This is a genomic window from Luteolibacter algae, assembly GCF_042683045.1.
Classification (GTDB): Bacteria; Verrucomicrobiota; Verrucomicrobiia; order Verrucomicrobiales; family Akkermansiaceae; genus Luteolibacter; species Luteolibacter algae.
Genome location: NZ_JBHUIT010000002.1, coordinates 519,043 through 576,713 on the forward strand (window position 1 = coordinate 519,043; position 57,671 = coordinate 576,713).

The window sequence follows — 57,671 nt, forward strand, 5'->3', positions numbered from 1 at the left end:
ATACCGTCTGCAGGGACGGGGTGGAAAAGGTTTGAAAGGGATGGAGACCAAAGCGACCGCCAAAGACGTGGAAGACGATTTCGTTGAGCATCTTTTCTCGGTCCAAACGCACGATTATCTCCTGTTCTTCACGAACACGGGTCGTCTCTACGTGGAGCGGGTCTACGAGCTTCCGGAAGGCTCCCGCACCTCTGTTGGGCGCAGCATCCGGAATGTGCTCGATCTCCAGCCCGACGAAAAGATTGCGGCGATGCTACGCTTGGAGCGGGCTGTCGATGACAATGGTAACGATATTACTTTCCGCGAGGATGCGGGCTATGTCTTTTTCGCGACTCGCTCCGGCAAGGTCAAAAAAACCGCGCTCAACGATTTCCGCAACTATCGGAAAGCGGGCACGATCGCGATCATCCTTGAGGAAGAAAATGAGCTTATCGGGGTTTGCCTCACAAAAGGGGATAACGAAATTATCCTCGTCACCCACGAGGGTATCAGCCTCCGCTTTTCGGAACAGGATACCCGCCCACTCGGTCGCTCTTCGCAGGGTGTGATGGGGATCCGCCCGGTCGAAGGCGACTATGTCGTTGGTCTTGCCCTTGTAGAGGAAGGGCATACGCTTCTTGTTGCTTCGGAGAATGGGCTGGGGAAACGCACGGCGTTTGGGGAATACCGCACCCAGTCACGTGGCGGCAAAGGCATTATCACCATGAAGGTCACCGAAAAGACCGGGACCCTGGTGGGCGCTCTGGCCGTTACGGAAGAGCACGAGCTCATGCTCATGACCTCCACCGGGCAGTCGATACGCATCCGGGTCAATGAGGTTCGCACCACGGGCCGCAATGCTCAGGGTGTGAAACTGCTTACGCTCAAACCGGGTGAGAAACTTCAGGATATCTCTTTGGTGATTCCAGACGGTGAAGATGCGGAAGACTCTTCCACTACCCAGGCGGAGGATTCAACACAAGAGGCTGACCCTAAAGAAGATACCTCAGAAGGAAATGGTCCGGTCATTGATGTATGATCTAAGGATTAGAGAATTTTCCGATTATTTATATATTATTGATTGACTGATGTTGGTCAATGGTATCTTATTCCGCCCAGTTAGCTTCACCTGCACATGAAAAAGCAATCTTCCATCATCGCCACCGCAACCGCCCACTCCCGGGCGGGCAAAGGTATGATGGTGATGTCTTGGCTTGTTTGTGATCGCTCCCAGTCAGCCGGGAAACTCGTCAAACCCGTATATACTAGAAGCAGGCAATGGCACGAAAGTGTCTAGAACTCCACGAATAAAAGGAAATTCTCTCAGCCCTGCTTCATTCCGAAGTAGGGCTTTTTTATTGGCCTAAATTTTAACACCACTTTTTTAATCCCGTTCCAATGTTTTATCAATCCTTCCACCGATCTGGACCGAAACTCTTGCTCCGTTAGATTCAAGCCCTTTGGCGTGAATATCTGTTTATAGCAGTCTTGCCCGGACATATAGATTCCGGGCCATGGCACCACTATGTATTTATTTGTAAATTATTTCACTATAAATGGACGCTAAGTCTCGTGAATTGAGATATCTGTTATCTGAGGAATCATGATTCAGCTCGATTCCCGTAATTTGGAGTCCGTCTACCATCCCATTAACTAGTAGAAAAATGAACCTACTGAATTCTGAAGACCTGATCGCCGCCGGATATGAACCGGGGCGGATATTCAAAACACTCTTCGAGCACATCGCGGAATATGAAGCCCGCGGTATCAAAGATCCGCGCTATGCCTTGAAGCTGCTCAAGCGCGATTGCGGGGAGCCCGTAAAAAAACTCAAGATGAAAGCTGTCCCGGCAGCTTTTACCGAAGCGATTTCCTCGGCGAATGACGGGGAAACACAAAACATCGCAAATGTGCGTCGGCAAATGAATCAATTGCTGAGATCCCCGGTTATCAAGAGCGGAGTGATCCTTCCTGACGCATGCCCGTCTGGAGCAGGTGAGGCTGTAATACCGGTTGGTGCCGCAGTGGTTGCGGAAAATGCAATCATTCCATCGGCCCACTCTGCGGACATCTGCTGTTCTATGTATGCGACGTTCTACGAGAGTGGAACAGATGTCTCGGCCGAGCTGGATGCCCTGCGCTCGGTGACTCGTTTCGGCCCGGAAGGGCGCACCTATGAGGATGCGGTTCCGGATCCGGTTTTAGATGAAGACGTTTGGGAGAATCCATTCCTCAAAGGGCTGAAAAACCGCGCAAGAATGCAGATCGCCGATCAAGGAGATGGCAATCATTTTGCCTACATTGGGGAAATGGTCATCAACGCGGAATTGATCGCGCTATTACGTCTCACGGGATATGCAAATCTCGCGGAAAGCTTCTCTCTGCGTGATCCATGCGCTCCGAGAGAGGTGCGTGTGCTGGTAACACATCACGGATCGCGCAGTCTCGGAGCCCATGTCTACAAGCGCGGGCAGATCGCTGCGGAAAAGCAAACAGCAAGGGTGGCCGAGGGTATTCCCAAGGCTGCGGCATGGCTGGATGCCAAGTCTGCGACAGGCCGGGAATATTGGGAGGCTCTGCAATACGTATCCCGGTGGACGCTGGCGAATCATCGTGCGATTCACCGCAGGTTCCTGGATAAAATCAGTGCCGAAGCCGTGACTCAATTTGGCAACGAACATAATTTCGTCTGGCAGCGGGGAGATCTTTTCTACCACGGAAAAGGAGCGACTCCTGCCTGGAGGGATGATATGGGACGGCCAAAGCTTGGCTTGATTCCTTTGAATATGGCGGAGCCGATTCTACTCGTTCTTGGAGCTGACAATGAGAAGTATCTGTCTTTCGCGCCCCACGGGGCGGGCCGAAACATATCTCGAACCGCTTTGCTGAGGAAATATCCGGAGGCGGCGGATCGGGAACGGGTGCTGGCGGAATCGACATCAGGAATCGATGTGCGCTGGTATTCGGGAGTGGCGGACTTGAGCGAAACACCAGTCGCATACAAGAATGCGGATGATGTGAGGCGGCAGATCACTGAATATGGTCTCGCGGAAGTAATCGCGGAAATCAGGCCGCTGGGTTGCCTCATGGCTGGTCAATGCGAGCAGCCATGGCGCAAACGCAAAGAGACACTAAGCCCGAAACAAATCCGTCAGATTGGCCATCGCTCGGAGCGCCGGAAAGTCAGGCAAGCGCTCGAAGAAGCTTAAGAAAAGTTGTGCCGGATTTCAGAGATGGAATCCGGCATTTCTATTCCTTGGCTCAAGCTTCCTTCGATCTGGTGTCGATTCTCGGAAAAACCGGTTGAGGTTTCTCGATTTCATGACCTGTAGGGATTAATCCCCATTCCAGATCATCAAGCTTGAGATCATTCAACTTCGGGAGATTGAGCTGGGCTGTCAGCTTCCGGGAGGCCTCTGGAAGGACTGGCGATAGCAAAATAGCGCAATGAGCTACGGACTCGGCAAGGTGGTGAAGCACTGTGGCGAGGCGGTCTTTGTTCTCCAAATTTTTGTTCAGTTCCCACGGTTTCATACGCTCCGCGTATTGGTTGCAATGCACCACGTGCCGATTGAGAGCTTCGAGACCCATGGAAATTTCGTGATTCTGCATGGCCTTGCGATATGCCTCGGTATTCTCCTTGAGCGATTGCTGAAGAGCTTTGTCGTCATCCGTGAGTGATCCGCCGAAGGAGATCACTCCGTCCGTGAAGCGTTTACTCATGTTCAAGGCGCGGTTGCAAAGATTTCCCAGCTCGTTGGCAAGCTCCGTATTGAACAGCATCACCAAGCGATCTAGATCGAAGTCCGAGTCTTTTCCGGTATGAATATCGCGGACCAGATAATAGCGGAGTGCGTCAGAGCCGAAGGTGTCGGCAAGTTCCACTGGATCGATAATGTTGCCGAGGGATTTGGACATTTTTTCGCCCCGGATGTTCCACCATCCGTGTACGAGCAATTGCGGCATTTTCTCATCGGTAAATCCAATGGCATGGAGCATTGCCAACCAATAGATACCGTGCGCCGGCACCAGAATGTCTTTGCCGATGATGTGCACGGGTCTGTCGGTCCAGATTTCGGCGAATTCGGGCAAAGTATCGTCCGGCGTGTAGCCAACGAAAGAGATGTAGTTGATCAGGGCGTCGAACCAAACATAGGTTACGAAATCCTTGTCAAAGGGGAGTTCGATTCCCCAGGTGAGGCGATCTTTGGGGCGTGATATGCATAGATCCGTGCCGGTATTGCGATCCAGGGCATTCAACAGTTCCGCTTTCCGGAATGCGGGCAAAATGGTGTCCGGGGACTGCTCCAGGAAGTTTTTCAGCCAATCAGTATGGTCGGAGAGTTTGAAGTAGTAGTTTTCCTCCTCGATTTCTGTAACCTCGCCCCATTCCGGACCAAAGTTCCCTGCTTCATCCCGATCGCGATCCGTGAGGAACTGCTCCTGCCGGACTGAGTAATGGCCTTTGTAGGATTTTTTGTAAATCTGGTCACGGGCATACAGATCGGAAAGAATCGCCTGAACACAAGCCTTGTGCCGGGGATCAACTGTCTCTGCCCAGCCATCGTATTCGACGCCAATTTTCTCCCATAAAGAGGAAAACTTCGAGGTGGTGCGTGCGACGAATTCCGCAGGAGTGATGCCTTCTTTTTCGGCGGTCTGCTGGACTTTCTGGCCATGTTGATCGACACCTGTGAGGAAGAAAACTTCTTCACCGCACAGACGGCGGTAGCGGGCGATGACATCAGCTAGAACTTTTTCATAGGCGTGGCCGATGTGTGGAGAGCCGTTGGTATAATCGATGGCCGTGGTTAGGAAAAACATGAAGATGAATGGTGATGAGTTGGATCAGTGCCCGGTTGGCGGCTGGTCTCGGACGACTTTGCCGCCCATGGAGAGGATACGTGAGTTTGCCTTCGCGGCTTCTGCTTCCGGGATGTTTCCCATGCGGACGTAGATTTGCGATAGAGCCGTCCAGGCAAGTAGGTCGTTTGGCTGAAGGGAGGTTGCTTGGAGAGAGGCGCCAAGAGCTTCTTTGAGCTGGTCGGTTTTCAGTAGCACCATGGAAAGGGCGTGCCACGAATCAAAATGGCTTGGATCGATGGCAACGCATTTCCGGTAGAGTGCGGTAGCTTCCTCCAGCTCGCCGATAGCCAGATGTCCGCTCGCGTCATCGAAGAGGTCTTGAAGGTTCTCGGTTGTCAAAATCTGAAAGTGAAATGGGCTCTGGTGCTCTCAGGAAAACTTGCGATGGACGCCTTCTCCGAGGGTTTTCCCTATTGTTTATAAAGTTGCTGGACGTTTGCCTCTTCGTGTTTGGCATTCAGCCACGAAGTGAAAGCGGTAATCTTGTTGGACTCCTCGGCTTGTTCCAGCTGCGTTTGGATTTGCTGCTCGGCGTTTTCACTTTTTACGTATTCGCGGCTCTCTACGTGGGCGATGAAAGCGCGGTCAGCCTCCAGGATAGGATCGGCGAGTGTTCCGGGATCCGTGTATTTTACCGCCTCGAAAAGATTGGATGGGATTTTCGTCGTATCTCCGCGGTAAGTGGCGGTGACATCGGAGAGGCTCACGGTTTCCTCCGTGATTTCGGCAGTTTTCGCAGCCTCCGGGAAAGATTTTCCATCGGCGAGGGCATTATTGATGGTCTCAACCGCTTTGTCGGCGGCTTCCTTGAGCGCGGAGCTGGATTTTTCCGCGATGAGGCGTGCCCGGGCATCCGCGCGAGCTTCTTCGTAGGTCTGCGTGCGGCTTGGCTCGACTTCTTCCAGATGTGCGATGAGCCATTCGTTTTCACCAATTGCAATGGCTGGAGAGATTTTTGAAAACGGATCCGAGGTGACCGACATGCGGAAAAGCTCGTTTACCGCAGTGCCCTGCGTGCTGGTCGAGCGTAGGGGAAGGTTCAGCTCTGGCGGCGCTTCGTTTGCCGCAAAAAGCTCGGTGTTCTTCACTTCCCAGCCGTCCTTTTCAGCTAGCTTGCTGAAGCTGAGCTCTTTTTGGCTTTCGAGTTGGTAGAGGAAATCATCGACCTTGGCGTCAGTTTCAAGCTGTGCCTTGCGGCGTGCATCAGCGAGTTCCGCGGCACGGGAGGCCTTGTTTTTCTCATACTCGGCTTTTGCATCCGCGCTTGCATCTGCTGTTGGCTCGGTAAGTTCCGCAGGCTCTTCCGGGAGGGTTGGCTTTGCCAGGATGTAGCTGAACCTGCGCTTTTCGGGAGTTTTGAAAGCATCCTGAATGGTTTCCCAGTAGGCTTTGATTTCCTCTTCGGAAGGATCAATTTTGGATTCGATAGGTGCGATGTCGATCCGGGCGATATTCACCTTGATGCGTTCGCCATCGATAGCCGCGCGTTTTTCGATGATCTCCTTGCTGGTGGTCAACCCGGAGCCGAGGATGTCTCCCAGTTTCTTCTGGGTGATCACATCGGAGGCCAGCTCGCGGACATCACCTTCGGTAAGTCCCAGGCGGCCAATGCCTTTCTCTACGAAATTCCGGTATGCTTCCGGGGAAAAAGCGCCGTCAGGACCTGCGAATGCGCGTAGCTGGCGGATGAAAGAATCGATCTCCTCCTCGCCAGGATAAATACCGAATTCCTCTTTGGAGCTGCGCAGGAGGATGCGGTTGGTGAAAAAGTTCTCCATCGCCTGTTCCTGTGACTGTGCATCGCCCGAAAGCGTGAAGAGGAAGCTGTAGAGCTGGAAGTCTCCGGATTGGGCCAAGGATTGGGTCAGCTCGTAGGCGGAGGAGCCGAGACTGCGGAATTCTTTGTCTGTGTAGCTACGGCCGGCGATTTTCAAAACCGGTGCACCTCCGCGGGATGCGCGCATGGTGCTAGAATCGAGAAAAACGAATCCGATGATGACTAGGACGAAGAGGACGATGATAAGTCCGGTGTATTTGCGTAAGTGTTCGATCATGGCGCGGTGGCTGAGCGGCAGAGTTAAAAGGGGAAAGGTTGAACTTTAAACACTAAATTTCAATGAATCCTATCAGGTGTGGCGATTCGCCCGCAGGGGGAGGAATTGAGGCAGTAAAGGTCGGCTCGGAAGATGCTTGCGAAAAGTAAGGTTTGGCAGTTGTTTGGGGGATGAATTTGCGGTGGTTGAATGCTTTGCTGTGGGGGAACTCGGTTGCGCTGGCCTGGATGTGGGGCTTGGGACTGTTTTTCAGTATTCAGATTTCCTTCATGTTCGGCATGCAGGGGCTTCTGATGTTTGCCATACCGAACGCGCTCGGCCTGATGCTTTTTGGCTGGTTGACACAAATCGTGGCAAATCGTCACCAGGGTGGCCAGGAATCGCTCTCATTGTTCTTCGATAAATTTGCCAAACCTTTCCGGCTGATTTTTTATATTTATCAGATCGTGGCGCTGTCCCTGACGGTGTTTGCATTGGTGAAATACCTTTTTGTCCCGCTATTGGGATCCATGGATGCCCTGAGCGGTGCCGCAGTCATGGCGCTCGCCGTGTGTATGTCGGTCTTTGTTCTGCTGGCAGTCGGGTGCTTGCTCGGTGAGGAGTTTGGCATCCGGAAAATCAAGGCTGGGCATGCCTTGCTGGGCGGTTTGTTGGTTCTTTGTATCGTCACGATTCTGTTTTCCCTGAGTCCTCCCAATCTGGGTGAAGGCACGGCGGGGCTGGGCGGAGAGTATGGCTACACCTCGAATCGTTTCTGGGGGCTTGCCGTTCCGTTGGTCGTAGGATTGCTCTTCGGCCCCTGGTTGGATCTGCAGCATTGGCAACGTGCGATCCAGATCCACCGGGAAAAGACATCGATCCGGCTCAGCTATGTTTTCGGCGGGGCAATCTTCTTTCTGCTTTTACTTTTCCATGGCTCTTTGGCCATGTGGGTGATGGGCAATGCAAGTGGGACTGTGGTGCCGAACCAGTCTTCCCTGGATGACCTTACCTACGGACATCACATCGTGGTCCAATATTTCAGCGGAGCGAATTTTTCGGGAGGTTCCTGGCTTCCCGCCGCCTACTTTGGTTTCCTCTGTATTTGTATTCTTACCACCTTGGATAGCGGTTATGTGGCGCTTCGCTGGTTCCTTGAGAAAAACGTCGAAAAAAGTGAGAATATGCTTCTTTCGATCATTCCAAAACAGGTCGTTTCATCTCCGATTCCCACCTTCTTCCTGATCGCGATCATTACCATCATCGGATATTTCGCGAAGTTCGAGTTGGAGTATTTCATGGTGTTTTTCGCATCTTTCTTCGTAGGCTACGCGGCTTTGGCGATTGCGCGTTGCTTCGTGCCAAACTCGCAGCAACCGCTTCCACAGATCCGGATGTTCTCGATGGCTTGCTTGTGTCTCGTGATCTTCGCCTTCGGGTATATGGCTGATCAGAATGCCTTGATGTATCTGGGTTCCCTTTTGCCCCTGGCCTACGTGGTATGGTTGGTCGTGACCACGGATCTGCTCCGGCTGGTGACCGAAAAAGCCGGGGAGGTCATGGATGCTGCCGCGGAAATTCCGGCGATCAAAGCGATTTCAAAGCCCGAGCATGCCGTGGTGAAAACGGTGGTTTCCGCCCCTGAACCAGGCGGCACACATGATCTGGCAGGGCATTTCGAAGGGAAGTGGTTCGTTTATTCGATGATTGCGACCTACTCGGATACGAACTCCGTCGGGAATGTCTATTTTGGAATGTATCCGATGTATGTGGGGAAAACCCGTGAGCTTTTCTTCAATGCGGCCATGCCGGATTTCGATCTCAAAACGACCAAATTCTATATCCTCACCCGCTCCTTTGAGCACAAATTCGTCCGCGAGAGCCGTGAGTTCGATACGATCACGGTGAAAATCAAAGTGGCGGAAGCAAACCGGAAATTCTGCACCCTCGAGCATCAGATCTTTGGCTCGGAAGGCCAACTTCTCGGTAAAGGAAAGCAAAGCCTTCTGTTCGTCTCCTCGAAGGACTACGGGCTACTGGATATCCCCTCGGAGGTTTACACCGCCTTCATGAAATATCTGTAGTTGGTTCTACCGGAAACGGGTTGCCAGTTGTGACCAAGCTGGCAAGCTCGGGGTCTATGGAACACCACGTATATTTCTGGCTGAAAGATGAATTCAAGAACGATGAGGGCCGTGCCCGCATGGAGGCGGCTCTTACGGAGCTTGTAAAATCCCCGAACCCGGCTTCCGGCCATTGGGGAAAACCGGCTGCGACGGAGTCACGGCCTGTGACAGACCATTCATGGGATTACGGAATTTCTCTCAAGTTCAATGATCTCGAGTCCCACGAGAAGTATCAGAAAGCGGATCCCATCCACGACGCATTCTCCGGCGGACATCGCGAGATGTGGGCAAAGGTGATGGTCATGGACCTTGATTGATTGCCTTTTCGCGGAAACGGGGGGCTGGCTAGCTGGCCGGTCCCCCGGTTTTAGATTTCGAGCGGCGTCCCCCTGAGATCGAACACTTTCCTCACGGCTGCTTCAATCAGGTTGTTCGGGCACGAGGCGCCGGCTGTCAGCCCTATCGTAATATGATCTTTCCCCGAGAATACTTCCGCGTAATCAGTGGTCGTCTCCTGCGCGTGATGCAGATCGTAATGAACAATCAAGCCCAACGAGGTGATCTGTGACGCATCCCGGATGAAAAAGGTGGGCAGCTCTTTTTCCCCGATTTCCACGAGGTGGGCGGTATTGGATGAATTGTAACCGCCGACAACGAGTAAGAGGTCCATCCTGGTTTTCAACATGGTGAAGAGTGCGTCCTGCCGTTCCTGGGTGGCGCCGCAGATGGTATCGAACATACTGAAGTTTTCAGAAGAGCCATCCCTGTCCAATATGGCCTGGGCCAGCCGATTCTGTATTTCCTGGGTTTCACTCTTCAGCATGGTTGTCTGGTTGGCCACACCGATTTTCCTGAGATGTAGATCGGGATCGAAACCTTGCTTGTAGGAGCCCTTGAAACGATCGAGAAATGCCTGTTTGTCACCACCGTGGCGTATGTAATTGCAGACATGATCGGTATCCGCGAGCGTCAGGATGACCAGATAGTGTCCATTCTTTTCTTCGCCCAGTGCCCTAGAGGCGGTAGCGCGGGTTTCCTCATGGTTTTCCTTGCCGTGTATGATCGAGGTGATGCCTTCCTTGGCATAGCCACGAACCCGCCGCCACACCTTCATGACATCTCCGCAAGTTGTGTCCACGGTGTAGCAGCCACGTTCCTGGATCTTTTCCATGAAGGAAGTGGGAGCGCCAAATGCCGGGACAATGACCACGTCGTCTGGTTCGAGCTGATCGTAGCTTGCATCGATCTCTTTCCACGGAAGAGAGACGATATTCATGTCCCGCAGGTGCTGGTTGACATCCGGATTGTGAATGATTTCCCCGATGAGAAAAATTCGGTTGTCCGGAAAAACTTTCCGGGACGCGTATGCGAGATCGATCGCCCGCTCCACTCCGTAGCAGAAACCGAAGTCCTGTGCCAGAAGCAGTGTCGTATTGCCATGGGTGATCTTGCCGCCCTGATCCTTGATTTTTTCCACAAGGCTTGAGTGATAATGGACAGCGACCTCTGCGGAGACGAGCTCCATCACATCCGGACGGCGGACATTGACTCTGGGGCGGTTGCGGGCTTGCTCTGGCATGCCAGTAAGAGACACTAGAATGGGAAGGCCGGAAACCGGAAAATGCATTCCGCCTACGAGGCCGGAAATAAGAGCCGCGACAGGCAACCCATCGTTTCAAGCGGTGAACATTCTAGTTCCAATCAGGCTCTCCTCCGGAAAGGAAGGGCGAGTAGGAGGTAAAGCAGCAGGGCCAGCCCTTGCATCGCAAAAAGATAGAGCGGCCATGCTCCGAGATGATCGATCAGTGAAGGATTATCCGGAGGACGTGAGGAAAACGCGAAGTTTGTCTCCAGCAATGTATTCACGGCGAGGGAGAATACATGGTAGAGAATGGAAATCCCGAAAACCTCCAGCGGGGAACGCCACCAAGGTGCCTTAGGGCGCCATTTTAGCACGATAGGAATGTATAGCGCGGCGGCTACAATGGCGAAGTGCTGGACGAAAAAGTGGATGAAAGGGAGGCTGGGCGGACCATGGGAAATGGCGGGTGTGAGCAGTGCCTGGGTGGTTGCGGCAATCCCCCAGAAGTAAGTGAGCGTCAGTAGAATAGGCTTTTTGGTGAGAAGCGCGAAGCCTGCCACGATCGCCGCAAGATCACAAAGATGCAGCGGTAGGACATTGTCCAGCGATACCGGATATCCACGCCATGCGAAAAGCGCGAAGGGATAGGAAGCTAGGCACAGAAATGCGAGGAGTGCGGTGACAATGCCCTGATTTCTTTCCGAACGTTTTGCAAAAAGAATCAATCCGGCAATGATCGCAAAACCAATGCCCAATGTGATGAAATGCTGGGAACCGAATGGATGGAAAGGCATTGGCTAGGAGCGGATTTCCGCAGTGGCGGGCTGTTGGGCGAAAATTGTTTTCGCGATGGCCTGCACTTGTTCCCCGGTGACATTGAGGAAATTTTCACGGGCTTCCTGGGGTGATGGGATCCGATTGTAAAATAGCAGCCCCTCACCGGCCCATGCGGCGTGCGCGGCGGTGGATTCGAAAGCTAGTTTCGACTGGGCGATGGCAAGGCGTTTTGCGCGCTCCAGTTCGCCGGGACGTGGGCCGTTGTCGGCGAGATCCTGTGTCTCGCGAAAGATGGTCTCCATTGACTCGTCACGGGAATCCGGATCCAGCCCTGCGAGGATCTGCAGGGCACCTGTTTCATGGAAAAGAGTCGTTTCACTACCCACCTGATAGCAAAGGCCACGTTCCTCGCGCAGCTCGGTAAAAAGACGGGAAGAGGAGGACTCTCCCAATATCAGGGAAAGCATGCGCAGCGCGTGCCGTTGCCCGGAATGTCTGCCCGGGGTATGCCATGCAAGGCCTAGCTGTAGCTGATCGGTCGGACGATTTTCGATGATCTCGCGTGAGGGGGAAGGGCTGTAGGCCTGTTGCAAGGCGGGCTTTTTAAACTTTTTAGGCATCTGCGGGAGCAGGCTGGCCAGGATTTCCTCAGCGCTCATCGGACCGGCGGTAGCGATGACCAGATCCTTCCGGAAGTGATGCTCCTTCGCGAAATGCTTGAGCGAGGAACGGGAGATTTTTTCAATGGATTCCAGAGAGCCGGAAATGGATTGCCCGAGCGGGTGCGAGGGCCAGAGGGCGCTGGCGAGAAGGTCATTGATGTGATCCGATGGAGATTCCCGGATCATGGTGATTTCTTCTCCGATGACATCGCGTTCCAATTCGATTTCGTTGGATGGAAAGGTGGAATGCCAGACCATATCAGCCAGGACTTCGATGAGCACAGGCATGAGCTCTGCCTCACCCTGGGCCTCATACACGGTGTGGTCTTCTGAGGTAGCCGCGTTTGCCTGGCCTCCACCGGACTCGATGGCAAGGGTGAGTTCCTTTGCCGAGCGGGTCTTGGTGCCTTTGAAGGCCATGTGCTCGGAAAAATGGGCGAGCCCCGCGGGTATATTCCCGATCTCGTCCCGGGAGCCGACCGGGATATAAATCGAGACGGCTGCGCATTCAGACTCCGGCAGATGGGAGTGTGCGAGGCGTGGACCGCCGGGTAGATCGTGGGTGGAATAGGTGGCAGGCACGGTTTCGGAAAAAGGTTGCTCCGCAGGCTTGCGGATGTGTGGGAGGGATAAATGTGTTTCGCGGGAATCCCAATTCAAATCTCAGGCATTTCGCAGGAGAGGTTCGGGATCCCGGCAAAACGATGCGTGGCTAGAGGGTCTGGAGATCCGCAGGTGTGGTGATCTTGGTGTTGGGTGAGGTGGAAGGGATGAGTTTCACCTTCTCTCCCAAAGCTTCGATGGCGGAGGTCTCATCGGTCACAAGAATATTTTCTTCCAGGATGTGACGATAGGCGGAGCGTAGGAGATCGGCTTGAAAAATCTGGGGAGTCTCCATGAACCAGAGGTTTTCCCGTGAAATGGCACCGATCATGAAATCCGAGTCGTCGGAGCGCTTGAGGGTCTCCGTCACTCTTCTGGCCAGTGATGCAGCGCCGTGCTCCTTTGCTGCTAGCACGGTCGCGGCGATATCCGCTTGGGAGACGAGTGGCCTGGCTGCATCGTGCACTGCGATGAAATCGCTTTTTCCGGAAACCACTGCTAGGCCGGCTGCTACCGAGAGGTGACGCTCTTCCCCGCCATCGATACGGATCAGGGGTTTGGTGAAACGCGATTGATCCAGCAGCGACATCCGTTCCTGCGGAGTCACCAGAATGATCTCGGCGATATCCGGGCAATCCATGAAAGTGGCGACCGTGCGGGCAAGGACCGGGATACCCCCAAGGGATGCGGCTAATTTATCGAAGCCCATGCGGCGGCTGGAGCCGGCGGCGACAATGATGGCTGTGCAGTTCATGAGCGGATTTTTAAGACGGGGAAATTGAACTACAAGGATGGACGCGTGGAAAGGAGAGTCTGTCGATGGGGGAGAAGCGTTTGATAACTTGTGCTTCTCTGTCATGGTATGCGGATCATTTAGTTCCCGGTGCATTTTGTATCGGGAAAAGCCGAAATTTTCCTCATGAAGCATACCCGATCCAACCAGCTTATCTCAGAAATAAAAAATCATCCGGAGGACGACGCACTGCTTGCAAAAATGGCGGTGGAGCTGGCTGGTGAGCTGCTCGGGGAGAGCCGGGTGGCGATGAACGGGCCGGAAAAACGCCAGGGTGCGAAGCTCGCGCGGATGATGAAGGACGCATCCGGAAAAGCGTTTACTCTGGCGATGGCAGATCAGGTCTTCCGTCCACCTTCCTCCGCACGATCCGCCTCACAGTTCCGGAACCTGGTGAGCACCTTCGGCGTGCCGGAATATCTGTCTGCGCACGAACGCGCCGGAATGTTTGTGGGCTCTGCGGCATCGGCTGTTTTCCCGGGAATTGTTATGCCGGCGGTGACCGGAGCCATGCGGCACGAAAGCTCGTCGGTGATTTTGCCCGCAGAGAACGATAAGCTCAAACCACTCCTCGGAAAGCGGGCGAGAGACGGCATGCGCATGAATCTGAATCTGCTGGGCGAGGCGATTTTGGGAGAAGAGGAGGCGGAGAAACGGATTCAAGCGGTTTTGGACCGCATCGCGGACCCCGATATCACGTATATCTCGGTGAAAATTTCCGCGATACACAGCCAGATCCATCTTGTCGCTTATGAGGAAACGGTGGAGGAAGTCAAAACCCGGCTGCGCAGGCTTTATCGTGCAGCGATGGAAAATCCGGTGGAAGGTAAGGCAAAGTTTGTGAATCTCGATATGGAAGAATACCGGGATTTGAGGCTTACCTGTGATGTCTTCCAGCAGTTGCTTGACGAGCCGGAGTTTCTGGAACTGGAGGCGGGAATTGTCCTTCAGGCGTATCTGGCGGACTCCTGGAGTTTCCAAAAACAGCTCAACGATTGGGCGAAAGCGCGGAAGCAAAGAGGTGGCGCGGGAATTAAGATCCGCATCGTGAAAGGCGCGAATCTGGCGATGGAATCGGTGGATTCCGAGCTGCATGGCTGGGAAACCGCCCCTTACTCGTCCAAAGAAGAGGTGGATGCGAACTTCAAAAGAATGCTCCACGAAGGCTGCAAACCGGAGAATGCGGCTGCGGTAAAAATCGGTGTGGGAAGCCACAATCTCTTCGATGTCGCCTATGCGCTTCTGCTGCGGGAACGGGAAGGAGTGAAGGAAAGAATCGAGTTCGAAATGCTCGAAGGTATGGCAAATCACCAGGCGAGAGTGGTGCGGGATGCTGCCTCGGGGTTGTTGCTTTATGCGCCAATTGTGCGAAGGGAGGATTTCCACCATGCGATCGCATACCTGGTGCGCCGGCTGGACGAGAATACTTCCGAGGAGAATTTTCTCCATGATCTTTTCAGCATCGAGAAGGGCAATTCCGCCTGGGAATCACAGAAGGCGCGATTTCTTGCCGCCTGTGCGAGGAAGGACGATGTCAGCGCGGAGCCGAAACGGCACGAAGACCGGAACCGCGAAGCGTTTTCCATGCAATCTGAGACTGCGGCATTTGAAAACGCGGCTGATACCGATTGGGCCTTGCGGGTAAATTCCAAATGGGCGCGGGATAAGGTTAGGGAAGTGAAAGAGGCTGAGGTGCCAGTGGTGCCTTTGGTCATCGCGGGAGCGGAGGAGGCCGGATTCAGCAATGATACGGTGGAGGATCCATCGATCCCCCGGAAAGTTTCCTACATGCATGCGATGGCTGGCGCGGAGCAGATTGAGCGGGCTCTCGCCTGTGCTGTGGAATGCCGTGGAGAGTGGGTGGCTCTTGGCTTTGCGAAGCGTGCTGAGATTTTACGAGATGTGGCGGTGGAGCTCGCGAAGATCCGCGGCGAAGCGATTGCCACGATGGTGAAGGATGCCGGGAAAAGCGTAATGGAGGGAGATGCGGAAATTTCCGAAGCGATCGATTTTGCGAATTACTATGCGCGTAGTATAGAGTCCGATGGTGCGGAGCTGGAGCCCTTCGGAACGGTGCTGGTCACTCCCCCGTGGAATTTTCCTTTCGCGATCCCGTGTGGCAGTGTGCTGGCAGCCTTGGTAGCTGGAAATACGGTGATTTTGAAGCCCGCCCCCGAGACGGTTCTCACCGCGTGGGTAATGGTGCAGGCGCTGTGGCGTGCGGGTATTCCGCGGGATGTGCTACAGTTCCTGCCGTGCCCGGATAACGAGCTTGGGAAATCCCTGGTGACGGATGACCGTGTCGGTGCGGTGGTTCTGACAGGTGGGCACGAGACGGCGGAGATGTTCCTGGGCTGGAAGCCTGAGCTGCATCTCTTTGCGGAAACCAGTGGGAAAAATTCACTGATCATTACCGCAGCGGCGGATCTGGATCAGGCAGTGAAAGATCTGGTGAAAAGTGCCTTCGGGCACTCGGGCCAGAAATGCTCGGCTGCATCCCTGGCCATCGTGGAGGGTGAAATTTATGATCACCCGGGATTCCGTCGGCAACTGCGTGATGCTGCGGCTTCATTGGTGGTGGGACCTTCCTGGGATTTCCAATCGTTCGCGACTCCCGTTATCCGACCTCCGGGGGAGGCATTGGAGCGCGCGCTGACCACCTTGGATCCAGGTGAAGAGTGGCTACTCAAGCCCGAGATGATCGATGGAAATCCTTGCCTGTGGTCACCGGGGATCAAGATCGGGGTTAAACCGGGTGGGTGGTTTCAACGAACGGAATGCTTCGGGCCGGTGCTGGGGGTGGTGCGTGCGGAAAATCTTGAGGATGCGATGCGGATCCAGAACGATTCGCCGTTTGGTCTGACGGGTGGGATCCACTCGCTCGACGATCGGGAAACGAGCCTCTGGAAAGAAACGGTGGAGGTGGGGAATGCGTATGTGAACCGACCTATCACCGGAGCGATTGTTCAACGCCAACCCTTCGGCGGATGGAAGCGATCCTACTTCGGTCCCGGGGCGAAGGCCGGTGGTCCAAACTATGTGGCGCAGTTCGGGCGTTGGAGAAACGTGACGCTGCCTGCAAAGGGGGTGGCTGGTAGCGATGCTTTTCTGGAAAAACTGCAACGGGCCCTCCCGGCTGAATCGGAAGCGTTGGTAGCCATTTCACATAGCGACAGGTTCTGGAAGGAAAAGGAATTCGGGGTGGAGCACGATCCAAGTGCGTTGCGGTGCGAGGCGAACATTTTCCGCTACCGGAAATTCAAAGGAGCCTTTGTGCGTATTGAGGCAGGATTGAGCGATCGCGATGCGGCGCGTTTGTTGCTCGTGGCTGAAGCTATTGGAGTGCCGTATGAGGTTTCCTCGGAAATTCGTCGTGAGTGGATGGAAGAGCTCGGGCTCCGGGCGACGGTGGAGTCTGAAATTGAGCTGTTGGAACGGTTTCCCAAGAATCCGAAAACCATCGATCTTCTAAGGGCCCCCAACGCATCCGGTGAGCTGAGAAGGGCCGCAAACCAGGCGGGGATCCGGATCGCGGCAGCTTCTGTGGTATGGAACGCCAGATTGGAGTGGCCGGCTTGGCTGCGTGAGCAGGCAATTAGCGAGACGCTGCACCGATATGGGAATATCGTGGCGAAGGGATAGGTCTGCCAACTTCTGATCTACTAAGCCGCCTGCCCTTATCCGGATTACAAAAGCTTCGCTCGCAGCAGGTCTGTGACCTGTTTGGGGTTGGGCTTGGTGGGAGCGCTCTTCATGACTTTTCCAGTGAGGAAGTTGAGAAGCTTTTCGTTGCCGGCCTTGATGGCTTCGACTTCGGCGGGGTTCTCGGCGATGGCGGCATCCACCAAGGCTTCGAGGTCTCCGGCGGAGGCGGGTTTGAATCCTTTTTGATCAACGATTTTTTCAACTTCCTGATCGGGATTTTCGAGGAGTTCGGCGAGGACTTCTGTGGCTTGGCCGGTGGAGAGGGTATCGCTGGAGGTGAGCTGGGCAATCTGCTTGAATTTCGCCTCGGAGATCGGGGAAGTCTCGATGGTGAAGCCAGCCTGGTTGAGGGAACCGAGGTAGGTGTTGAGGATGAAGTTCGCAAGCTTCTGCGGCTTCGGGGAGCTAGCGGCGAGTTCCTCGAAAAGGCCGGAGGTGGCGAGACTGGAGGAGAGCTCTGCGGCGGAGTTTTTGTTGAGCTTGTAGTCGGCCTCGAAGCGGGCGATGCGTGCGAGGCGCGGTTCGGGGACGAGCGGCCTGACTTTTTCCAAAAGCGGCTCAGTGGCGATGGGAAGGAGATCCGGGCAGGGGAAGTAGCGGTAGTCGTGGGCATCCTCCTTGGTGCGCATGAGCTGGGTTTCGCCGAGATCGTCGTTCCAGCGGCGGGTGGATTGGATCTGGGGGATTCCGGCATTGAGTTCTTCGGTCTGGCGCTCAATCTCGTAGTGGATGGAGCGGCGGATGGCGGAGAAGGAGTTGAGGTTTTTCAGCTCTACCTTCGCGCCCAAAGGATCGGATTCGTTTTTACGCAGGGAGATGTTTACGTCGCAGCGAAGGTTTCCTTTTTCCAGATCCGCATCCGAGGTGTTGCAGGAATGGAGGATCATCTGCAGGGAGCGGAGGTAGGCGAAAGCTTCCTCGGCAGACTCGATGTCCGGCTCTGTGACGATCTCCATCAGCGGCGTGCCGGCGCGGTTGAAGTCAATGAGAGAGGTGGTGGCGAGGTGGGTGGATTTTGCGACATCCTCCTCGAGATGGATGCGGTTGAGCCGGACGACTTTGTTCGGGGTCTTGATGTCCTTGCGTGCGTCAGTGGGGTAGCAATCGTCAAAGAGGGGCACACCACCGCCGAGGCAAAGGGGAAAATCCATCTGCGTTGTCTGGTAGTTTTTCGGCATGTCCGGGTAAAAGTAATTCTTTCGATCCCAGCGTGAGTATTCGGGAGACCCGCAACCGAGAGCGAGGCCGGTGAGAAGAGTTTTCTCGATGGCGCGCCGATTTAGGACGGGCAATGCGCCTGGATATCCAAGGCAGACGGGGCAGGTGTTGGTGTTCGGGTCGTCGCCGAATGAGGTGCGACAGGCGCAGAACATTTTGGTGTCGGTATTCACCTGGGCGTGGACTTCGAGGCCGATGGTTACGAGGTAGGACATGGGAAAGAGGATGATGCTAGTGCCGGATGATCAGCGGGAGACTGGAATGTGGGGGAGAGGTTAAACTGCCGGGACGCTACGGTTGCAAAGGATGATTTTTTGAATCGATGGTTCCGATGTCAGAGATATTGCCTCGGGATCGTTTTGAGATGTAATCCATTCTTCAAATTCCTGGAAAAGCTGCTCAGCCAAGGTTTTCGATGCGGAAGACCACGGGTGCGGAGTTGGTGCAATCCAGGGCCTCGATCTCGGCAAGAGCCTTCGTGAGCTTTCCGAAGGGACAGGTGTGGAGCAGGAAAACCATATCGACGAATTCCGCATCGGGATTGGAGGAATCGACGGGCGAGTGGGTGCCGGAGATGCCGATGCTGTGATTGGCGAGGACGCTGGCGATTTGGGCGACGACACCAATCTGATCGGTGACATCGAAGCGGACGTAATAAGCAGTGGTGGTTTCCTCAATGGGGACCAGGGTGCCGGCCTCGCGGTATGGGAGGAAACCGCGGTGGCGGGATGTGTGGGCGAGGTCGCGGGCGGCTTCGACGAGGTCGGCGACGACGGAGGAAGCGGTAGGGCCTTGGCCTGCTCCCCGGCCGTAGAAGAGGGATTCACCGGCGGCATCCGCGTTGACAGCGACAGCGTTGAAGACTCCGTTGACGGCCGCAAGGATGTGATTTTTTGCGATGAAGGAAGGCTGCACGCGTAGCTCGACGGCTCCGCAATCACGCTCGCGGACAATAGCGAGGAGCTTGATGACGTAGCCGAGGGACTTCGCGAAACTGATATCTGTGGGGCGGACCTGCTCGATGCCAGTGACGTAGATTTGTTCCGGATCAATGGGGAAACCGTAGGCCAGTGTGGCAAGAAGTATCGCCTTGTGGGCGGCGTCCCAGCCGTTGACGTCGAGGGCGGGATCGGCTTCCGCGTAGCCCAAGTCCTGCGCTTCCTGGAGGGCCTCGGGGTAGTCGATGCCGCGGAGGGTCATTTGCTCGAGGATGTAGTTCGAGGTGCCGTTGATGATACCGGTGAATGAGTGGATCTGGTTCCCGACGAAGGAATCCTGGACGGTTTTGACGATGGGGATGCCACCTGCGATGGCGGCTTCAAAGAAAATCGGCGTTTCCATTTTACGGGAAATGGCGAATAGCTCGACGCCGCGCTCCGCGAGCAGGGCTTTGTTGCCCGTGACGACAGGCTTTTTCGCCAACAGGGCGGCCGCGACGATCTCGAAGGCATCGGAAGTGCCACCGATGAGCTCGACAACGATGTCTACCGCCGGGTCCTGGACGAGCTCGTGCCAATCGGTAGTGAGTATCTCCCGGGGGACGGTCGAGGTAGTGGCGCGTGTTTTGGCCAGGTCACGGACGAGAATTTTTGAAATCTGGAGAGAAACCCCTTTTCCCGTGCGGTCTGAGATGAGATCGCCGTTTTTCTCAAGTGTGTTCCACACGCCGGAACCCACGGTCCCAAAGCCTGCAAGGCCGATTCCTAGTTTTTTACATTCGCTCACGCGGGGAGATTGCGTCAGGGAACGGGTGCTTGGCAAGGATGAGTCGCCCTCTTCTGGAAGGGGCGGGGGTTCTTCCAGTATGTGGAAAAGCCGGCGGGTGGCCGGCTCTCCTTTTCGAGTTATTCGGATTTCGAAATCGAGTCCCGCATGGTGGTGTCCGCCTTGACGTTCTCCATGCGGTAGTAATCCATGACTCCAAGATTGCCTGAGCGGAATGCTTCCGCGAGAGCCAGCGGCACCTGAGCTTCCGCTTCGACAACTTTCGCTTTCATTTCAGCAACGCGGGCGATCATTTCCTGCTCCAGCGCGACAGCTGCCGCACGGCGGATTTCGGCTTCCGCTTGGGCCATGTTCTTATTGGCTTCCGCTTGGGCCTCTTGAAGCTGGGCTCCGACGTTTTCACCCACATCCACGTCCGCGATATCAATGGAAAGGATTTCAAATGCGGTGCCGACGTCCAGGCCGCGGGCCAAGACGACTTTTGAAATGGAATCAGGGCTTTCCAGGACGACCTTGTAGGTCTCTGCGGAGCCGATGGTTGTGACGATACCTTCGCCGACGCGGGCGATGATGGTTTCTTCTTTCGCGCCACCAACGAAGCGATCGAGGTTGGTGCGGACCGTCACGCGGGCGCGGACTTTTACCTGAATCCCGTCCTTTGATACGCCGTCGATTGTTGAGCGGCCGGAGGATGGCGCCGGGCAATCGATGACTTTTGGATCGACAGAGGTGCGGACAGCTTCGACGACGGATTTCTCGGAGCCCTTGGTCGCTAGGTCAATGGCGCAGGCGCGGTCCCAATCGAGCTCAATACCTGCTTTGCGGGCGGCGATCAGGGCTTGAATGGTAGGTAATACGTTACCGCCGGCGAGGAAGTGGGCTTCGATTTCGTTGATTTCGATCTCGATGCCCGCTTTTTTGGCGGTGATCCGTGAGTCCACGATCGGGCCGTAGGGAACCTGGCGGAGGCGCATGGCAATGAGATCTGAAAAGCCGACATACGCGCCGGCAAGCCATGCCCGGAGCCAAACGCTGAAGAATGAAAGGATGATGAATGCGATGATCAGGCCGATGATGGCCACGATGATCAGTGCGATGGTAGATAGGGTATCCATGATGATTATTGTTTGGTTCTGACGATGAGTTGAAAGTGATTTGCCTCTACGATGACCAGTTCGGTATTGCTGGGGATCTGTCCTGATTGCGAGCGGGCCTCGTAGCGTTTTCCTCCGACGGTAATATAGCCGCTGGGCGAGAGGACGGTGACGGATTGTGCGGTTTTGCCAATCAAATCCCGAGCATCATCTTTCAACGCAGTGGAGGTGCCGGAAATTTCCCGATTCAGGAAAAAGCGTTTCCCCAGACGGGTTTTCGGCAGGATTTTGAACTGGATGTAAAAAATGACACCGGCTGCCACCAAAGAGCCTGCGATAGCGATTAGTCCCTCGATGGGGCCTAGTTTGACGAAGGACGCGACACATCCGGTGAAAAGCAGGAAACCGCCGGCGAGTCCCAAAATTCCGCCGGGAACCATCACTTCTGCCGCGAGAAGGAAGATGCCGAGAGCGAAAAGGAAGATGATGAGTGTCATACGTGGAGATACTGGAGAACAAAGGTGGGTTTCACGAGAGTATCTCGACTTTCAACTCAAACTCGCCGACTGCGATAACTTTCACGGGGGTCGAGGGGCCTGCGGTTCCCAGCGCAAGCCGGGCATCATAGCGTTCGCCTTCGATCTCGATCTGGCCGGAGGGGAATAATGCAGTGACGGAATGACCGGTGGCACCAATAAGAGACGGCTGCGAGCGAGCTGCGTGGGAGGCCGTCATCTCCCCGCCTATCGCGCTATCTAAAACCATTTTTCCCCATAATCCCCCGCGCGGCATAAAGCGTAACAATGCAGCAAAGAGAACCACGGAACCGGCGGCTCCGGTGAGTAGGTTGACAAGCGGGCGGACGAGGAAGTCACTCTTCCACGGGATCGGTTGTTCGGGCCAGATATCGGACATTCCCCACAAAAGTGAGCCGATCATCAGGAGGGCTCCGGGAATCGCGAGGACAAAGAAACCGGGAATAACAAAGACATCCACGAGAACCATGGCAAAGCCCAGGAAGAAAAAGATCGCGGCTTCGTGGCCGGACAAGCCGGCTGCATGATGCCCGAAGAAAACAATGGCCAGAAGGATACCACCGCTGATGCCGAAAACGCCAAATCCAGGAGTTTTGAATTCGATAAAAATCAGCAAAAGTCCAGCGCCCAGAAGAATTGGAGAAAGAGAAGTGAGATACTGGGCGATCTTTTCCGACCAAGTCGGCTCCAGACGCGTCAATGTGTAGTTGCCCTTACCAAGGAGGGTATCGGCAAGGGATTGGATGGAGGGCTCGATCCCAGCTCCCAAAAGAGGCTCGGAATTTTCACCATACGTTTTGTGGGCTTCTGTGGCTGTCAATGTGAGCAGCTCGCCTTTTGGCTTCAAGACTTCGTCATCGATCTTCAGTTCGTGCTCGGAATCGATCATCGCGGAAATGACTTCTCCCCGATACCCTTTGCCGTCGGTGATTGAGCGGACCCGTCCCTTCAGATAGGAGACGATCTTCATTTTCATTGTCTCGTCGATATCCGCGCCATTGCCCGAAACGGGAGCGGCCGCGCCGATAATCCCATTGGGAGAAAAATAGATTTCATCGGTCCCCGCCGAGATCAAGGCGCCGGCGGAAATGGCTTCCTTATTGATGTAAGTCACGACCTTGCCGGGAAATTTTTCGATGGCGCTGAGCATGTCAAAGGTGACATCCAGCCTACCGCCGGGCGTCTCCATATCCAGAATCACGGTATCCGCGCCTTCCTCAATGGCGGATTTCAGGCCGCGGCGCAGGATATACAGCTCCGGCGGTGCGATCTGATCCCGGATGGGAATGACGACGACTTTTGCCAATGTGGGTTTCTCATCAGTCTGCTGCGCGGAAAGTGGCAGAAATCCTGTAATCAGGAAAAAAAGGAGGAAGAGTGTTTTCATGGACAAAGTATCAGAAAGGCAGAGGGGGCTTCCATTAAAGAAAGCCTAGAATGATTGGGAGGGAAAGTATGATTCCAAAGGAATGGGCGGATATGAGTCTGATTGGTTGATGCTACTGCGAAATGATGGCTTTCCTTGAATGGAATCAGCGCCTATCGTCCCGCGGTTGTGAAAATTAAAAATGTCGAAATATGAACGAACGGTCGAAAACTTATCATTCGATTTCCGAACAGGCAGACCTACCGCTATCAGCGGACACAAGACTGGAGAAGCTCAGCGAGCGACTTGTTCAGCCATTAACGCAGCACGAACAAGCGGCATCCTTGAAGCAGCTCAGAGCTATGCACCGGGGGAACAGGTTCCGGTTGATGTTTGGACAAACTCCTTTGAGCGAGCGCTAAATGATTGGGAAACCCCTCTTATAGAGCTTTCAAACCTAGGCCTTAATTATGACAATGAAGGTTTTTTAAATAGCTCGTATCTAACCCCTCTAAAATCTGGTGCAGAAGCAGAACCCTACTGGGATGAAGAATACGGGGTAGTGTACAAACTTTTCAATCTTCGGAACACAGGTGCTCTCGGGAAAAAATTAGTCCTGGATCGAATGACTGAGGACGAAGAATTTCAAATTGATTTTCGGGATGCGGATTTACGCCACACTTTGACAAAGCTATCCGTTCTCAATGATGCTGGAGCTCTTGCTACAGAGATTGTAGGTTTGGCGGATAGTGGAGACTACTTGGTCGCAAAGCAACCGCTAGCTACTCCATTTAAAGATTTCAAAGATGATTTAAGGACGGCGATATCGGCCATCAGAGCAATTGTTCCAAGTCGTGGAGGCTTTCGACAAAACGTGGCAATTATTTCATTAAACGGCCGACCATGGGTGGTGGGTGATCTTCATGATAGAAATATAATGCGGGATAGTTTTGGGCGCCCATGCATCATTGACGCTTTGATTGGAGCTATTACTCCCGCCGCAATGAGTCAAATGAGCTGGCTAAGGGAAGCGGTCGCTGACGCTGCGATCTTTAGAAAAACGGGGAAAAAACCCTCATATGATCTCTTCGATGAAATTGATGACAGCGAGTTATAGGAGACTTAATCCAATTACTTTTCTTTATCCTAAAACGATTGCTGTGCGGGAGGTGGTGTAGAATTTGATCTGACCGTCACTGTGGAGGGGATAGCCGACCCCATGATCAAGGCGGCCGTGGCCTCCGTATTTTTTCTCATCGGAATCCAGGAGCAATGAATGGGTATCCTTTTTGTAAGGGGCGACTCCGTAGCCGGGAATTGATCGATCGGGCGAAAAATTGATGATGAAGATAAGGTTCGCGCGCTCGGCAATAAGGATTTTGTTTTCGTGATCCACATGAAGCAGCTGGGCGGGTGCGGCTTGTAGAAGTTTCCGGTCCCGGGCCAGTTTGATCAAATCCCGGTCCCACTCTGCAAGCCATTGGTATTTGAGGTTTGGATTGTCCACTAAGGACCATTGGCGACGGCAGTAATGGTAGGACCAGCCATTGCCTTCACGCGGGAAGTCGAGCCATTCCGGGTGGCCGAATTCATTACCCATGAAGTTCAACCAACCTTCACCTCCGAAGGCGAGGGTGATGAGACGGATGATTTTGTGAAGGGCGATTCCACGCTCAATAACCGGATGCTCGTTCTCAAGATCCATGTGCCAATACATCTCTTTATCCATCAGCCGGAAGGCGATGGTTTTATCGCCTACCAATGCCTGATCGTGGGATTCCGCATAGGCGATGGTTGCTTCGCCAAAACGGCGATTTGTGATTACTCCCCAGAGCTCGTCGAGGTTCCATTCCTCGTCGCGCTGATCTTTCAGTAGTTTGATCCAGTGATCCGGAATGCCCATGGCAAGCCGGTGGGTAAAGCCGATGCCTCCCTCGTGGTTTGGTCGACATAATCCCGGCATCCCGGACATGTCCTCGGCGACGACGATCGCGCCGGGCTTGATTTCAGAGATGAGCTCATTGGCCAACTTGAGATAAAGAATCGCGTCCTCATCGGCATCCTCTCCGAAATAATCATCGTAGGAGCCAAAGGCGCGATTCCCGTGTGAGTGATAGAGCATGGAGGTAATACCATCGAAACGGAATCCGTCGAAGCGGAATTCCTCCAGCCAGTAGCGGACATTCGAGAGCAGGAACTGGCGGACTTCCGGGCGGCTGTAGTCGAAACATTTGGAGTCCCATTGCGGGTGATCGCCTTTCTCTCCTCCGTGGAAATACTGATGGCCGGATCCATCAAAATTGTTGAGACCTTCGGAGATATTTTTAACCGCATGGGAGTGGACGATGTCTAAAAGCACGGCGATCCCCATTCCATGAGCGGTATCAATGAGATATTTCAAATCCTCCGGTGTGCCGAAGCGTGAACAGGCGGCAAAAAAGGAGGAAACATGGTAGCCAAAGGAGCCATAGTAGGGATGCTCTTGGATTGCCATGAGCTGAACGGTGTTGTAACCGGCTTTTTTAACGCGCGGCAGGACGTTATCTGCAAACTCGCGGTAGGTATGAACCCGTGGCTCCTCGCCCGCCATGCCGACATGGCTTTCGTAGATAAACGGAGCGCTGATGGCTGCTGGGTCAAACTTGTGTTTCCACTCATACGCCTTCTCAGGAGCCCAGATCTGACCGGTGTAATCGTGGGAGACCGGGTCCTGCACGGCACGGGTGAGGCAGGCAGGTAGACGGTCCAGCCGTGAGCCATCCGCGCCATGGATGTGGAATTTGATTTTGTCACCATGGGTAAGTTCCGGGCCTTCTAGCTTCAGCTCCCAGATACCATCCGGATTTCTGCTCAGAGGGTGGCTATCCCGGTTCCAATGATTGAACTCTCCGATGAGAGAGATGCCTTTCGCCTCCGGCGCCCATTCACGGATGATCCACTGCCGCGCGGTTGGGTTGAAATGGATTCCGCTGTATTTATGGCCGCGGGCATAGGCGGCGAGCGACCCGGATTTTTCGCGAATCTCCGCAAGAGTTTTCTCAAATCTCTCGGATCGGCGCCGGATGGACTCGGTTTGTGGCTCAAGCCACGGATCGTTTTGGACGATGGTAGGGAGGGCGGGCTTTTCTTCCATGGCTGACATTTAAGACGGGGATAGCGTTAAAGGGAACAGAAAAGGAACTATCCGTGGAATCAATTTGAAACTTGGTAAAGGAAAAGGAACTACTAGCCTCAGCCCATGTTTCTCAGCGCTATTCATCTGAAATTCACGTATTGGGACTGGGCTGTATTGATCGGCTATCTATTGCTGACGACATGGGTGGGCCATGTCATGCGCGGTAAAAACGCAACCATCCGGGACTTTTTCCTTGGCGGGCGGTCTTTGCCATGGTGGGCGGTTACGGGATCGATCATCGCGACCGAGATCAGCGGGGTGACGTTTATAGGTGTCCCGGGCACATTGTTTGCGCTGAATGGTGATTTCACCTATATGCAGTGGGGAATAGGCTCGATTTTTGCGCGCTTCCTCGTCGCGAAATGGTTCGTGAAGGTCTATTACGAGCAGGAGATCTACAGTCCCTACGACTATATGGGAAAACGGTTGGGGAGCGGGACCAAGATGTTGGCAACGGTGCTTTTCACTCTCGGTAGCGTTCTCGGACAGAGCGTGCGAGTGCTCGTGGCGGCGATTCCTCTGCGGGTTGTCACAGGAGTCCCGATCGAGTGGAGTATCGTGATCATCGGAGTATTTGCGATCGGCTGGACATTGATGGGGGGGATGCAGACGGTGATTTGGACGGATGTCATGCAGTTTTTTCTGTTCGCCATTGGTGGCACGGTGGCTTTGCTTTGGCTTATCAGCGGAGTGGATGGCGGGTGGTCTGGCTTTTGGGAAACTGCCGGCCAATACGGTCGCCTCAAAACCTGGGATTTCACCTGGGGCTTCAGGCGTGAGCTGGAATTCACCTTCTGGGTGGCCGTCATTGCTGTGCCCTTCCAGAATTTGACCGCCTTCGGTGTGGATCAACTCAATGCCCAGAGAATGTTTTGCTGCCGCGATGCAAAACAGGCGGGAAAAGCGCTGATTTACAGCTCTTTCGGGCAGTTGCTGACGTTGTTGATGTTGATGGTGGGGGCTGCGCTTTTCGTCTGGTATCACAATCATCCGTTCACGCCTGATGAGGCTAATCTGGTCAAAGCAGGTGCGGAGACGATTGCTAACAGTAATGTGCGTGCCAGCGCGGAGCATGATTTCATTTTTCCGATGTGGATTGTGACGGTGCTGCCCCCGGGAGTCAGTGGACTGCTGCTGGCAGGTATTTTTGCCGCCTGTATTTCCAGCTTGGACTCTATTCTGGCTGCTCTGAGCCAGACGACGCTATCCGCCATCTATCATCCCGAGAATCGAACCGATCAAGAGCTCTCCGAGATGAACCTGATGCGCAAAACCCGCCTTCTCATCGTGGGCTGGGGATTGGCGCTCACGGGATTCACGCAATTGCTGAACCTCGTCAGGGAAGATATTCCAATTCTACCCCTGGCCTTCGGAATGACGACTTACACCATGGGTCCTCTGTTGGGGATTCTGCTATGTGCACTCATCGGCCGGGGCAGTATGCGCGGGTTGGTGCTCGGCAGCATTCTATCTGTATTGCTAGTGACCTTCGTGAGGATCGATCTATGGGTCCTCTGGATAAAAGCTGGCTGGCCATTTGAGTGGCTGGCCAATCTTCCAACCTTGGAGCTCAATGATGGTGGCTCGGGATTGTTGCCAGTCTACTGTTACGCATGGGCATGGCCAGTGACGACCCTGATCACCTTTGGCTGTGGGTATTTGCTGGCGAAACGGCCGGCAAAACCTGTGATCTAGTCTTCTGTCACAGGTTTGACACATTGCAATCAACTTAGAATGAGTAAGTTAGGGCTAAACTCCGCATCTAGTGAGGTTAAAAGTTTAGAGGTCCGAATAAATTTTTACGTCAAGTTTTTAAAAAAATTCTCCGTGGAACGCTTGTGGAATACGGGGAGAAAGTTTCTCGCTCTGGGGTGTGGCGAAAAAGGATTTTCAGCTGGTGAAAATGCTGCCCATGCTGATCGGACAGTTGCCTGACGGACTCCCGCCGAGAGGGGGAGGTGAACGGCAATTTCAAATTTGATCATGAATAAAGCACAGATGGAAACAGCAGGAACGAGTCCTGCGGAAGAAGTGGATGTGGTGAGCGCATGCAAGGCGCCGCACGGATCCGTGGAATGGAAGAAAATCTCCACACTTCTTTGCAAATCCATTGGGGTTGATGCGTTTCAGCGATGGTTTGGCGCAGCATCTTGGGAGGGTGCAGAGGATGGTGAGGGGATGGTTTCAGTGCCGGGTGAGATACACCAGGTCTGGATAGAAACGAATTATTTGCCGGAGCTTATTCTGGCCGCGAGCGAAGTTTGCGAAGGGTTGCACCATGTCAAAATCTTCGTAGCCGAGGAGGCGAGCGGACAGTCCCCGGTGGGCGCGAAAAAGCCCTCCGAACCGACTGCGAAAAAGGAGCTTCCAAGCGATATTTTGGAAAAACGGGTCAAGGCATCTGGCTTGAATCCGGGCTATACTTTTAAAAGCTTTGTCGTCGGGAATAACAGCCAATTTGCACATGCGGCATGTGAGGCGGTGGCGACAAAGAGCGGCGTGGGCTACAATCCGCTCTTCCTCCACGGTGGCTCCGGCCTGGGTAAGACCCACCTCATGCACGCCGTGGGCCAGGAGATACTCCGGCGCCGTCCCGACAGCCGTGTGATTTATCTCACCTGTGAAAAATTCACGAACGAATTTATCGAGGCTATCCGCAAGGGTGATATCGAAAAATTCCGCCGGCGATATCGTAGCTCTGACGTCCTTTTGATTGATGATGTTCAGTTTTTGGCGGGAAAAGAGCGCTCCCAGGAGGAGTTCTTCCACACCTTCAATACGCTTCTCGATGGGCGTCATCAGGTGGTGCTTACGAGTGACCGCCCGGCATGTGAAATCAAAAGTATTGAGCCCCGTCTGATTTCCCGGTTCGAGTGTGGTCTCGCCGTGGAACTCCAGCCTCCCCAGCTTGAGACTCGGATGGCGATTTTGAGAAAGAAAACCATGGAATGGAAAGTCGCAGTCGACGAATCCGTTCTTGCCTTCCTTGCGGAAAAAATTCGCTCGAATGTTCGTCGGCTCGAAGGTGCGCTGGTCCGTGTGGCGACTTTTGCCTCGCTTGCCGGAGAAAGCGTATCGGTGGAAAAAGTCGAGTATCTGCTGCGTGATTTCATCCAGGAGGAGGCTAGCCGGCAGGTGACGATTGATGGTATCCAGCGGGCAGTTGCGGAGACGTTCGATGTCCGCCTCGCCGATATGATTTCCCGTAGGCGCCCGGCAAGTATCGCGTTTCCGCGCCAGATCGCGATGTATCTGAGCCGAAGCCTAACGCACAACTCGCTGATGGAGATCGGTGAGTCCTTCGGCGGGCGCGATCATGGGACAGTCATCCATGCTTGCAAGAAAGTAGCGGCTGAGCTGGATAAGCAGCCAGGCCTTCGGGAAAGAATTGAGCGTATTGAAAATCAGCTCAAACGATAGATTGCCAAGTTGCACGGAAACGCCCGCACTTGCATTGCAGAATGCAGGTCGGGCAAAAGTATGAGCGCCAGGATTTGGGTATGTCCAGGCTTCCATTGTCTTCTTGCGCCATAGATTTCTAGGTGTAGCATCTCATTGGAACATGCCTTGCTAGTTCTCTACTGCTTTCAATTATCAACTATATAAAATTTATGAACGAACATCCAATTTCGAACAGTCCTGGAATCGATTCGCCCAATTCTCCGTCCACCACTCCATCCGTATCTTCGGCGGCTAGCGATCTACGCTCCGCAGCGGGGGATTTTGCAAAAACCACAGAGGCACAAGCCGCCAATCTGAAGGATAAGGCGGTAGAGACGGCGCAGGCTCTAAAGGTGAATGCTGCAGAGCGTGCCCAGCAGCTTAAAGCGGCTGCCACTGAAAAAGCGGAGCATTACAAAACAGTCGCGACTGATAAGGCGCATCATGCCCGTGAAACCGCCCAACAACAATGGGTGGACACCCGGGTGAAAGCCAAAGAGATCCACGTAACCGCAGAGGATTACATCCGCCAGAATCCTACAAAGGCAGTGCTTAGCGCACTCGGTGTCGGCTTTCTCATCGGATTAATTACCCGTCGCTAGATCGAATCATCCGCCGGGATCCACCCTAGCAGAAACTTGCGGCCAAGTTTGCCAGTTATACTATGGCGGGCTTGGTCTCGATTTTTGCTTATCCAAGTAATCCTTTTGATGCATGAGTAACGACTCTGTGACTTCACAATCCCATCCGCCTGATCTGGAGGATCATTCCTTCCATAGCAGCGATGGTATACCTACGAATTGGAAAGAAGCATTGGCATGCTTGATCTCTTCCAGACTGGCTATATTCCAGGTGGAATCCAGGCAAGCCGCTCAGACAGGTGTATCGAAGATCATTTTCCTATCGATAGCTGGCATCGCGATTCTGTTCTCTTGGATTCTATTAATGGCAGGGGCTGTGGGTGGTATAGCTTCCGTCACAGCTTTGGCATGGTATCACGCTGCATTCATAATCGCAGGAATTCATATTCTTGTGGCAGTTATCATGATATTGCTGGGTGGCAGAAAAACCGCTCCCTCCTTTCCTCTAACACGTGCTGAATTTGACAAAGACCGCGAATGGCTCAATCAACTAAAAAAACAGTAAATATGGTAGAGTTGATCCGGCTCAGTGAAATTTCACGAGCCCAGCTAGGCCAGGCGCATGCGCATTTTAAGCACAAGCTTGATGTGCCATCCCGAATGAAAGACTCTCTCAAGGCGGAGCCAGTAAAATGGGTGGGAGGCTCATTGGCTGCAGGCTTTTTGGGAAGCTTTCTCTTCAAAGGGAAAAACAAACAAAAGACACCCGAGAGAGTAAAAACGGTAAAAAAAGAGCGGAACTTCCTGATAAGTCTACTCCTTCTCGGACTTACCATGGCCAAGCCCGCCGCGAAAATCTACGCGACCAAATTGCTCAAAGATTATTTCCGGACCCAGCTGGCAAATGGCACTCTTCTCAAGAAACGAGATAGATCCATACCTCCATATTGACAGGGACTGGAGTTTCTGTTTGTTAACCAGCGGTCTATCGGGCGCTGGTTAACTTGTTTGATAATATTGCGTTCCTTATACAAATAAAATTTATCCCCATATCCCCATATCCCTTAAACCCTTACTTCGACAATGTCAGAACACCAAGTCTTGGACCACGTTGATGCATATCTAAAGCTCGGCCGCGAGTATGATTGCTCAGACCTACATCTCGCTACCGCATATCCGCCAGCGTGGCGCCGTTATGGCCAGCTTTCACCGATCTGGCCGGATCATCCGCCTCTTACCGCAGAAGATACCGAAAGACTTGTCCGTTCATTCCTGAGTGAGGAAGAATGGAAGCGCCTGGATGAAAATGGCGATATTGACTTTGCATACGTGGGGACAGACGGCCGCTACCGTGCTTCAATCGTAAAGCAACGTCTCGGTCTGGATATGGCCTTCCGCGTGATCAATGGGAATATCCGCACCATGGAGGAAATCGGGCTGCCTACCGAGCACTTGATTCCATTGACCCGTTATCAAAACGGACTCCTGCTCATCACGGGAGCAGTGGGCTCGGGAAAGTCTACAACGCTCGCATCGATCGTCGATTTCATCAACCAGGATCGTGAGGACCACATCCTCACCCTGGAAGATCCCATCGAATACGTTTTCGGCTGCAAGGGCTGTCACGTCAATCAACGGGAGGTTCACAAGCATACGGAATCCTTCGCGCGGGCACTCCGCGGAGCGCTCCGGGAAGATCCGGATGTGATCATGGTTGGAGAAATGCGCGATCTGGAGACCATTCAGCTTGCTCTTACTGCTGCGGAAACAGGTCACTTGGTTCTCGGAACCTTGCACACAGGAAATGCTCCGCGGACGCTTGATCGGGTCCTGGACGTTTTCCCCACCGATCAGCGGGATCAGATTCGTATCATGGTTTCGGAATCACTTCGCGGGATCCTTTCCCAGCAATTGGTCCCGACTATTGACGGCAATGGCCGGGTCCTTGCCACAGAGCTTCTGGTGAACACACCGGCGGTGTCCAACTGTATCCGGGAAGGAAAAACTTTCATGCTTCCCGGGGTGATGCAGACCGGTAAGCATGTAGGTATGGTGACGATGGATGAGTCTCTGCGCCGTTTGTATATCAAAGGATTGATCAGTGCGGAGGAGTTACTTTTCCGCTCCGATGATAAAGCGCAGATGCGCTCGTTCCTTCAGTCCTAAGCAAAACTCCGCATATTAATATTTTTTAAACCCTTTTAATTATGGCAAGAATTGACGCCTATTTCCAACATCTCATCGCTAGTAAAGGTTCCGATCTTCACTTGTCCGAAGGAGAGCCACCTAAAATCCGAGTCCATGGTGCTGTGGTGCCTATTCCGGAGGAAGGCATTCTAGAAGGTGAGTCCTTCAAGGAGCTTCTCGCCGAAATTTGTGATCCCAAGGCTTTCGAACGTTACCTAAGGGATGGCGATTTGGACTTTGCTTACGAGATGAATGAAGATTCCCGCTTCCGGTGCAATTACCTTCAGCAACAGAACGGTCTGGCTGCCGTTTTCCGTCTGATTCCCACGGAGATCATGCCGCTGGAGGCACTCGGCGTGCCGGAAATCGTAAAGGAGTTCGGCCATATGCGCTCGGGCCTCGTGCTTGTGACGGGCCCCACAGGATCCGGTAAGTCAACCACGCTTGCGGCCTTGCTCGACTATATAAATACGAACTTTTCCCGGCATATCATCACTATCGAGGAACCGATTGAGTTTGTTCATCGCAACAAGAACTCGATTCTGACCCAGCGGGAGGTTCCGATTCAGACCCCTTCCTTCGCCGATGGTTTGCGTGCCGCGCTGCGGGAGGATGCGGATATTGTTCTTGTAGGTGAGATGCGGGATCTGGAGACCATTTCCCTGGCGCTTACGGCGGCAGAGACCGGCTTGCTGGTATTTGGAACACTGCATACCAACAATGCCCGCAAAACAGTTGACCGGATTATCGATGTGTTTCCTGCCAACCAGCAGGGACAGGTTCGGACCATGCTTTCCGCTTCCTTGAGGGGTGTTGTCGCCCAGCTTCTCTGTAAGCGGGTGGATAAGCCAGGGCGTGTCGCTGTTCACGAAATCATGTTCGGCACCCCTGCGGTGGCGGCTATCATCCGTGAAGGTGCCACTCAGAAACTTTATGATGTTATTACCGGCGGTAAGAACGAAGGAATGCAATTCATGGATGAGTCCATCTGGTCGAAATTGAGGGAGGGACTCATTTCTCCATCGGAGGCTTACATGAAGGCTATTGATAAAACGCGTTTCAAGAAATTCCTGCCTCAGGAAGAACAACATCTGGGAGACGCATCCGGTGAGAATCCTCTCTCCCACTAGCGTTCTGCGATCTCCGGTTTATCCGAGTTTAAAATCAAACGGCCCACCTTTCCAGGCGGGCCGTTTTTTATTAGGAGTCAGAAGCCTGGTCTACTTAGCGTTTGCGACGTGCCAGTAAGCCGACGCCGAGAAGACTGAGCATCAGTGCCGAAGGCTCGGGAACTGTTTTCTGGGCATTTGTATCAAAGTAATCGTCCCTTTTGATCTTCAATTTTTTGATTGATCCGTCCTTATGGTATTTGCTGCTTTCTGCCAGCTCAAAGGTGTGAAACCAGATTCCGACTTCTTCACCAAACTGGGCGCCTTCCCAATCGCTGCCAAGGTTGTAGGAAGTGGGCCATAGGCTGCTGTCATTGATCGCACTCACATCTGCGTTGAATTGATAGGTGGAGATATCGCCGGAAGTTGAGGCGGAGGCGGTGAGGCTGCTTCCGGTTTGGCTGGAAGCCAAAAGACTGCCCGGATTGCTCCAGCTGTCTCCATTGTTTTTCCCATCATATACGTATGCGGTCACGATCGGAGATGCCTTGGAAGCATCGAAATAGAAGATCGCATACTGGTTCTTATCATCTTTCGGGTTCGGGCCATCGCTCAGAACAAACCAGAAACCATCAGGAGAGTGGTTGTTCTTACTCAGAGTTACCGATACATCCAGAGATTTGCTGCCGGGATTATACATCAGAGCAAAATCGTCAATGTAGGCGATGGAGGATTTGTAAGATAAGTTACCAGGATCGATCACGGAATCGTGATTAAGATCCTGAGCATTGTAGGTAAATGACTGGGCAGAGGCCAAGCCAGCGGACGCGACGAAGGTGGCGCATAAAGCGCATATTTTTGATTTCATGTCTTGGGGGGAGTTGACGCGAACTTTTACCCCAAGAGAGCTAATGTATCAATTGATCGACGCTATTATAGATAGCTGAATAGTTTAAATATACTGGATGATTCAATATGGATTGGAACCTGTAACGAGATGTAACCCTTTTAAAATAGGGGATTAAGCGGATTCGTGAATATGCTATGACCCATTTTCGCTCCGTCTATGTAGCTTCTTTAAGTTACACTTTTGTTTTTAGTGCAAAACTCTTAAATATCTTTGGAGATTTAGCGTGTTGCAAAAATTGCGGGACTGGATGCGGCTATTTGGGGATGTCATCACCCAGGATCTTGTCCAAAAGTGCCACGCGCTCCCAAGGGCATCGCTTACGTTGATATTTTTTCCAGACAATATCGCGAAGTGCTCGCCATACCTCTTCGGAAGGCTCTTCCAGAACTTCCCAATCCGGATCGCTTTTCAGTGTGGTGAGAATACGAAACTCCTGGCCATGATAATTGGCCCGATAAAAGCGTTTACCTTCGTCTGTGCGCTCGTTCCATTCGTGAGATTCCATATCGGGAGAGAAACGGCTGCAGCCGGATCTGGCAAGCGGTGATTCCGCTTTCTAGGCGAGGCTCCTGATCAAGGAGCCAGAATCCCGATGAATCCAATTAGATCCAGGGAAGGGACAGGGGTGGAGTTCAGCTTTCGAAGTAGGTGTAACCTGCCAAACCGCTGCGATAAAGATCGAGGATCTCCTTGCGTTCCTTGGGTGAGATCCGGCCGTCTGAAACGGCTTTTTCCGCAAAATTACGGAACTTGGAAACGAGCTCCTTGGGATCGAACTCCACATAGCTGAGAACATCGGCCACCGTATCGCCTTCTACCTCGTGAGTGTAGACAGGTTTGCCGTTTTCCAAATGGACACCGACAACGTTGGTATCTCCCAGGAGGTTGTGGAGGTCTCCCAATGTTTCCTGGTAGGCTCCCACAAGGAAAATGCCAACGTAGTAAGGATCTTCTGGCTTGAAATCATGCAGGGGAAGGATTTTCGCCACGTCTTCCTTATCGATGAAGCGATCGATTTTTCCATCACAGTCACAGGTGATATCCGCCAGAACAGCGCGGTGCTTTGGTCGCTCATCAAGCCTGTGAATCGGCATTACCGGGAAGAGTTGATCGATTGCCCAGGAGTCCGGGAGGGATTGGAAAAGAGAGAAATTTCCATAGTAAAAATCCACCAAGCCATTGGAAAGCTCCTTGAGATCTTCCGGGATATCGTCCATTTCCGCGATCATATTGGAAATCCGGGTGAGGATATGCCAATACCAGGCTTCGGCGGTGCCGCGTTCCCTCAGGGTGGCGGCGGAGTAAACAAACTGCGCACGGACCTGATCGCGATAGTATTCGGCGTCGTTCATGCATTCCTGCAGGTTGCTCTTGTTCAGCGCCTTATTAACATGGAAGAGATTGATCAGGTTTTGAGGGGGATTTTCCGGCATGACCGGTTCCTTTTCAGATGTCTGGGCAGAGGTGACATCAAGGATGTTGAAAACGAGAACCGAATAGTAGGAAACGACGGCCCGGCCGGACTCCGAAATGAGATTCGGGTGTTTTACCCCGGCTTTGTCGCATTGCTGGGCAACAACTTCCACGATGTCTGTGCAATATTCCTGGATGGAGTAGTTGCAGGATGAGGCGAAATTTGTATGGGAGCCATCGTAATCGACAGCCATCCCGCCACCCATGTCGAGGACTCCCATTGGTGCACCTTCCTTAACCAGATCACAATAGATCCTGACTGCTTCCGTGCAGCCTTCGCGAATCGCAGCGATGTTCGGTATCTGGCTTCCCTGGTGATAGTGAAGCATTTTTAGACACGGAAGGTGGCCAGACGCCTTCAGTTTATCGACGACTTCGATAACTTGGGCAGCGTTGAGACCGAAAACGGATTTATCCCCGGCAGATTCCTGCCAATGACCGGATCCTTTGGTCGAAAGGCGGATACGGATACCGAGGTTTGGCAGGATGCCCATCTTGCGCGAACGTTCCAAGATCAGGTCGATCTCGCTGGGCATTTCCAGAACAAGCATGATTTTCAGTCCCATTTTCTGGGAATGAAGTGCAAGATCGATGAATTCCTCATCCTTATAGCCGTTACAGATGATGTAGGCCTCTGTGTCGTGCATGTGTGCGAGGGCGGCGATCAGCTCTGGCTTGGAGCCTGCCTCCAGGCCGTAATGATATTTTTTACCGAATTCCGCGATTTCTTCGATGACCTGCCGCTGTTGGTTGACTTTGATCGGATAGACACCGCGGTAGTTGCCCTGGTATTTGGTAAGCCGGATTGCTTCCTTGAAAGCCTCGTTGATTTCCGTGATTCGCGAGTGAAGCAGATCCCGGAAGCGTAGCAAAACCGGGAGATGCGTCCCACGGTCGTGCAGCCCTTGGATGATGTTATGCAGGGAGACTTCGGCTTGATTCTCGCCGTCTTCCAGTTTGACGACAACATGCCCGTCTTTATTGACGCTGAAAAATTTGTGCCCCCAGTTTTCGACTCCGTAGAGTTCCGAGGATTTCTCGGTGGACCATGCTTTATTGGACTTCGATTTTGCAGACTTGGCGGATGATGAGGCGGAAGGCGGAATCACGCCGGAAAGTTGCACGTGCCGGACAAACTTTCAATCTGTTTGCAGAGAGAGAAAGCAAATTGTCACGCTTGGCTCACAGCGGGAAATGCCATTTCCATATTTTTTTGAGAAATTTTCAAAAAACTGCCGGGAGCTACGCCAAGGCGTAATGCTCAAATTCCGGAAACAGGGTAAGTTTCCTTCATAGATGGCTCTTGCAAAAAAGGCATCTATCGCTCCCCCCCCAACAAATGAAACTACTATCCCTTATCGTTGCCGCAATTTTCGGTCTCGGTGTTTCCCTTCAAGCAGGCACAGGCGCAAAAGTCTATTGCTGGGCGCCTCATCTGGCCGCTCCGATCCTGCTTGATTCCCATGGACAAGGTATCGGCACCTACGCCGGGCGTCCTTATAGCTATAAAATTTTAGGAGTCGCCGGCGTGATTACGCTCGGTGACCAGTGCGATGGCGCGTTTCCCGATCCCGCTGATCCCAATCGCCGTTTCCGCAAGGGCTGGTGGATTGGTGGTTTGGGCGCAAACACCAATATCTATTCATCGGTGAAGTTGCAGGTAAACTGGGCTCAATATTATCCGAAACGATTGGAAGTAACCGGTGACAGACCGGGTGCTACGTCGGGGCCGGTCCGCTTGTATGGCGATACCTGGGAGACCAACAAAATGTTTGGTTACCCGGAGGTGACATTGGTATTCCATTTGGCGGGTAGCCAGGATTCCGCCATTCCCAACCGCAATCCCAGTGGCTACTTTTATGTGGTTGGCGAGTATCTTACAGGGCCTCCTTCCGTTACCGGGAAACTCAATGTGACCAGCGAGACGATTCTGCGCGGGAATGTGACCCCGGTTGGCTACTCCATCAACCGAAGCGGTGGAGCCGAGATCACTCCTCCTTTCGTGGGGTATGACAAGGCCGGAGAAGTCGTTTTCCCAAGCAGCAGCAAATAAGCCAGCGAAATTTTATGAAAACCACGGATCTTCTTTTTTCAAGCGCACTGGTGATCGGTATGTTTGCAGCCAAGGCTACCGCCCAAAGCGGGAGTGGACAGGGAATCGAGTTTCTCCCCGCTGAACGCCAGGCACCTGTAGGTAAGGCAATTTCAGACGCTGAGATCAAGGCCCAGCGAAAACAAGCACACTTCGGCGGCTTTGCAGCACCGGAGGATCAGAGGAAAGGGTATGAACTGGCGGACTATTCAGACTTTTTAGTCGTGGATGGAAAATATGTCATCCTGCCAAAAAACTCGATCATCCATCTGCCCGATGCGCACAAAGGCCTTCTTCGTTCCGCACCGGAGGGGACTTTGATGTCCTGGAGCGAATTTTTGAACCAATACACGGGAATGGTCACCACAATGGATGTCTCACTTGACGAGGTATCGGGAGACAAGGCCTTGAACGCAGAGAAAATGGAAATTGCTGCGAAAGCTGGTCTCATCGTCATCGCTGTCTACGATAGGAGTCCTATCACAGTCCTCCGGGCAAAAGCACAGTAACTCTCTTCCATTCATCGAACTTCACCGAAACCATCTGTCCAATTTCACCATGAAATCCCGCATTTCGCTCCTTTTCCTGCTAGGCCTGTGCTCTGTCTCGGCCAACGGTTTTATCCGGCAAATCCAGACGATCAACGGACAGTCGGTGGTTTATGATATTCCGGTTGCGAACGATAGCGGCAGTGTCCAGTCCAGGCCGCTTTCCGCTGAATCCGCAGTGTTTCAGCTTTATACGACCGTCGTGGAGGCAAACAAAACGGAAACGCTCAAAAAGCTCGATGAAAAGGCTGTCGGCACCTATCTGCCGGCCGCTAGTCTGCAGATTTTATCCGAGGATCCATATTACCCGGCCCGCACTCGCGCGGATAAGCCATACGGAGTGCGCCTGACTGTCAGCGGGCTACTGCAGGACACTCCGGACGTCCCCGATTACGCGAAAACCGTTTACGCCTCCCGCTCTTACGCGACGTCGGATCCGGTGACCTACCAGTTGAATGGAGTGAAGGGAACGTATGCGGATGTATTCACTTTCCGCCAGAATGGAACCTTTGTTGAAAACAATGTTCTCCAGAGATTGCCCGGGGACAGTCCGAGTCTGGCGGTAGGCGAGGAAAGCTTTACTGTATATTTGAACTCCGGCACGGGTCCGGCTTCCGAGCTGGCGAAGGCAACTGTCCAGATCTGGCCGGTTGCAATCGCGCAGGTGGCAGGCATTGAGGAGGGGGAGCGCTACACCGCCACACCGACCGACGGCCGATTTTCTGTGAGAAATATTTATCCCGATAGCGTTACCTACGCACAGGTTTACAAGGGGCCGCACGTCATCGGAACAGTCGGGACTCCACTGCCGTCCACGGTTGTGGCATATAAAACGCATGCTCCGCAAACGGCCGTGCTTACCCTGACCGATCTGCCCGGTTTGGTGAAGGATGATGGCGTTTATACCGTTGAAATACTCACAATCACCCCATTCAATAATCGGGCTCCAGAACTACTGGCACACGTGACTTTTGAGGTAAAAAGGACTCTGCGGGTGAATTCCATGGTCACCACGCTGGAGTAATTTGCTCAGCGGATATCGGCCAGCCAGTCGAGCCTGCTTTGCAGCTTTTCCTTTCTGTCTTTGGATGGATTGGGATAAAGGACCGGATACCATGCGCTCATCACCGCCGCCCGGGCGATAAGGCTCTGATGCAGCGCTTCTTCATGGATCATTCCTCCGGCGGCACAATAGGCGGTGATAATTCCATCGGCCTTCACCTGATCGTCTTCGAGAATCCTCGCATTCCAGATGATGGATGCAATGTCCCATTCCACGGGCCCGCAGAATGTATCCTCCCAGTCGGTCCACAATAAGCCGATGGTGGTGTTAAGTAAATTTCCGCCGTGTGCATCGCCATGGAGTGCTTGATGCGGGAAGGATTTGAGTTCTGCCAGAGAGCTACGGAGTCTTTTCCGGAGAAGCTCGAGGGTGGATCCCGGGAAAAGCGATTTTTGCTCCAGGGTTTCTAATAGTTCCAAGCTCTCGGTAAGTATCGCAAGCTCGGGGAGTTTATCCGGGAAATGCCTGAGTAAATCGTGACATTGGAAGAGCGTCCGGCCAATGAGGGAAGGGGGCGGCTCCTCGTCGATGGCAGATACGAATTGCCAGAAATTGAGTGTGTAGCCCAAGTGCTGATGAGGGCCGGGAGGAATTTTGTCGTGCATCGGGATCACTGGAGCTCCGGCTTTTGCCAGATACTGGGCGATCGCATTTTCACGCTCGAACCACTCGCTTCCCTGACGCGGCCCATCGAGATCCGTCACCACACGTGCGACGAGGGTATCGGACAATCTCAGCACCAGAGTGTTGCCATTTTGAAGGATCTCACAGCGGTCAGGGGATAAGCCATGGGCAAGCGCGGTTTCAGAAGCGGCACGGATGGGAAGTGAGATGTCCGGGTGATTTGTCATGGCAATGATTGGCAACGGGAAAAAGAAAACGCCGACCTTCATGTGGAGGTCGACGTTTGAAAACCGTTTTCCGGAATTTCTATCAGCCGTGGAGATCCGTATAAGCGCTTTCTCCGTGATCGGTCTGGTCGAGACCACTTTCCTCACTGCGCTCGTCTGTTCTGAGGCCGACAGTATATTTCGCCGCTCCAAAGGCGATCAATGCCGCCACACCACTCCACGCGATGGTGATCAGAATGGAAACAATTTGTCCCCACACCTGCGAGGCCATGCCGATGGAATCATTGTAAGCTCCGGAGCCACCCATGCTTTCAAAGCAAAACACACCTGTGAGCACTGCTCCCACAATTCCACCCACACCATGAACTCCGAAGACGTCCAGCGAGTCATCGTAGCCGACCTTGTGCTTCAGTTTGATGGCAAAAAAGTAGCAGACGATCGCGGAGACCGCCCCGATGCAAAGCGCTCCGGGAATGCCAGCCGTCCCGGAAGCGGGAGTGATGGCGACCAATCCTGCCACAGCACCGGTAGCGGCGCCGACAGCGGTGACAACCTTTGTGAAAATTCTCTCGATAATGATCCAGACCACGATGGCCGTGGCGCAGGATGTCTGGGTGGTCAGCATTGCCATGCCCGCCGTGCCATCCGCTGCGAGCTCGGAGCCAGCATTGAAGCCAAACCAGCCGACCCAAAGTAGCGCTGCTCCGATGATCACGAGCGGCACATTATGCGGAGTGAGGGGGATTTTCTGAAATCCTTTCCGTGGACCAACCATGATACAGCCGATGAGTCCGGCTACAGCAGCATTGATGTGGACTACCGTGCCGCCGGCAAAATCCAGGACATGGAAACGATGGAAAAACCCATTCGCATTCCAAGCCATGTGCCAGATCGGCAGATAAGAGATGGTAAACCAGATAATGCTGAAGATCATTACCGCGGAAAACTTGATGCGCTCCGCGAAGGAGCCGATGATCAGAGCCGGGGTAATGATGGCAAAAGTCAGCTGGAACATGATATAAATCGTTTCCGGATAGCCGCCGGCATCACTATCGGGAGTGATTCCTTTCAGGAAAATCTTTGATGCACCACCGATGAATGAATTATTATCCGTGGTGGCAAATGAGTAGCCATAGATGACCCAAAGCAAGCTCATCACGCCTGCCATCGCCAGGCATTGAACCAGGATCGAGAGAACATTTTTGGAGCGGACCAAGCCGCCGTAGAAAAGTGCCAGGCCCGGTAGTGTCATCAATAGGACCAACACGCTGGAAACGAACATGAACGTCGTATTCCCCGTATCAAAGGCGGGCGCGTCTTGTTGGGAGAAGGCGGAAGTGGCGGAAGCAGCGAGGACAGACAGGGTTAAAATCCATCGTTTTAGGGCGGAAATGGGAGTCATATTCGTTATTGGTTTTGAGTATGATGGAAATTCATACGAACCGGATTGAAGCATGAATCGTGCCCATATCCCGGATGTCCGGAATTACTGCTGGTTCGCACCAGGTCCCTCAAGCAGCTCGTCCCCGCTGATGTCTGCGCATCAGGGGCGCTTTTACCATTTTCCGGTTTCCGCCCAGGTGCGGAAGTGCACCAGGCGCTCAGGCTTTTTCCACACGCTCTCCAGATATTTTTCACCGATCTGGTCAAACGATGCTTTGGCGAGTGCGCGGTCGTTTCCCATGGTCGCCAAGCGGGCGGTCTGGCTCGGGAATTCCAGAGAGGTGGGATATTTTTTCGAAAGTATAGCCAAGCCATCGCGGGTTCTGGGCCAGAGGGCCCGTGACTCCCGGAAGATATTTCCGTAATAACTGCTGAGATTGATGACAATACGGGCGTAGACCTCATCGCCCAAGCCGCCCGGGGCATTCGCCGCTTCCAGCGCTATTTTTTCCCATTCACCTTCTTCGCCATACCAGCGGGGCAGCATCGCATAGCAGTGGGAGGGATAAATATGCCAAAAGGTGGGATCAATTGCCAAGGCCTCCTTGGTCAATGTCTGGAAATCTTTCTTTGGCCAGCCCTGGCCGAGCGCGACTGTCATTGCCGCTAGCTGGCAGCAGGCGTCCTTATCCGGGTGGTTCCGGGTCTCTCCGAAGATTTCCGCCGCCATCGCCAGACGCTCCTGGAAGAGTCTGTGATTTTCCCGTGTCACATCGCTTGCGTATCCGTTGCCGCGCGCATGCCAGGCATACTCGGTGAGCATGTTGATGAGGCCGATCCGCCTTGTCAGCGAGTTGGGAAACGCTTTTTCCCAGGCTTCATAGGTTTTGAAATCAGTGAGCCAGAAATCCTCGCCCTGGTTAAATCTGTTATCCAGAGCATCATAGAAAACCTTTGATTTCCAGGAACCATTCGGAAAAAGGGCTCTAGAGTTTCTCAGCTCCGCAGCAATTTTTTCCAGCTGATCGAACTTACCTTCATCGAAAGCTCCGCGGATTTCAGCCGTGAAAATACGGATCTCATGGTTTGCAGGATCTTCCGTAGTGATCAGTTTCGCGGCTTCGATTCTTTCCGCGGTATCAATGTGTTCGATCGGCCCCGGAGTTCCTTTTTCGAGTGTCCGGCGGCTTGTTGCCGTTTCCCTCTCGTTTAGAATTTTTTCTGCCGTGGAAGTAATCTTGTCGCAGGAGGCGCCGAGGATGAGAGTGGCACAAAGCGTCAGCCGAGAGGCGATACGAAGGATATCTTTCATGTGGGATTTTTGTTAGGCCCTAATGAACTGATATAAATCTGATTTTTAGAAATATTAGCAAGAGTTAATCTGTGAGGTTAATGATTTATGTTAGATTACCTCCGCGGCATCCGCAATGGCCTGGAGTTCTTCCCAGCGCTCGTAGAGTGCTGTGGCAGTGGCTCTGGCAGCTTCGAGCTTCTCCATTTCCGCCGGAATTTTTTCGTAGTGGCTGAGCTGGAAGTCCGGATCGTTCAAACGGCTTTCGATGGTGGAGACTTCTTCCTCTGCTGCGGAGATCCGTTCTTCCATCCCTTCCAGTTCAGCGCGTTCCTTCTGGGATAGACGGCGGGGTTTATCAGCGGATTTTGCTTGGGGCTTCGGAATCTTGAGCGCCTTGTAGGCCTGTGCCTGGGCTTTTTGTGCTGCTTCCCGCTGCTGGCGTTTCTCCAGGTAATAAGAATAGTTGCCCGGCGTCACGTGGATGCCATCGTCTTCAAAGGCGATGATTTGATCGCAAATCCTATCGAGGAAATATCGATCGTGGGAAACGCATAGGATGCTCCCGCCGAAGCTTGAGAGTGCTTCTTCCAACATCCGCAGGGAGGGAAGATCCAGATCGTTGGTAGGCTCATCGAGGACGATGAGATTGCCGCCGGTTTTGAGGACTTTGGCAAGCATCAGGCGGGCGCGTTCCCCGCCGGAGAGAAGATCGACCCGCTCGTTGATGCGTTCATTGTTGAAAAGAAAGCGGCGGAGGTAGGCTCTCGCTCCGAGGGTTTCATTTCCAAACTGGACCTTCTCGTTGCCATCGGAAATTTCGTCGAGAAGCGAGCCCGTGCCATCGAGCTGCATGCGGGTTTGGTCGATGTAATTTACCTTAACGCGCTTGCCGAGAACGGCGGTTCCCTCGGTGGGCTGCAATTGATCCAGGCAAAGCTTCAACAAGGTCGTTTTGCCTACCCCGTTTTTCCCGACAATTCCCGTGCAGGTGCCGGGCCGGATGGATAGATCCAGATGGCGGAAAAGCCAGCGCGGTAGGGTGTCCGAGCCGACATTTACGCCGGCTTGCTCCAGCTCGATGACGACGTTTCCAAGATCCGCCGCAGGAGGCAGCAACAAATCCATTTCCCGCTCTTCGGGAGGGGCTTCCATTCCCTCCACTTCGTAAAAGGCATCCAGGCGGGTGCGCTGTTTCGTGCCGCGGGCTTTCACCCCGGCGCGGACCCATTCCAGCTCGGTCCGGAGGAAGCGCTGGCGGCGGCGCTCTGACTGCTCTGCAATCTGCTGGCGGATGGCTTTGCTTTCCAGATAGGCGGTGTAGTTGCCAGTATGGGAAAATGCTTTGCCATGATCGATCTCGATAATGCGGGTGGCGATGACATCCAGGAAATAACGATCGTGAGTCACAAAAATGACGGCTCCGGCGAAACCTTTGAGCACATCCTCCAGCCATCGGATGGACTCGGCATCGAGGTGGTTTGTAGGCTCATCGAGCAAAAGTAGATCCGGCTGGCAGGCGAGAGCGCGGCAGAGCGCGACGCGGCGTTTTTCCCCGCCGGAGAGGGGCCCGGTGGGAGCCTCCAGTGGCGGGGTGCCGAGAGCGTTGGAAAGAGCCGTGATGCGTGCATCCAGATTCCAGCCATCCGCGTGATCGATTAACTCTAGAAAATCGTGGAGTTCCTTTTCCGTGCCATCTCCGTTTTCGTAACGGCGTATGGCCTCCACGATATCCGCCGCTCCCGCGGCAATGTTTTCATGGACGGATAGCTCCGGATCCAACTCGAATTCCTGCGGAAGATAGCCCGTGCGGATCCCGCGTCTCAAAGATATTTCTCCGGAATCCGGCTGCTGCTCTCCGGTAAGAATTTTCAGAAGCGAAGACTTCCCGCAGCCGTTTCTTCCCACCAGGCCGACTTTTTCCCCGGCGGCAACAGCAAGTGTGACGCCGTCCAAAAGGTTTTGATAGGAGTAGGCGAGGCGGATTTCGTTCGCGGAAAGAAGGGTGGACATAAGAGATCTAATCGCGAGTGCTGGCGAAGGGCTGCGAATGAAGGGGCAAAAGGGATGAATGTAAATCGTGAAGGCGAAGAAGCGCCGCAACGCGGGGCGGGAGAGCCGGCGGAGGTCTGTTTTTTAATCAGAGCCGTTGGAAGGCATCCATCCCGCCGGTGACGTTGGTTACATCGGTAAACCCGAGGGATGAAAGATATTCGCAGGCTTTGGCGGAACGCATTCCGGCCTTGCAGTGGAGAATGATGCGGGTGTCTTTCGGGAGGTTTTTCGCGTAGGTGGGGATCGTTTGAAGCGGCACGAGTTTTGCCTGCGGGATATTGATCACATCATATTCCTCCGGCTCGCGGACATCGATGAGGAGAGCGTTGAAATCATCGGCGGCGAGCATGTCTTTGAGTTCGGATGCGGTAATGGCTTTCATATTTGGATCGGTTACGGCGCAGGAAGCGGAAGCATTGGTCTCCGCGTTGCTGACGGAAGTAATGGTGGGGGCGGAGCCACAGAGACGGCAAGAGGGATCGTGCGGAAGACGAAGACTGCGGAAGGTCGTTTTCAGGGCATCGTAGATGAGAATGTTGCCGAGAGGTGGTTCACCGGCGCCCAGTATCAACTTGATTGCCTCCATGGCCTGCAGCGAGCCGATGATTCCCGGAAGGACTCCCAGGACACCGGCCTCATTGCAGGATGGCACCGCGCCGGGGGCGGGACTTTCCGGAAGTAGACAGCGGTAGCACGGACTGCCTAGATGGGGTGCGAAGACAGTCATCTGCCCGTCGAAGCGGTGGATCGCTCCGTAAACCAGAGGTTTTTTCAGGAAAAAGGCAGTATCGTTGGCCAGAAATCGGGTGGGGAAATTATCGGAGCCATCGAGGATAATATCGTAGCCATTGGCGATCGACAGGGCGTTCTCCGGAGTGAAACGGACCGGATGTAGAACCAGCTCGATATGCGGATTGGTTTCCCTCAGGCGTGCGGCGGCGGAGTCCAGCTTTGATTTCCCCACCGCCGAATCCGTGTGTAGAAGCTGGCGCTGCAGATTGGAGACATCAACGGTATCCGGATCAATGAGGCCAAGCCTTCCCACCCCTGCCGCGGCAAGATACAAAGCGGCCGGGGAGCCAAGACCACCGGTTCCTATGAGCAGGACGGAAGCATTTTTCAAACGGATCTGGCCTTCCATACCTACGCCGGGGATTATTAGGTGACGGGAGTAGCGGGCTTTTTCTTCTGGGCTGAGCACACGGATATCTAAGCGGAGTCCTGGAATTTTCAAACTGCAATCTGGCGGAAGACTTGGGTTGCGGACACGCGCCTGCGCCTCTAAGAAAGGTTTATGGCAGAAACGTTATCGACCTTTGAATTGAAATTTGCAGACAAGGCTCCCGCGTTCGCGTTGCCGGATGCTTGGGGCAAGGTGTTTTCACTTTCGGATTGTGCCGGTGAAAATGGAACGCTCGTCGTTTTTGTCTGCAATCACTGCCCATACGTGATCCATCTGGCGGATCCATTGGGGAAAATGGCGAAGGATCTCGCAGAAAAAGGAGTGAAAACCGTGGCAATCAATTCCAACGATCTGGAAAAATACCCGCAGGATGGCCCGGAGCCGATGAAAGAATTCTCCAGGCAATACGGGTGGGATTTTCCCTACTTGGTCGATGAAAGCCAGGAGGTGGCGAAAGCTTATGGCGCGGCATGCACACCGGACTTTTTCCTCTTTGATGAAACCGGCGGTCTCGCCTACGCGGGTCAGTTCGATAACACCCGCCCAAAATCCGGCGAGCCGGCGACAGGTGCTGAGTTAAGAAAGGCCGTTGATGCGATGCTGGCTGGCGATTCCGTGGAAGCTGGTGTGCCTAGCAGCGGTTGCAATATCAAGTGGAAGCCCGGCAACGAGCCCAAGTGGTTTGCATGATTTCTGGCTTACCTGGCTGAAATCTTTTCCCAAAATTCACAAAAAAGCCGGGCACCCCGACAGGTGCTCGGCCTTTTTTAAGTTAATCTCCGAAAGGGGGGGCTTAATCCCTCCGACCAAGCAGCATGGAGGCGTAGTAGATGAGCATCGCGATCGAGCTGATCGCAGCCACCACGTAAGTCATCGCCGCCCAGAAGAGCGCGTTTTTCGCTTTTTCATGCTCCATACTGGATGAGACACCAGAGCTTTCCAGCCATGCGAGAGCACGATTACTAGCGTCAAACTCGACAGGAAGTGTCACTACGGAAAATAGTGTGGTCACTGCGAAAAGGCCAACCCATGCGTAGAGCAAAAGAGGAGTTTGCAGGAATGCCGAAGCGAAGATGCTAACTACCAGCAGGATGTTCAGACCGCTGCTGGCGAACTGGACCGCTGGAACCATTTTCGAGCGAAATGTCAGCCATGCGTAAGCTTTCTGGTGCTGAACCGCGTGGCCGCATTCGTGTGCGGCGACGGCTGCTGCGGCGATGTTGTTCATCGCGTAGACAGACTCACTGAGGTTTACGGTTTTGGTCGTCGGGTCGTAGTGATCGGTGAGTTTACCGGGTGTGCTGATCACGCGGACGTCGTTGATGCCACTTTCGCGCAGCATGGTTTCTGCGATTTGTGCACCCGTGTAACGGATGGGGATTTGAGAATACTCGCTGAAACGGCGTTTCAAAGTGCTACTAACCAGCCAGCTGGCTAGTGCCGAGCCGACCATCAGGATGACCAACATCGGGGAAAATCCCATGATATAGGACAGTTGGAAGTTATTTAGAATTTCTGGATTCATGTATTGGATGGTAATATCGGTTTATGCTTATCGCAAAGATAAGCGGAGAAAAGACGACAATATTTTCATATTTTCGCAGTCAATGGAAAAAAAGTGGCGGGCCACCTGAGCGACCCGCCACCGAGCACAAACAAACCGATCAACACAAACAAGAAGAAGCCATGGAGTCTGCGCAATGGATGATCCCATGAAGGCTTGAAATTGGCAGAACTCCGCTGTGACAAAATGGACACTCCCTTCCCCTGTGCAGGCGGGAAAAAAGTGCCCTGTCGGTCAGCGGCTGCGGCGAAGCAGGCCGAGCCCGAGAGCTGAGCAGATCAAAAGAGCGGAAGACGGCTCCGGGACTGCCTTCACATTAAGCGTGAACAGCTGGGAGTCCCCGTAATTCCCATTCTCGTCCACGATTTTGAAGACAGCCGAGTAATCTCCCTGCTGCGCGTCCGGCGCAAAGGAGAATTGGATGGTGTGGATTTCGTCGGTTCTGAGATGTTCTTCGCTGCCGGCCGTCATCGAGTGTGTGTGGTCCCCGTGCCAGAAGCCGATGTTGACATTGTCCGAGCCGATTCCATTTCGTGAAACGAGAACGAGGTGGAAGTCTCCCGCTGGTGTGAGACTGGTCGAGTAGCTGGCATTGGGATAGGGGGAAATCTCCATCGCCGCGAGGTTGAAGGTCACGGTTTCGACACCGGGTATGATGCTGAAAGGCTCTGGGACGTGGGAGCCGGGCAGACCATTGTTCTGGGTGAAGGTGTGATAGTGGTCATCGTGCAAATCCCGGACGCGGAGATTATTGAGATTGGAGCTCGTGGGATTTACATCCACTCCAAAGGCAAGGTGCAGGGTGGATGCTGCCTGTGAGGTCGCTGTCATAGCGAGAACGATTGCGATGCTTTTTAGGGAGGTGTGGTATGGTTTCATTTTCATGTATCTATGGAGAAAAATCTTGCGGTGGGGTGAAGGCTCAGCGGTTGCGGCGGCATAGAAGTAGCGCGCCGAGGCCGAGGAGGATGCTTGAGCCTGGCTCCGGGACGGCATTGACCCCGAAGCGCAGGGTGAAGGGGTCGCTGACGGTTTCTTTCCCGTCCGGGAGGACTGCGCGGGCCTCGAAAGTGAGATCGTAAATGCCCTCGCTGCTGAATCCCCAGTTCATGTGGCTGTGCCCGCCCGGGGAGAGAAAATAGGAGTCCGCACTGCCATCGGTGGAAATTCCGTCTGCCGTGGAGATCCAGACATTGGGACCGCCGGCGAATTTCCACATGGAGAAATGATTGTCTGTGCCCTCTCCCGAGTAGGTCATACTGAGGAGGCGGAACTCGATCCATTGGCCTGTTCCAACGAGGCTGTGGGCCGGTGTCCAGCTTCCCACTGTGGTGCTCGAAATCCCCTCGGTATTCAAACCCGGGAAAACGAGATCCGAGTCCTGCCCTTCGGGAAAAATCCAGACATTTTCCCCCGCTCCCATCCCAAGGAAATCCCACGCGCTGCCGGATGGCCTGGTGAGTTCCTTCCCCGGAGGTAGGTAAAGGATGCTTTCTGTATCGGCCTCGTAACGGGTCGGTTGGGGGGAGCCCACCTCATCATGCTGGATGAAAATTTCCCAGTCCCCGCCGGCAGTCAGATTTGCATGAATGTCCAGGTGACCGGCGCCGATCACTACGGCGGAGTGACAAGGGGCGGCGGAAAGGACGAAGAGGAGGAATTTCAACGGAAGATTATTCATGGTCTAGTTCTTTTGGAATGAGAGCGGGTTTGCGAAGTTATGGCCGGAGAGGATCCATTTGCGGACGGTGGTGGCGGAGATCTGTTCCGCATGGCCATCGGCGTATAAATAGTTGGAGCTTCCGGAGCTGCGGTCTGGCTTGTCATCGCCGCCGAAGGCATCCGGCTGGATATCGCGGACCACGGATTGCCAGGAACTCCAGCTTTCCGAGTGAGTGTGATCGTTGGTAAAGCCCGTGCCTTTTTCAAAATTCGTGATGAAGGCCAGCGGCGTGCGAGCTGGGTCCGGGAGCTGATGGGTCTTGGTAAAACCGCCGGATAGCGGGTTGCCGAAAGGATCGGTTTTCTCAACGGTAAGATAGCTGTTCAGTAGGTAGCTGGTGCCGTTGCTGGCGAGACGTTCCGCCTTTTTCGGATCGGCAGGGCAGATGCGGATTTGGTCAACATCGGCAAGGTAGGGAGAAATGCTGTGGATCCAGCCCTGGTCCATATTGGACGCATCCAGCTGGTGGGTGCTCAGCGGGAAGGACGAGTTGTGATCCTGCGAATAGGAAATTACCGCCAGGCCGATTTGACGGAGATTTCCCAGGCAAGTGGCTTGCTCCGCCTTTTCTTTGATCGTGGAAAAAACCGCCAGACCGGAGCCCGCGAGAGCGGCAATCAGGGCAATGGTGATGAGAAGTTCCACCAGGGTAAATCCGGGGCTCGTTCTCGTGGCTTGCGCTACGTTCATAAACGCATAAAAGTTGCGTTAGTGAAGTAATGCAACTAATTTGTGTTAATTTGGAGGATTTTCCATAAAAAAAGCGAACCACTCACGTGATCCGCACCATCCAGAGGATTCGGGGTTGCTCCCGCTGCAAATTTGCTAAGCGGAATCGCCGGGGACTTTAATCAGCTCGAAACGCTCGTGAAACCGTCCTCCATTGTGCTCGCGGCAGCATTGGTAACAAGCGATGGCCCGCTTCGGCGGTCTGACCCTGCGGACCACCGAGCGGCAGACCGGGCAGGCATAGGCTAGCTTTCGCTCCATCCGGCGGCCTTTCAGCGGCAGAGAATGGCGGACGCTCTCCCCGGCTATACCGAGATCCGCGCATGCCTTTTGCCATTCGATGCCGTGTGGTTGGATTTTCCGGCGACCGCTCCGTTGATAGGCGATGAGGTGGGCTAGCTCGTGCTTGAGCGTCTGCCAGACTTCATCTGTGGAAAAATCCCTGAGCTTGGGATTCAGCTCGATTTTCCCTGTCGGCCACCATGCGCGGCCGGCGGTGGTGCGCATCCGTGGGTTCCAGACCACGCAGACTTTTGCGGAGAGCTCTGGCAGGGCTAGCTCGGTGGCTTTTTCCCGGCACCAGTTGCTCAGCTCACTATCGGCATTGGCCGGAGCTTCGGGCGTTTTCCGGGGCGCAGGAGGCTTCTCCGGGACGAGCCTGGCTCTGCGCATCCATGCGGGCCAAGGGAATTCCGGTTGAACTGAGCCGTCTGCCATCAGGCAGCTAATAAGTGGGCTCGGGGACTCAAATGCAAGTGCCCAAAGTCGTTTCCTTTGCATTGCAAGAGTGCGGCGGAAAGGTAAGCTGAGCCCGAAATGAAGAGATTGCAGGCGATCACGTTAATCTGGGCGGCATTGTGGCTGGGTCTGGGCGCTCAGACAGAGGACACGCCGGATGTTTTGCCGGCGGCTCAACCGATCAAAAACCTCGACGTTCCGGACGATGGAGTGCGGGTTTCCGTGCTTGGCTATCATGATTTTTCCGAGACCGAGCGCGAGACCGCCATGCGTATCCGCACCTCGAAGTTCCGCAAACAAATGGAAGTCATCCGCCAGCTGGGGCTTTCGGTCATCCCGATGTCAGATTTCATCGCATGGAAAAACGGCGAAAAATCCATTCCGGCGAAGTCTGTGGTGATCACGTTGGACGATGGTTGGAAATCCGTCTACACGGAGGCCTATCCGGTGCTCAAGGAGTTCGGCTATCCATTTACCATCTATCTCTACAAAAATTACGTTGATGGCGGTGGCAAGGCGCTCACCACCGCGATGATCAAGGAAATGATGGCGAATGGTGCAAACATCGGCAGCCATTCCACGACCCATCCGTTTCCGCAAACGGTGAAAAACAACCGCAAACGCGGTGCGGAATCCTACGACAAGTTCCTGGATGTCGAGATGGGGGAGTCCAGGCGTTTTCTTGAAGAAAAATTTGGCGTGAAGGTGACGACCTTCGCCTATCCTGGCGGATACTTTACCGAAGAAATGCTCAGCAAGGCGGAACAAGTCGGCTACACGCAGCTTTTCACCGTCCAGCCGGGAAAGGTGAAGCGCTCGCTGCCGAACAATATTCTTCCGCGCTACATTATTCTTGGAAACTACGATAAGATTTTCGAGTTCGCCACGAGCTTTCGGGATTCCCAGAGTGCATTGCCGGAAGGCTCGATCGCTGGCATGATCAAGGAGCTGGAATATCCGGTGGAGCCACAGCCGGGAGCGATCATCAATTCCCGTTTGCCGGAAATCAAAGTCGATTTCTCAAAGGCGGAAAACATCGATATGGCGACGTTGAGGATGCAGGTCGCCGGCTTTGGCGAGGTCCCGGCAAACTATGCCAGCGAGGGCAAGATTTTCTCCTGGCAGGTGAATCGGCGCCTGCGCCAGCCGGTTTGCAATGTCCTGGTGAGCTGGAAGGATCTTTCCGGCAAAGAGACAGAGACACCCCTGCGCTGGAGCTTCCAGATCGACCGTGGTGCGGCCTATCTGCCCGATGAATAAAAGTTTTCTCCGGATTTCTTTTCATTGAGCTTTGACCTTTAAAACTTAGAGTTTCCCCAAGTTATGTTTTCCAGCCTCAGCGACAGCCTCGACAAGTCCTTCCGCAACCTTCGTGGTGTCGGAAAAATTTCTGAAAAGAATATCACGGATGCTCTCCGCGATATCCGCATCGCCCTTCTGGAGGCTGATGTGGAATTCGGCGTGGCGAAGGAATTGATTGCCCGCGTCAAAGATGCATCGATGGGGGAAGAGGTCCTGAAGTCGATCAAGCCCGGCGAGCAGATTGTAAAACTTTTCCAGGATGAGCTGACCCGTGTCCTCGGTGGCGATAATGTCCCGCTGGATCTCAATCCACCGGCGCGTATCCTCATGGTCGGCCTCAACGGTGCCGGTAAGACCACGACCTCCGCGAAGCTTGCCCGCCGCTTGCAGAAGGAAGGCCGCAGGCCGTTGCTTGTCGCTTGCGATCTTTATCGCCCTGCCGCTGTCGACCAGTTGGTAACTCTCGCCGGGCAGGTGAATGTCCCCGTTTTTGCGCCGGAGAGGGGTGAGACGGATGTGATCAAGGTGGCCCGGGAAGCGATTTCCTTCGGCGAGCGCGAAGGCGCCACTGTGCTTATTTTCGATACCGCCGGGCGCCAGGAAATCGATGAAAAACTCATCAAGGAACTCATCGAGCTGAATAAATTTCTCCAGCCGAAGGAAACGCTCCTCGTCGCCGATGCGGCAACCGGCCAGCAGGCGGTTTCCGTGGCGACCCACTTCGACGAAGCCGTCGGCATCACCGGTATCGTCCTGACGAAGCTGGATGGCGACGCACGGGGCGGTGCGGCACTTTCCATGCGTGAGGTCACCGGCAAGCCGATCAAATACGCCGGCGAGGGCGAAAAGCTCGATCAGCTCATCGAGTTCCATCCATCTCGTATGGCGGACCGGATCCTGGGCATGGGCGATATCGTCAGCATGGTGGAATCCGTGGCCGATAAGGTGAACGAAGAGGATGCGATGCGCTCAATGAAGCGCATGCAGGAAGGAAAATTCGATTTCAATGACTTCCTCGACCAGATGAAAATGATCCAGAATCTTGGTCCTCTTGAAGGTCTCCTCGGCCTGATGCCAGGCTTCAACAAAATCAAAAAGCAGCTTCCCGCCGGTGCGCTGGATACCAGCAAGCTGAAGAAAACGGAGGCGATCGTGCTTTCCATGACTCCCCAGGAACGCGCCCGCCCGGAGATTATCAAGGCCTCCCGCCGCCAGCGCATTGCGGCTGGCTCCGGCACATCCATGCAACAGGTCAATCAGCTCATCAAGCAATTCGCCGAGATGCGCAAGATGATGAAGAATCCCGGTAAAATGAAGAACATGATGAAAGCCATGGGTGGCGGCGGACCGATGGGCGACATGATGAAAGGATTGGGCGGCAATCCGTTTGGCGGAAAAGGTGGCAAGGGCGGAAAATTCCCGTTCTAGGAAAGAGGTGCCCAACACTTTTTGCCCTCGTGATGTGAGCGTTGTCAGGCGTTCTCTGCTAGGTGCCGCAAAAGGTGTTCTGCACCCGTTCATGCGGTAGCGGAGCTGCTTCCAGATCGGCGTAATCGGCGTTTTCCTCATAGGGCTTCGCCAAGGCGTCGACCAATCTGTGGAAAGCCGCTAGCTTTCCATCCACGGCTTCTTCGATCACTTGCTCGATCCGGTGATTCCTCGGGATACGGATCGGGTTGCGGCTACGCATCAGATCCACACGATCCGCAGCTTTTGGAAGGTCTCGCCAATCGTTGAGCCACCTTTCCGCCGCTGTCGGATTTTTAAAAAGCCCTCTGATGTCTGCCGCTGGATCATCTGCTGCAAGTCGCGTCAAATGTCGGAAAAACAGTGTGAAATCGACTTCTTCCTTCGCCAGAATGCCGAGCGTTGATTTTACAAAAGCCGCGCTGTTCTCCAGCCCGATTTCCCGATCCAGCCCCAGCTTTTCGCGGAAATTCTGAAGATACGGCAGCTGGAAAAGATCCAGGAATTTTCCCATAGCCTCCTGGGCCAGCTCTTTGGCTCTATCCGCAGACGGATCGAGAATAGGTAGCAGGGTTTCCGCGAAACGGGTGAGATTCCAATGGCAAATAGTCGGCTGGTTTCCCCACGCGTAGCGGGCGTTCCGGTCAATGTAGCTGAAGACACAATCGGGATGGAAATCATCCATAAAAGCGCACGGGCCGTAGTCGATCGTTTCTCCGGAGATCGAGACATTGTCCGTATTCATCACGCCATGGATGAAGCCGAGCGGCAACCACGTGGCGATGAGTTTCGCCTGCGCCTCGATCACCGCTTCGAGGAGCGCGAGAATCGGGTTTTGCGCCTCGGCGGCATGCGGGTAATGGCGCTCGATGCAATGATTGGCCAGCAAAAGCAGTGCCTCGGTATCCTGCTGTGCGGCAAAGTATTGGAACGTGCCGACCCGGATATGACTGGCGGCAACCCGGGTAAGGATACCACCCGGCTGGGGCGTCTCGCGCTGCACGGCCTCTCCGGTGAAAACTGCGGCGAGTGCGCGTGTCGAGGGCACGCCGAGAGCAGTCATCGCCTCGCTGACAATGTATTCTCGCAGCACCGGGCCGAGTGCGGACTTGCCATCGCCACCCCGTGAAAATGCAGTCCTGCCAGCTCCTTTTAGCTGAATATCACGGCGCTTGCCCTGCCTATCGAGCACCTCGCCGAGCAGGATTGCCCGGCCGTCGCCCAAGCGCGGCACGAACCCGCCGAACTGATGGCCCGCATACGCTTGCGAGATTGGCTCCGCGCCCTCCGGGATAGAGTTTCCTGAAAAAACCTCCAGTGCGTTTTGCTCCAGCCATCCGGTGGGAATTCCCAGCTCCGCAGCCAGCGAAAGATTGATCCGCATCAGGATGGGATCCGGAACTTTCGCAGGTTCCTGCTTTTCAAAAAAGCGCTCCGGCAGCTTCACGTAGGTGTTATCAAAGGGAATTCCCATGCCGCCAAGTTCGGCAGCTCTCCACGTATTGCAAGCCCATTGCTGGATAGGCGGGCCCACGATGCGCCGCCAGAAGAAGGGAGTCTCTACAAAGAAATGAGAACGATGTTTGCATTTCGTCTGTATTTTCGGTATACGGCCTTCGAATGCATATTTCCCAAAATCCCAAGAATATGAAAAAAATTATTATAACTCTGGCAGGATCGCTCGTCATCAGCGCTGGATCGCAAGCCGCGCTTCTCATCAACGGCGATTTTTCCAACACGTCGATAAACGGTGCTAGCGGAGGGCCGAATCACTTGCAGTATAACGCACTTGGTCTGGGCTGGACGGTAAAAAATTCTACGGCATGGTCTGCAGCTGCCGAGAACGCGACGAAGACCGGTGACAATCAGTTTGGTATCGCCCAAGCAAACATGATTACGACGGAAACGGGCTCCAATTTCACGATTAGTTTTGATTGGACCGCACCAGCCGCGGCATTAACGGCTGATAACCTGACGCTGGATATTCTCGTCGTTGCTCACAAGTTAGGAACTGATCCGCTGGCGGACGACCGTTTTTTTACGGGTTTAAACTTCGAGAGTTACCAATCCCGGGCCGTCGGGACGGGTGGAACATGGATAGATCTAAGCGATGGTAGCGTAAAAACCGGGAACGGAAATAGCGGGGGATTTACAGCCGTTGGCGTAGCTGGTGCGACGATGAATTTTTCCCGTCAGCTGAATTTCGGCGGGACAAACATCGAGGACTACGATGTTTTGAGTGTGAAGTTTTTCTACGGTGGGCCCGCTGCCTCGGATGCGATAGGTGGTGGAATTATCGATAACGTCACGATCAGCGTTCCCGAGCCTTCGGTTCTGGGCCTTTCCAGTCTAGGAATTGCCGGTCTTCTGATCCGTCGCCGGCGGGGATAGGTCCGGGAGAAACCATAGGGGAGTATCCCAACCGGATTTCCCCTCAATGAGCAGTTTCCGTTTGCAAAGTGCTCGCCGATCTTGCTTGAAGTCTGGGCATGTCAGAGCTGCCTGCACCAATTTATGTCTGCGGGGCGACTGCGTCCGGGAAAACTTCCCACGCGCTCGCCTGCGCGGCGGAGCATGATGGCGAGATCGTCAACGCGGATGCCTATCAGCTTTTCCGCGGCATCGAGGTGATCAGTGCGGCTCCTTCCGATGAGGAGAAGTCTGTGGTGCCGCATCATCTCTTCGGCATCCTGGAGCCGGGAGTGCATTGCGATGCCGGCAAATATTCCGAAATGGCAGCGCCGGTGATTGCGGATATCCAGGCACGCGGGAAGGTCCCGATCGTTGTCGGTGGTTCCGGTTTGTATTTGAAATTTCTGACCCACGGTGCCTCGCCGCTGCCAAAGGGTGATGAGGCCTTACGTGCGGAAATGGATAAAAAGCCTGTTGCGGAATTACTGGAAGAGCTTGAGAAGCTCGATCCGGTGGAAGCGGCCCAGGTGAACCGGCAGAATCATCGGTATGTCTCCCGCTCGCTGGAGATTTGTCTGCTCACCGGAGGGAAGGTTTCCGCCCTGCGTGATGGCTGGGAGCGGAAAACACGGGAAAAAGAAGCGCTTTTAAAGGGTGTTTGGCTAGTCCGAGAGCGGGCGGAGCTGCATGAACGGATCGCCAGGAGATCGCGCGAAATGCTCGCTTCGGGCGCGATCGAAGAGGTCGCGAAGCTGGCCGGTATCCATGGGAACTGGGAGAAAGCCATTGGCGTGAAAGAGATCCGCCAGCACCTCGCGGGAGAAATTTCCCGGGATCAGTGCGAGGAATTGATCATTTTTGCCACCCGCCAATACGCGAAACGGCAGGAAACATGGTTCAAACGCGAGAAATGGCTGAAGCGCATTGAGCTGTGATGGGAAAATTTTGGCCGGGTAGCTTGCCGCCCAATGTATGCCTCAATACAGCGCAACGCCGCCTGTCCTTTTCTCGGGGCTTGCAAGTTCTTCACATTCGGGCGATTGAAAGGCCATGGACCGCTGGTTTTTGATCGCTTCTACTCTCCTCGCCGCTGTGGCCGGGGTGCGCGGACTGCTGGTTTTGCGGCATGGGGAGAAAAGTCATTGGACCGTCTGGTGGATGATAGGCGTGCTGCTGTGCCAGCTGGGCTATCTGGCCGTTCGCGGTGAAATGCGCGGCGCGTGCCCGCTACGGAGCATCGGCGAGATTTCCGTCTTTCTCGCGTGGTCGCTGACATTGTTTTACCTATTGGTCGGTCCTGTTTACCGGATCTCCCTCCTGGGGGTTTTC

General features: G+C 54.0%; 50 protein-coding genes (2 of these 50 only partly in view). 23 read left to right on the forward strand and 27 right to left on the reverse strand.

Translation table 11 applies throughout. The annotated features are described in order from the left end of the window. The 3 genes from gyrA to ACFSSA_RS03475 form a co-directional block, all read left to right on the forward strand. A protein-coding gene (gene gyrA, locus ACFSSA_RS03465) for a DNA gyrase subunit A (protein WP_386818382.1) crosses the window boundary here: on the forward strand, window positions 1-1,018 show its 3' end. Its footprint begins 1,625 nt before the window's first position; only the last 1,018 of its 2,643 coding nucleotides appear in the window; its start codon lies off the left edge, out of view; it ends in the stop codon at window positions 1,016-1,018. A gap of 96 nt (window positions 1,019-1,114) precedes the next feature. Continuing rightward, entirely contained in the window at window positions 1,115-1,276 is a 162-nt protein-coding gene (locus ACFSSA_RS03470; RefSeq protein WP_386818383.1) for a hypothetical protein, read from the forward strand. 367 nt (window positions 1,277-1,643) lie between these two features. Then, window positions 1,644-3,188, forward strand: coding sequence for an RtcB family protein (locus ACFSSA_RS03475; RefSeq protein ID WP_386818384.1), 1,545 nt, complete (start codon window positions 1,644-1,646; stop codon window positions 3,186-3,188). Window positions 3,189-3,240: 52 nt separating this feature from the next. Here the strand turns inward: ACFSSA_RS03475 and ACFSSA_RS03480 are convergent, their stop codons facing one another. The 3 genes from ACFSSA_RS03480 to ACFSSA_RS03490 form a co-directional block, all read right to left on the reverse strand. Beyond that, complete coding sequence (locus tag ACFSSA_RS03480; protein WP_386818385.1) at window positions 3,241-4,803, reverse strand: class I tRNA ligase family protein; 1,563 nt, start codon at window positions 4,801-4,803, stop codon at window positions 3,241-3,243. 24 nt (window positions 4,804-4,827) lie between these two features. After that, window positions 4,828-5,184 (reverse strand): tetratricopeptide repeat protein, encoded by a 357-nt coding sequence (locus tag ACFSSA_RS03485; RefSeq protein ID WP_386818386.1) that lies wholly within the window; start codon window positions 5,182-5,184, stop codon window positions 4,828-4,830. A 71-nt stretch (window positions 5,185-5,255) separates the two neighbouring features. Continuing rightward, window positions 5,256-6,899, reverse strand: coding sequence for a SurA N-terminal domain-containing protein (locus tag ACFSSA_RS03490; RefSeq protein WP_386818387.1), 1,644 nt, complete (start codon window positions 6,897-6,899; stop codon window positions 5,256-5,258). 170 nt (window positions 6,900-7,069) lie between these two features. Here ACFSSA_RS03490 and ACFSSA_RS03495 point away from each other — a divergent pair, with 170 nt between their 5' ends. After that, entirely contained in the window at window positions 7,070-8,962 is a 1,893-nt protein-coding gene (locus ACFSSA_RS03495) for an acyl-CoA thioesterase (RefSeq protein ID WP_386818388.1), read from the forward strand. A 56-nt stretch (window positions 8,963-9,018) separates the two neighbouring features. After that, entirely contained in the window at window positions 9,019-9,321 is a 303-nt protein-coding gene (locus ACFSSA_RS03500; RefSeq protein ID WP_386818389.1) for a Dabb family protein, read from the forward strand. Between the two features lie 50 nt (window positions 9,322-9,371). On the opposite strand, the gene ACFSSA_RS03505 is transcribed toward ACFSSA_RS03500, so the two are convergent. The 4 genes from ACFSSA_RS03505 to ispD form a co-directional block, all read right to left on the reverse strand. Then, window positions 9,372-10,583: a 4-hydroxy-3-methylbut-2-enyl diphosphate reductase gene (locus ACFSSA_RS03505; RefSeq protein ID WP_386818390.1), complete on the reverse strand. Its 1,212-nt coding sequence runs from the start codon at window positions 10,581-10,583 to the stop codon at window positions 9,372-9,374. Window positions 10,584-10,705: 122 nt separating this feature from the next. Then, window positions 10,706-11,380 (reverse strand): YwaF family protein, encoded by a 675-nt coding sequence (locus tag ACFSSA_RS03510; RefSeq protein WP_386818391.1) that lies wholly within the window; start codon window positions 11,378-11,380, stop codon window positions 10,706-10,708. 3 nt (window positions 11,381-11,383) lie between these two features. Continuing rightward, entirely contained in the window at window positions 11,384-12,685 is a 1,302-nt protein-coding gene (locus ACFSSA_RS03515; RefSeq protein ID WP_386818392.1) for a M16 family metallopeptidase, read from the reverse strand. Window positions 12,686-12,737: 52 nt separating this feature from the next. Continuing rightward, on the reverse strand, window positions 12,738-13,382 hold the full coding sequence (gene ispD / locus ACFSSA_RS03520; RefSeq protein ID WP_386818393.1) for a 2-C-methyl-D-erythritol 4-phosphate cytidylyltransferase: 645 nt from the start codon (window positions 13,380-13,382) through the stop codon (window positions 12,738-12,740). Between the two features lie 165 nt (window positions 13,383-13,547). On the opposite strand from ispD, the gene ACFSSA_RS03525 reads away from it, so the two are divergent. Further along, the gene (locus ACFSSA_RS03525) at window positions 13,548-17,063 is read left to right on the forward strand and encodes a proline dehydrogenase family protein (protein ID WP_386818394.1); all 3,516 of its coding nucleotides are present in this window, start codon (window positions 13,548-13,550) and stop codon (window positions 17,061-17,063) included. A 44-nt stretch (window positions 17,064-17,107) separates the two neighbouring features. Here ACFSSA_RS03525 and gatB read toward each other — a convergent pair whose 3' ends face one another. From gatB to ACFSSA_RS03550, 5 genes are all read right to left on the reverse strand, one after another. Beyond that, entirely contained in the window at window positions 17,108-18,559 is a 1,452-nt protein-coding gene (gene gatB / locus ACFSSA_RS03530; protein ID WP_386818395.1) for an Asp-tRNA(Asn)/Glu-tRNA(Gln) amidotransferase subunit GatB, read from the reverse strand. Window positions 18,560-18,743: 184 nt separating this feature from the next. Next, entirely contained in the window at window positions 18,744-20,069 is a 1,326-nt protein-coding gene (locus ACFSSA_RS03535) for a homoserine dehydrogenase (protein WP_386818396.1), read from the reverse strand. Between the two features lie 119 nt (window positions 20,070-20,188). Beyond that, window positions 20,189-21,184 (reverse strand): flotillin-like protein FloA, encoded by a 996-nt coding sequence (gene floA, locus ACFSSA_RS03540; RefSeq protein WP_386818397.1) that lies wholly within the window; start codon window positions 21,182-21,184, stop codon window positions 20,189-20,191. A gap of 5 nt (window positions 21,185-21,189) precedes the next feature. Beyond that, window positions 21,190-21,660, reverse strand: coding sequence for an NfeD family protein (locus ACFSSA_RS03545; protein WP_386818398.1), 471 nt, complete (start codon window positions 21,658-21,660; stop codon window positions 21,190-21,192). Between the two features lie 31 nt (window positions 21,661-21,691). Next, the gene (locus tag ACFSSA_RS03550) at window positions 21,692-23,086 is read right to left on the reverse strand and encodes an NfeD family protein (RefSeq protein WP_386818399.1); all 1,395 of its coding nucleotides are present in this window, start codon (window positions 23,084-23,086) and stop codon (window positions 21,692-21,694) included. Window positions 23,087-23,267: 181 nt separating this feature from the next. On the opposite strand from ACFSSA_RS03550, the gene ACFSSA_RS03555 reads away from it, so the two are divergent. Further along, on the forward strand, window positions 23,268-24,182 hold the full coding sequence (locus tag ACFSSA_RS03555; RefSeq protein WP_386818400.1) for a hypothetical protein: 915 nt from the start codon (window positions 23,268-23,270) through the stop codon (window positions 24,180-24,182). A gap of 24 nt (window positions 24,183-24,206) precedes the next feature. Here the strand turns inward: ACFSSA_RS03555 and ACFSSA_RS03560 are convergent, their stop codons facing one another. Then, window positions 24,207-26,207: an alpha-amylase family glycosyl hydrolase gene (locus tag ACFSSA_RS03560; RefSeq protein ID WP_386818401.1), complete on the reverse strand. Its 2,001-nt coding sequence runs from the start codon at window positions 26,205-26,207 to the stop codon at window positions 24,207-24,209. Between the two features lie 96 nt (window positions 26,208-26,303). On the opposite strand from ACFSSA_RS03560, the gene ACFSSA_RS03565 reads away from it, so the two are divergent. The 7 genes from ACFSSA_RS03565 to ACFSSA_RS03595 all read left to right on the forward strand — a co-directional run bounded on the left by ACFSSA_RS03565 (window position 26,304) and on the right by ACFSSA_RS03595 (window position 33,579). Then, window positions 26,304-27,935, forward strand: coding sequence for a sodium:solute symporter family transporter (locus ACFSSA_RS03565; protein WP_386818402.1), 1,632 nt, complete (start codon window positions 26,304-26,306; stop codon window positions 27,933-27,935). A gap of 288 nt (window positions 27,936-28,223) precedes the next feature. Beyond that, the gene (dnaA, locus tag ACFSSA_RS03570) at window positions 28,224-29,660 is read left to right on the forward strand and encodes a chromosomal replication initiator protein DnaA (RefSeq protein ID WP_386818403.1); all 1,437 of its coding nucleotides are present in this window, start codon (window positions 28,224-28,226) and stop codon (window positions 29,658-29,660) included. 191 nt (window positions 29,661-29,851) lie between these two features. Next, window positions 29,852-30,283, forward strand: a complete 432-nt coding sequence (locus ACFSSA_RS03575; RefSeq protein WP_386818404.1) for an ElaB/YgaM/YqjD family protein — start codon at window positions 29,852-29,854, stop codon at window positions 30,281-30,283. A 112-nt stretch (window positions 30,284-30,395) separates the two neighbouring features. Next, the gene (locus tag ACFSSA_RS03580) at window positions 30,396-30,827 is read left to right on the forward strand and encodes a phage holin family protein (protein ID WP_386818405.1); all 432 of its coding nucleotides are present in this window, start codon (window positions 30,396-30,398) and stop codon (window positions 30,825-30,827) included. A 2-nt stretch (window positions 30,828-30,829) separates the two neighbouring features. Beyond that, window positions 30,830-31,213 carry a hypothetical protein gene (locus ACFSSA_RS03585; RefSeq protein ID WP_386818406.1) on the forward strand — a complete coding sequence of 128 codons (384 nt, stop codon included), beginning with the start codon at window positions 30,830-30,832 and terminating at the stop codon, window positions 31,211-31,213. A 132-nt stretch (window positions 31,214-31,345) separates the two neighbouring features. Beyond that, entirely contained in the window at window positions 31,346-32,428 is a 1,083-nt protein-coding gene (locus ACFSSA_RS03590; RefSeq protein WP_386818407.1) for a type IV pilus twitching motility protein PilT, read from the forward strand. 41 nt (window positions 32,429-32,469) lie between these two features. Beyond that, complete coding sequence (locus ACFSSA_RS03595; protein ID WP_386818408.1) at window positions 32,470-33,579, forward strand: type IV pilus twitching motility protein PilT; 1,110 nt, start codon at window positions 32,470-32,472, stop codon at window positions 33,577-33,579. Window positions 33,580-33,673: 94 nt separating this feature from the next. On the opposite strand, the gene ACFSSA_RS03600 is transcribed toward ACFSSA_RS03595, so the two are convergent. The 3 genes from ACFSSA_RS03600 to speA all read right to left on the reverse strand — a co-directional run bounded on the left by ACFSSA_RS03600 (window position 33,674) and on the right by speA (window position 37,050). Next, entirely contained in the window at window positions 33,674-34,426 is a 753-nt protein-coding gene (locus ACFSSA_RS03600) for a PEP-CTERM sorting domain-containing protein (RefSeq protein WP_386818409.1), read from the reverse strand. 295 nt (window positions 34,427-34,721) lie between these two features. After that, a complete protein-coding gene (locus ACFSSA_RS03605) occupies window positions 34,722-34,973 on the reverse strand; it encodes a hypothetical protein (RefSeq protein ID WP_386818410.1) in 252 nt (83 codons plus the stop codon). Between the two features lie 127 nt (window positions 34,974-35,100). Continuing rightward, entirely contained in the window at window positions 35,101-37,050 is a 1,950-nt protein-coding gene (gene speA / locus ACFSSA_RS03610) for a biosynthetic arginine decarboxylase (protein ID WP_386818411.1), read from the reverse strand. Between the two features lie 230 nt (window positions 37,051-37,280). Here speA and ACFSSA_RS03615 point away from each other — a divergent pair, with 230 nt between their 5' ends. From ACFSSA_RS03615 to ACFSSA_RS03625, 3 genes are read left to right on the forward strand one after another with little or no spacing between them, the layout of a single operon-like run. Continuing rightward, window positions 37,281-37,994 (forward strand): hypothetical protein, encoded by a 714-nt coding sequence (locus ACFSSA_RS03615; protein WP_386818412.1) that lies wholly within the window; start codon window positions 37,281-37,283, stop codon window positions 37,992-37,994. A gap of 14 nt (window positions 37,995-38,008) precedes the next feature. Continuing rightward, window positions 38,009-38,542: a hypothetical protein gene (locus ACFSSA_RS03620; RefSeq protein WP_386818413.1), complete on the forward strand. Its 534-nt coding sequence runs from the start codon at window positions 38,009-38,011 to the stop codon at window positions 38,540-38,542. Window positions 38,543-38,591: 49 nt separating this feature from the next. After that, window positions 38,592-39,605, forward strand: a complete 1,014-nt coding sequence (locus ACFSSA_RS03625; protein ID WP_386818414.1) for a hypothetical protein — start codon at window positions 38,592-38,594, stop codon at window positions 39,603-39,605. A 5-nt stretch (window positions 39,606-39,610) separates the two neighbouring features. On the opposite strand, the gene ACFSSA_RS03630 is transcribed toward ACFSSA_RS03625, so the two are convergent. The 5 genes from ACFSSA_RS03630 to moeB all read right to left on the reverse strand — a co-directional run bounded on the left by ACFSSA_RS03630 (window position 39,611) and on the right by moeB (window position 46,458). Beyond that, window positions 39,611-40,495, reverse strand: a complete 885-nt coding sequence (locus tag ACFSSA_RS03630; protein WP_386818415.1) for an aminoglycoside phosphotransferase family protein — start codon at window positions 40,493-40,495, stop codon at window positions 39,611-39,613. 82 nt (window positions 40,496-40,577) lie between these two features. Continuing rightward, on the reverse strand, window positions 40,578-41,897 hold the full coding sequence (locus ACFSSA_RS03635; RefSeq protein WP_386818416.1) for an ammonium transporter: 1,320 nt from the start codon (window positions 41,895-41,897) through the stop codon (window positions 40,578-40,580). 153 nt (window positions 41,898-42,050) lie between these two features. Further along, on the reverse strand, window positions 42,051-43,190 hold the full coding sequence (locus ACFSSA_RS03640) for a hypothetical protein (RefSeq protein ID WP_386818417.1): 1,140 nt from the start codon (window positions 43,188-43,190) through the stop codon (window positions 42,051-42,053). A 90-nt stretch (window positions 43,191-43,280) separates the two neighbouring features. Then, the gene (locus ACFSSA_RS03645) at window positions 43,281-45,182 is read right to left on the reverse strand and encodes an ABC-F family ATP-binding cassette domain-containing protein (RefSeq protein ID WP_386818418.1); all 1,902 of its coding nucleotides are present in this window, start codon (window positions 45,180-45,182) and stop codon (window positions 43,281-43,283) included. A gap of 127 nt (window positions 45,183-45,309) precedes the next feature. Beyond that, on the reverse strand, window positions 45,310-46,458 hold the full coding sequence (moeB, locus tag ACFSSA_RS03650) for a molybdopterin-synthase adenylyltransferase MoeB (protein ID WP_386818419.1): 1,149 nt from the start codon (window positions 46,456-46,458) through the stop codon (window positions 45,310-45,312). Between the two features lie 60 nt (window positions 46,459-46,518). Between moeB and ACFSSA_RS03655 the strand changes: the two genes are divergently transcribed. Further along, window positions 46,519-47,097: a thioredoxin family protein gene (locus ACFSSA_RS03655; RefSeq protein ID WP_386818420.1), complete on the forward strand. Its 579-nt coding sequence runs from the start codon at window positions 46,519-46,521 to the stop codon at window positions 47,095-47,097. Window positions 47,098-47,200: 103 nt separating this feature from the next. Here ACFSSA_RS03655 and ACFSSA_RS03660 read toward each other — a convergent pair whose 3' ends face one another. From ACFSSA_RS03660 to ACFSSA_RS03680, 5 genes are all read right to left on the reverse strand, one after another. After that, on the reverse strand, window positions 47,201-47,890 hold the full coding sequence (locus ACFSSA_RS03660; RefSeq protein WP_386818679.1) for a zinc metallopeptidase: 690 nt from the start codon (window positions 47,888-47,890) through the stop codon (window positions 47,201-47,203). A gap of 315 nt (window positions 47,891-48,205) precedes the next feature. Continuing rightward, window positions 48,206-48,856, reverse strand: coding sequence for a PEP-CTERM sorting domain-containing protein (locus tag ACFSSA_RS03665; RefSeq protein WP_386818421.1), 651 nt, complete (start codon window positions 48,854-48,856; stop codon window positions 48,206-48,208). Between the two features lie 37 nt (window positions 48,857-48,893). Next, complete coding sequence (locus tag ACFSSA_RS03670) at window positions 48,894-49,652, reverse strand: choice-of-anchor M domain-containing protein (RefSeq protein ID WP_386818422.1); 759 nt, start codon at window positions 49,650-49,652, stop codon at window positions 48,894-48,896. Window positions 49,653-49,655: 3 nt separating this feature from the next. Beyond that, window positions 49,656-50,384 (reverse strand): type II secretion system protein, encoded by a 729-nt coding sequence (locus ACFSSA_RS03675; RefSeq protein WP_386818423.1) that lies wholly within the window; start codon window positions 50,382-50,384, stop codon window positions 49,656-49,658. A gap of 135 nt (window positions 50,385-50,519) precedes the next feature. Further along, window positions 50,520-51,140 (reverse strand): SprT family zinc-dependent metalloprotease, encoded by a 621-nt coding sequence (locus ACFSSA_RS03680; RefSeq protein ID WP_386818424.1) that lies wholly within the window; start codon window positions 51,138-51,140, stop codon window positions 50,520-50,522. A 99-nt stretch (window positions 51,141-51,239) separates the two neighbouring features. Here ACFSSA_RS03680 and ACFSSA_RS03685 point away from each other — a divergent pair, with 99 nt between their 5' ends. Continuing rightward, window positions 51,240-52,421, forward strand: a complete 1,182-nt coding sequence (locus ACFSSA_RS03685) for a polysaccharide deacetylase family protein (RefSeq protein WP_386818425.1) — start codon at window positions 51,240-51,242, stop codon at window positions 52,419-52,421. Window positions 52,422-52,484: 63 nt separating this feature from the next. After that, window positions 52,485-53,891, forward strand: coding sequence for a signal recognition particle protein (ffh, locus tag ACFSSA_RS03690; RefSeq protein ID WP_386818426.1), 1,407 nt, complete (start codon window positions 52,485-52,487; stop codon window positions 53,889-53,891). Window positions 53,892-53,949: 58 nt separating this feature from the next. On the opposite strand, the gene ACFSSA_RS03695 is transcribed toward ffh, so the two are convergent. Beyond that, complete coding sequence (locus ACFSSA_RS03695; RefSeq protein ID WP_386818427.1) at window positions 53,950-55,404, reverse strand: protein adenylyltransferase SelO; 1,455 nt, start codon at window positions 55,402-55,404, stop codon at window positions 53,950-53,952. A gap of 173 nt (window positions 55,405-55,577) precedes the next feature. On the opposite strand from ACFSSA_RS03695, the gene ACFSSA_RS03700 reads away from it, so the two are divergent. The 3 genes from ACFSSA_RS03700 to ccsA all read left to right on the forward strand — a co-directional run. Beyond that, window positions 55,578-56,321: a PEP-CTERM sorting domain-containing protein gene (locus ACFSSA_RS03700; protein WP_386818428.1), complete on the forward strand. Its 744-nt coding sequence runs from the start codon at window positions 55,578-55,580 to the stop codon at window positions 56,319-56,321. Window positions 56,322-56,419: 98 nt separating this feature from the next. After that, on the forward strand, window positions 56,420-57,277 hold the full coding sequence (miaA, locus tag ACFSSA_RS03705) for a tRNA (adenosine(37)-N6)-dimethylallyltransferase MiaA (RefSeq protein WP_386818429.1): 858 nt from the start codon (window positions 56,420-56,422) through the stop codon (window positions 57,275-57,277). 115 nt (window positions 57,278-57,392) lie between these two features. Then, on the forward strand, window positions 57,393-57,671 hold the beginning of the coding sequence (ccsA, locus tag ACFSSA_RS03710) for a cytochrome c biogenesis protein CcsA (RefSeq protein ID WP_386818430.1). 489 nt of this gene lie beyond the right edge of the window; 279 of the gene's 768 nt are visible here — the first part of the coding sequence; it begins with the start codon at window positions 57,393-57,395; its stop codon lies beyond the right edge, outside the window.

Coding starts and splice junctions, on each gene's coding strand:
- ACFSSA_RS03470 (WP_386818383.1), top strand. CDS start 1,115: ATGAAAAAGCAATCTTCCATCATCGCCACCGCAACCGCCCACTCCCGG.
- ACFSSA_RS03475 (WP_386818384.1), top strand. CDS start 1,644: ATGAACCTACTGAATTCTGAAGACCTGATCGCCGCCGGATATGAACCG.
- ACFSSA_RS03480 (WP_386818385.1), bottom strand. CDS start 4,803: ATGTTTTTCCTAACCACGGCCATCGATTATACCAACGGCTCTCCACAC.
- ACFSSA_RS03490 (WP_386818387.1), bottom strand. CDS start 6,899: ATGATCGAACACTTACGCAAATACACCGGACTTATCATCGTCCTCTTC.
- ACFSSA_RS03495 (WP_386818388.1), top strand. CDS start 7,070: ATGAATTTGCGGTGGTTGAATGCTTTGCTGTGGGGGAACTCGGTTGCG.
- ACFSSA_RS03500 (WP_386818389.1), top strand. CDS start 9,019: ATGGAACACCACGTATATTTCTGGCTGAAAGATGAATTCAAGAACGAT.
- ACFSSA_RS03505 (WP_386818390.1), bottom strand. CDS start 10,583: ATGCCAGAGCAAGCCCGCAACCGCCCCAGAGTCAATGTCCGCCGTCCG.
- ACFSSA_RS03510 (WP_386818391.1), bottom strand. CDS start 11,380: ATGCCTTTCCATCCATTCGGTTCCCAGCATTTCATCACATTGGGCATT.
- ispD (WP_386818393.1), bottom strand. CDS start 13,382: ATGAACTGCACAGCCATCATTGTCGCCGCCGGCTCCAGCCGCCGCATG.
- ACFSSA_RS03525 (WP_386818394.1), top strand. CDS start 13,548: ATGAAGCATACCCGATCCAACCAGCTTATCTCAGAAATAAAAAATCAT.
- gatB (WP_386818395.1), bottom strand. CDS start 18,559: ATGTCCTACCTCGTAACCATCGGCCTCGAAGTCCACGCCCAGGTGAAT.
- floA (WP_386818397.1), bottom strand. CDS start 21,184: ATGGATACCCTATCTACCATCGCACTGATCATCGTGGCCATCATCGGC.
- ACFSSA_RS03545 (WP_386818398.1), bottom strand. CDS start 21,660: ATGACACTCATCATCTTCCTTTTCGCTCTCGGCATCTTCCTTCTCGCG.
- ACFSSA_RS03550 (WP_386818399.1), bottom strand. CDS start 23,086: ATGAAAACACTCTTCCTCCTTTTTTTCCTGATTACAGGATTTCTGCCA.
- ACFSSA_RS03555 (WP_386818400.1), top strand. CDS start 23,268: ATGTCGAAATATGAACGAACGGTCGAAAACTTATCATTCGATTTCCGA.
- ACFSSA_RS03560 (WP_386818401.1), bottom strand. CDS start 26,207: ATGTCAGCCATGGAAGAAAAGCCCGCCCTCCCTACCATCGTCCAAAAC.
- ACFSSA_RS03565 (WP_386818402.1), top strand. CDS start 26,304: ATGTTTCTCAGCGCTATTCATCTGAAATTCACGTATTGGGACTGGGCT.
- dnaA (WP_386818403.1), top strand. CDS start 28,224: ATGAATAAAGCACAGATGGAAACAGCAGGAACGAGTCCTGCGGAAGAA.
- ACFSSA_RS03575 (WP_386818404.1), top strand. CDS start 29,852: ATGAACGAACATCCAATTTCGAACAGTCCTGGAATCGATTCGCCCAAT.
- ACFSSA_RS03580 (WP_386818405.1), top strand. CDS start 30,396: ATGAGTAACGACTCTGTGACTTCACAATCCCATCCGCCTGATCTGGAG.
- ACFSSA_RS03585 (WP_386818406.1), top strand. CDS start 30,830: ATGGTAGAGTTGATCCGGCTCAGTGAAATTTCACGAGCCCAGCTAGGC.
- ACFSSA_RS03590 (WP_386818407.1), top strand. CDS start 31,346: ATGTCAGAACACCAAGTCTTGGACCACGTTGATGCATATCTAAAGCTC.
- ACFSSA_RS03595 (WP_386818408.1), top strand. CDS start 32,470: ATGGCAAGAATTGACGCCTATTTCCAACATCTCATCGCTAGTAAAGGT.
- ACFSSA_RS03600 (WP_386818409.1), bottom strand. CDS start 34,426: ATGAAATCAAAAATATGCGCTTTATGCGCCACCTTCGTCGCGTCCGCT.
- ACFSSA_RS03605 (WP_386818410.1), bottom strand. CDS start 34,973: ATGGAATCTCACGAATGGAACGAGCGCACAGACGAAGGTAAACGCTTT.
- ACFSSA_RS03615 (WP_386818412.1), top strand. CDS start 37,281: ATGAAACTACTATCCCTTATCGTTGCCGCAATTTTCGGTCTCGGTGTT.
- ACFSSA_RS03620 (WP_386818413.1), top strand. CDS start 38,009: ATGAAAACCACGGATCTTCTTTTTTCAAGCGCACTGGTGATCGGTATG.
- ACFSSA_RS03625 (WP_386818414.1), top strand. CDS start 38,592: ATGAAATCCCGCATTTCGCTCCTTTTCCTGCTAGGCCTGTGCTCTGTC.
- ACFSSA_RS03630 (WP_386818415.1), bottom strand. CDS start 40,495: ATGACAAATCACCCGGACATCTCACTTCCCATCCGTGCCGCTTCTGAA.
- ACFSSA_RS03635 (WP_386818416.1), bottom strand. CDS start 41,897: ATGACTCCCATTTCCGCCCTAAAACGATGGATTTTAACCCTGTCTGTC.
- ACFSSA_RS03640 (WP_386818417.1), bottom strand. CDS start 43,190: ATGAAAGATATCCTTCGTATCGCCTCTCGGCTGACGCTTTGTGCCACT.
- ACFSSA_RS03645 (WP_386818418.1), bottom strand. CDS start 45,182: ATGTCCACCCTTCTTTCCGCGAACGAAATCCGCCTCGCCTACTCCTAT.
- ACFSSA_RS03655 (WP_386818420.1), top strand. CDS start 46,519: ATGGCAGAAACGTTATCGACCTTTGAATTGAAATTTGCAGACAAGGCT.
- ACFSSA_RS03660 (WP_386818679.1), bottom strand. CDS start 47,890: ATGGGATTTTCCCCGATGTTGGTCATCCTGATGGTCGGCTCGGCACTA.
- ACFSSA_RS03665 (WP_386818421.1), bottom strand. CDS start 48,856: ATGAAAATGAAACCATACCACACCTCCCTAAAAAGCATCGCAATCGTT.
- ACFSSA_RS03670 (WP_386818422.1), bottom strand. CDS start 49,652: ATGAATAATCTTCCGTTGAAATTCCTCCTCTTCGTCCTTTCCGCCGCC.
- ACFSSA_RS03675 (WP_386818423.1), bottom strand. CDS start 50,384: ATGAACGTAGCGCAAGCCACGAGAACGAGCCCCGGATTTACCCTGGTG.
- ACFSSA_RS03680 (WP_386818424.1), bottom strand. CDS start 51,140: ATGGCAGACGGCTCAGTTCAACCGGAATTCCCTTGGCCCGCATGGATG.
- ACFSSA_RS03685 (WP_386818425.1), top strand. CDS start 51,240: ATGAAGAGATTGCAGGCGATCACGTTAATCTGGGCGGCATTGTGGCTG.
- ffh (WP_386818426.1), top strand. CDS start 52,485: ATGTTTTCCAGCCTCAGCGACAGCCTCGACAAGTCCTTCCGCAACCTT.
- ACFSSA_RS03695 (WP_386818427.1), bottom strand. CDS start 55,404: ATGGGAATTCCCTTTGATAACACCTACGTGAAGCTGCCGGAGCGCTTT.
- ACFSSA_RS03700 (WP_386818428.1), top strand. CDS start 55,578: ATGAAAAAAATTATTATAACTCTGGCAGGATCGCTCGTCATCAGCGCT.
- miaA (WP_386818429.1), top strand. CDS start 56,420: ATGTCAGAGCTGCCTGCACCAATTTATGTCTGCGGGGCGACTGCGTCC.